Below are 57,671 nucleotides of genomic sequence, written 5' to 3'. Positions count from 1 at the left end.
GCAGATTCGAGCTAGTGGTACGAATGTGGCAACCTTGGAAGCATTAGGTGCAACACCTGTAGCAATGCCAGTTACGGAGGCATATGAGAGTATGTCCAGAGGGGTTGTTGATGGTAGTTTGCTTCCGGCTGATACACTAAGATCTTTTAAATTAGCAGAGGTAACGGACTATGTCACACACTCTAGCTTAATTTATACCACAATTCATTATGTAACAATGAATAAACAGGTATGGGATTCCTTCCCTACTGATATTCAAGAAGCGATTCGTGAAGCTAATGAACAAGCATTTGAACACGCTATTGAAGTGTATTCAAGAGAGGTAGAAGATAGCTTACAGTATGCAGTAGAAGAGCATGGAGTAGAAGAAATCTTCTTATCTGAAGAAGAGGAAGCTAGTTGGCATGAGAAGTTATTACCATTAATTGATGAGCGTGTCGAGGAATTAGACACAGAAGGACTTGATGGTCAACAAATTATGGACACACTTGTTGAATTAACGGAGAAGTATAATGAGGAATTTGAGGAATAAAAAATAACCATGACAAATGCATCGCATCCATCCACAAGTGATGATGCGATGCAAATTAAGCTAAAAAAGGGGGATTTTGAAAGTGATCAAAGGATATGTCAACATCGTTACTAAGATAAGCAAAGCTTTAGAAAATATAGCGGCTATCATATTATTTCTAACAGCAATGTTGGTCCTTGCAAATGTTCTTTCAAGAAGGCTATTCGATACACCAATACAAGGTACGCATGATTTCATTCTATTTCTCACTCCAGTCTTAATTTCCCTTTCTATCGCTTATTGTGCTGTTAAAGATGGGCATATATCAATAAGTGTTTTTATGGACCGGTTGCCTAGGAAAGTCCAAAAAGTGATTGATAGTTTAATAGGTATTATTTCAGCAATTTTTTTGTTTTTTGTAACAAGGAACATTATATTATATGCCGACGAAATGCGTCAGAATGGTGAAGTTTCCCTCACCATTGGTTTGCCCCATTTTCCATTTGTCGTAATACTGGGGATAGGATTTGGGCTACTAGGGTTGGTAGTTATTGGAAAAGTCTTGTCATTATATACAAAAGAAGGTGATCAATAGATATGTCTTCCATTACAATAGGGTTTATAGGTATTCTTCTCTTTTTTATCTTCTTGGTATTACGGATGCCAGTTGCTTATTCGATGTTATTTTCCGGTATTATCGGTATTAGTATTCTCAATTCACCCTCCGTTGCGCTAAGAGTAGCTGCTACTGAAATCTATTCCAACTTTTCCACGTATACGTTAAGTGCTATTCCAATGTTTGTTTGGATGGGGTTTTTGGCGCTGCACGCAGGCATTGGAGCGAAGTTGTTCGATTTTGCCTATAAAGCTGTCGGTCATTTGCCTGGTGGGTTGGCTATGGCTGCTCAGGGAGCGGCCGGTCTTTTTGGAGCAATATCCGGCTCTAACACTGCAACGGCTGCAACAATTGGATCGATTGCCGTACCAGAAATGAGAAAGCACAATTATAGTGATTCCTTGTCCACAGCTAGTGTTGCTGCTGGTGGTATTCTTGGTGTACTAATTCCCCCCAGTACTCTTTTCATTATTTATGGAATTGCGGCAGAACAATCGATTGGGGAACTATTTTTAGCAGGAATTATTCCTGGCATCATTTTAATGATTGCTTTTATGATCTTAATTTATATTCTAGCAAAGAGAAATCCTGAGCTAGCACCACGGGGTGAGAAATCTACTTGGAAAGAAAGGTTTGCTGCCCTTAAAGGTGGACTTTGGGAAGTAGCTGTCATTTTTGCTATATCGATGGGAGGATTGTTTACTGGATGGTTTACACCGACGGAAGCAGGTGCTGTTGGTGCTGGCGGAATTTTAATCCTTAGCCTTTTAACAAGAGAGTTAAGTTGGGAAGGCTTGAAAGGTTCCTTATTTGAAACACTGAGAACGACAGCTATGATTATGTTGCTGATTGGGTCTGCCGTTGTATTTGGAAGGTTAATCACATTAAGTCGAATTCCGTTTGTAATAGGTGGTTGGATTGAAGGATTAGTATTACCAACTGTTGTCACGATGGCTCTGATTCTGTTTATTTATTTAGTCTTAGGTTTTTTTATGGATGCACTAGCTTTAATTTTATTATCTATCCCGATTTTTTATCCAGTAGTAGTGACCACATTGGGATACGATCCAATTTGGTTCGGAGTAATTATGGTCCTTGTAGCAGCAATGGGCGTTATTACGCCACCAGTTGGGGTGAATGTGTATATTATTAAAGGGGTTGTAAAAGACGTAAAAGTGGAGCAGATCTTTAAAGGAATATGGCCGTTTTTAATTGTGATTATACTTGTGACGCTTCTTATGTTGCTAGTGCCAGGCATTGCAACGTATCTACCAAATTTGATTCAGAATTAATAGATTATGAGTTGGATGGTTCTAGATGGAAGGTGAACGTATGTCAAACGGTGAGAAATTGTGGACAAAAGGCTTTGTCATTCTAACGATTAGTTGTTTTCTTTTGTTTCTCAATATGCAGATGCTTTTGGTAACGACACCGGCTTATTTAAGGGAACACTTTCATAGTAATGATCCAACTATCGGTCTGGTGACTAGCCTTTTTGCATTCTCTGCAATTTTGGCCAGAATATATACTGGTAGACCATCGCAAATGCACAAAATAGGTCAGCTATTGCTAATTGGTTTAGGTATTACCTTGATTGCAACAGTTGGTATTTATTGGAGTTATGTAGTGCTTGTCATCCTATTTATGCGAATGTTACATGGTATTGGCTTTGGGATGGCAAGTACTACCTTGCCTACAATGGCTTCTAACCTGATTCCTACAAAGAAAATGGGGGAAGGGATGGGCTACTTTGGGTTTTCGAATACACTTGCTTTAATGTTGGGACCTGTGATTGGTTTATTTCTATTCACTACGTATAGTATGGCGGTTTTAGTACTCGTTGCTTCTATTATACTAGCGGTTGTTTTTCCCCTCCTGTATATCATGATGCCATCAGCCACTCGTGCGACAGAAAAGTCAGAGGCAAAGGATAGAAACACGGATTCAAACAAGAAACGGTTTTTACTACGAAAATTACTCGTGCCAAGCATCTTGAATGTGTTGATGTATGCTACGTATAGTGGTCTAATCAGCTTCATTGTGCTTTTTGGCCAGGAACAAAACCTTCAAGGAGCTGGTAGTTTCTTTTTATTTTCCTCATTGGTTGTTTTATTGATGCGTCCAATTGCGGGAAAAGTTTTCGATCAAAAGGGACCGATTGTTGTCCTTATACCTGGTGCAGTCTTCATGATGATTGGTTTAATCCTGCTTTCTTTTGCGACTCATTTTGTTTTTGTTGTTTTATCAGCACTTGTGTATGGGAGTGGCTACGGAATTTTGCAGCCATCGATTCAAGCGTGGATGATTAATAAGGTTTCAAAGGAAGAGCGTGGACTTGCGAATGGTATGTTTTTTAATTCGCTAGACTTAGGGGTCGTAACTGGGGCGATGATTTTAGGAGCAATTGCCTCTAGGTTGGGTTATGTACACATGTATCAAATCTCTGCTTTGTTTATGGTGTTGTTTCTTGTTGTTTTGGGAGTGTCGGTATTTATAGAGCGGCGTTCTCATGATGTGGGTGCTAACCATCATTCTGCTTCCTTATGACGAACGCTGGTTTTAATAATGATTCAGATGAATGAAGTTGCGTTATTCGATATAGGACAAATTGATAACTGTAAGGTGGACTTTTCCAACTTGTGTAGAATGATGGAATCTCAGTCTATTTTAAAAATCGTTTTTTATCTCATCGTGGATAAAAGAACACCCTCACTGATTGTAGTTATATTCTATATATTTATACCTAAATTACACTACATATGATTGTTTTTGGTGTGTTCTATTGAAATGTACAATCTGTTATTGTATAGTTAATATTGCGAAAATAAAAAAAATTCCCAATATTAACTGCCTTGTTTTGAAAACGCAATCATTTGTCCCGCATGTTAATAAGACCCACACTTCAATCTACAAGTTAAAATAAACGAGATAAGTGGGAGGGGGACGGCGTGTCTCTCTTTGCGGTACTAGCAATCAGTGTGACTCACAGATGCAAGTTTTCACTTTATACCATCATAATTGAATGCGCTTTAATTAGGAAACGTTACCTCTCTGAATTTACTTACACAAAACGTTTATTATGTAACATCACCTAAAACGAAAGGATGTTAACCAATTAAGTATATAGGAGTGGTATGAGGATGTTAAGCCAACATGTGATCAATAATATCGATGTAAAAGATAACGGATCTCTGTTTATTGATGACGATCGCTCTATTTTAATTTCCATTTCTGCATTTGGGACCCTTCGGAGAGATCTAATAAGAAATATTGGCAATGATAGAATAAAAGGATTTTTAAACCGCTATGGATGGAAATTAGGGGAAGAAGACGCAAAGAAGGTTTTAAATCACAAGGCCAAATCGATCAAAGAAGCTATATACTACGGACCGATACTGCACAAAATGAAAGGCCATGTCACCGTGGAGACAACAAAGTTAGAAGTGAAACCGAACAATGAACAGTTATCCGTATATATGGAAGGAACGTGGGAGGATTCTTACGAAGCGGTTGAACACCTTTCCCAGTTTGGAACATCAACAAGTCCGATATGCTATACACTTACAGGTTATGCAAGTGGATACCTTACAACGCTTTGCAATCAGACAGTCATTTTTAAAGAATTATCCTGCCAGGCAGAAGGGAACGGGAAATGCAAATGGGTAGGGAAATCACTTGATTACTGGGGAGAGGACATACATGATGAACTTCAATTTTATGAAGGAACATCGATTGTTGAAGAACTAGAAATAACTTATGAAGAACTTCTAAGAGAAAGGAATAACTTAGAAAAAAACTCAATTATTCATAAAAAATTAACGGAGGAAGTCTTGGAGGGTAATAACTTACACTCAATTGTCAATACCGTTTATGACACACTAAATATTCCAGGTGTCATTACAGATGCAAATCATCATCCATTGGCTGCTCAAGGTCTCTCTGAATCATCGATAGATGAAATGAATATAGAATTTAAATCCTACCTACGCGACAAACAATCATCGTTACATAAGGATAACGGACAAGATTATCCCCCAATCTATAAAACGACAAAGTTTAAATTGCCAACTCATATCCGCTTAATTACACCTATCATCTTAGAAAAGAAGATAATTGGTTACTGTTCATTTATTTATCCCAACGATCAAATAATGGATCTCAAAACGGATATCATGACATTAGAACGCATTGCAATCGTTAGCTCGTTATATTTATTACTTGAAAGAACTAAGTTTGATAACGATCGGCGAATAGAGGGTCACTTCCTGAATGAAATTTTAAGAGGAGAATTTGAAAATAAGGAAGAAATTCTAAGACGGGGGAAATTATTGCAACTTGATCTTTCTCAACCGTATCGATTCATAACCGTAAAATATCAATTAGAGCAAAAAGCTACTGAAAAAGAATTATCATTTCATGAAGAACTACTTGATCAAACTGCAACATACTTTAAACAAGAAAAAATGTTAATTGGAAGTCGAGGTAATACGATTATTTTTTTAGTTCCAGACGATCAAATGAATCAAGAACAATTAAAGAATCATTTCCAAGCATACTTGGATTTTCTTTGTCAACATCATCCTACTACTCTCTTTTACGCAGGTATCAGTAAGACAAGCGAAAACATTACCAATGCAAACGAAAGCCATAATGAGTCACTGATCGCACTTCGAATGGCAACTCCTAACAACAAGATTTTTTTCTTCGAATCGATTGGAATTATCGGTCCATTATTAAATAAGAACAATGAAAACGAAGTAAAAAAAATCGCAAGTAATGTGTTGGGCAAGCTTTTGGAACATTTAGATGATAAAAAAGTAGAGTTGCTAAAAACATTATATGCTTTCCTGTTAAACGGAGGTAACTATGAACAAACATCAAACGATATCGCCTTGTCACTAAGTGGATTACGATATCGCCTTGCGAAAATTGAGGACTTACTCGATCATCAGTTAAAAGACCCTTTTTATAACCATCAGTTATTGATGGCCCTTCAGTCACTCATTTTAATTGGTGAGTTAGAATTACATGATTAATGACACGAAAATCCCCTGAATAAGGGGTTTTTTTTGTTGCAATTATCCGGCAGCATTTTTTGGCAACTACCTCCTACCTTATGGGCTAAACGTGCACCGGATCAGCTCTAACCGATGAAACCAGTTAACGATTACTGCGCAGTATATAGCTACGACGCAATAATACTTTCTTGCGGAGATGTTGGATTAATTCCGCGGCTTTTCACCGCATTTTCGGACTATGACAAATGAGTAGGAACAGTTATTTTATCGTTAACCGTGCAACTATGGTATTCGCCTGTCTGATAAGCCTTATTTAGAAATACTAACATAACCATACAGAAAAAACTATTTTTTTAGAATATTCATGCTATTGTTACAATTCGTTCGTTTACGTATCATTGTAAGTAAGCAACACAGAGTAAATCCAAGCAAATAATGAAGATGGAGGGGAATGCATGTTAAACGGTAAAGATTATCTGGAAAGCTTGAGAGACGGTCGTGTGGTTTATTTGAATGGCGAAAAAATAGACGATGTAACAGAGCACCCGGCATACCGAAACGCAGCTCGTTCCTATGCAAGAATGTATGATGCACTTCATGATAAGGAAACAAGTAAAATTTTAACGACGGAAACAAAATATGGGGATCGAACCCATAAATTCTTTAAAACGCCTAAAACCTCCAAAGACTTAATCGAGTCAAGAGATGCCATCGCGGAATGGTCAAAGCTAAATTATGGATTTATGGGGCGGACTCCTGACTATAAAGCATCATTTACAGCACATTTAGATGCGTATGCTGATTATTATGAAGGCTTTGAAGATAATGCCAGAGCATGGTATAAAAAAGCAACCAAGGAAGTACCTTTCATCAATCATACCATTATTAATCCGCAAGTGGATCGTTCCAAACCACTTCATGAAAATAAGGATGTATTTGTTCGTGCACTAGATGAAAAAGATGACGGCATAATTGTAAGCGGTGCCAAAATGGTTGGAACCGCAGCAGCGCTTACTAACTATAATTTTGTTGCGAACTACGGTCCTAATGATTTAGGCGGCGGCGACCAAAGCCATGCTCTCATTTTTTTCGTACCGATGAATGCGCCAGGTGTGAAAATGATCAGTCGTCAATCTTATGAAAATGTGGCAGCCAAAAACGGAACGCCATTTGATTATCCATTGTCCAGTCGTTTCGATGAAAATGATGCCGTTATTGTGTTAGATAATGTGTTTATTCCATGGGAAAATGTGCTTGCATATCAAAATGTAAATGTGTCAAATCGTTTCTTTACCGATACTGGGTTTGTTAATCGCTTTACTTTCCATGGTTGCACACGTCTAGCAGTGAAACTTGACTTCATGTCCGGACTGCTTTTAAAGGCTACAGAGGGTGCGGGTACCAAGCAATTTAGAGGCGTGCAGGCGAATATTGGGGAAGTACTTGCACTACGAAATACGTTTTGGGGATTGTCGACCGCAATGGCAACAGAGCCGGAAACAGGGAGAAATGGTGTAGCAGTTCCAAATGGATTTTATTGCAATGCTTACCGAGTGCTGGCGCCGTCGACGTGGGTAAGAGTGAAAAATATTTTTGAGCAAATTGTTGCAGGCGGTTTAATTCAATTACCTTCAAGTGCTGAGGACTTTTTAAATCCAGAAATCAGACCTTATTTGGAGCAATACTATCGTGGAACCGGTATTGATGCAGAAGAGCGTGTGAAATTACTGAAAATGGTATGGGATGCGATCGGATCTGAATTCGGTGGTCGTCATGAATTGTATGAAATCAATTATGCCGGTAACCACGAAAATATCCGTTTAGAAGCATTAAAGCATGCGGAAGGTTCAGGAGCTGCAGACAGGTACAAATCGTTTGTTGGCTCGGCAATGGATGATTATGATTTGAACGGATGGACTAATCAAACATGGACAACTGGAACGGAACAATCAACAATTAAACAATAAAGGAGGATCTATAATGAATGATCGTACATTTAGAAATGCCATGGGTAATTTTACTACGGGGGTAACGGTGATTACAACAGAAACAAATGGTGAAATTCATGGCATGACAGCAAATGCATTCATGTCAGTCTCTATGGATCCTAAATTAGTTGTGATTTCCGTCGGTGATAATGCAAGTATGTTAGATAAGATAAAGCAAAGTGGAAACTATGCAGTAAATATTTTATCCAATGAACAGCAGGACTTATCAATGCATTTTGCCGGACAAAGAGAAACAGATAAGGAAATCCCATTTCAAACCGTAAGAGGAGTACCTGTAATTGAAGGTGCTATAGCCCAAATAACGTGTGAAGTAGTTAGTGAGCATGTGGAAGGGGACCATACACTTTTTATAGGTAGAGTAACCGATGTTCAACTTGAAGAACATGAACCGCTTGTTTTCTTTAAGGGCAAATATCGAACACTATCCCCAATAGAGGAAACAGTAAAACAATAACCATTTCTATAAATGGAGGTGGCTCACTTGGATATAATCCATTTAAATCATAGAAATCGAGACACCTATAAATGTAGAAGAGAGCAATGTGTTGTTGCTATCGGATTCTTTGATGGCATGCATATCGGGCATCAAAAAGTAATCCAACAGGCAAAAAAAATTGCGGAAAAAAAGCAACTGCCATTGGCATGTATCAGCTTTTTTCCGCACCCAAAAGAGATTTTAACAAATAATAAACAGTTTAAATATATCATGCCAATCACGGAAAAGCAAATAATCCTTGAGAACATGGGGGTGGAAAAATTCTATCTTATCGAGTTTGACCATCCATTTGCATCCGTTTCGCCAAAGCAATTTGTACAGAACTATTTACTTGATCTAGGGGTTGCGCATGTTGTAGCGGGATTTGATTTTTCCTATGGGTACCGCGGTATGGGAAATATGGATCGATTGAAAGAGGATTCAAGCAATCAACTAGAAGTGACAAAAGTTGAAAAAGTGGCGTATGACGGAGAGAAAATCAGTTCAAGCCTCCTTCGAAACATGATTGATTCAGGAAAAATGGACCAAATTCACCATTATTTAGGTAACGATTATCAAATCGAAGGGGAAATCTTGTTAGGTAACGATCATGTCGAGATTCTTGTGAACCAGCATTATGTCATCCCTCGGACAGGGGTTTATGAAGTGGTGATCGATAATGGAAGAGAAAACTTTAAGCAAAACGTTACAGTAGATCAAGCTCGAATAACACTTCCATTATCTTTTGCGAGGAAACATTCGATTAAAAACCAAGCAACAGTAAGTATTTGTTGGCTAAAACAATTAGCTGCAACGGTTGAATCGGTACAAAGTGTATAAAAACTTTAAAAATCTGGAGGGGTAATCATGTCAAATTTTGATGTGGCGCAATTAGCGCATGTGGAGTTGTATTCACCAAAACCGGAGGAAACATTAAAATTCTTTACCCAGTATTTGGGTCTGCAAGTAACGGAAACAGAAGGCCAATCCGTATATTTAAGAGCGTATGAAGATTTCTATCATCACTCGTTAAAAATTACCGAAGCAAAAGAGGCTGGTATGGCACATGCTGCTTGGAGAGCTAGTTCTAAGGACGCCCTTTATAGAAAAGTTGACTCGATCGAGCGAAGTGGCTATGGCAAGGGATGGATTGAAGGAGATATCGGTCATGGTCAGGCATACCAATTCGTCACACCAGACGGTCATAACATGGAAATATTATGGGATGTTGATTATTATGCGGCACCCGAAGAATTAAAGACAAAGTTAAAAAGTCGACCACAAAAAAAGCCGAATGTAGGTGTGCCAGCAAGACGTTTAGATCATATCAATTTGATGTGCAATAACGTTACTCAAAATAAACATTTCATGGCGGATGAATTAGATTTCAAACTTCGTGAAAATATTGTCATGAATGATAATACCGAAATAGGTGCTTGGATGAGTGTGAGTCCACTCGTTCATGAAATAGCGCTGATGAAGGACCAAAGTGGGGCAAAGGGACGTTTTCATCATATTGCATTCTGGTATGGCTATCCACAGCACTTAATGGATGTTGCCGATTTACTGGCTGAAAATGATATTTACATTGAATCTGGACCTGCCAAACATGGGGTAAGTCAGGCGTACTTCCTATATGCATATGAACCAGGCGGAAATCGCGTGGAACTATTTGGGGACGCAGGGTACCTAATATTTGATCCGGATTGGAAACCAATTACATGGACAGAAGATGAGCTTAAAGACGGGATTGTTTGGTATGGCGGCGACCTTCCTCAAGAGTACTTTCTATATGGCACGCCACATAAACCAACAAGAGAAAGAGTTTAAATCAAGCTTGTTACAGGCAAAGGTGGATTCGATCGTTCATGCTTATGCATGTTGGATCCACCTTTCCCATGCATTCAACTCAAGAGGGGGGAAATAGGTGAACATTCAAGCGGAAGCAAACCGATTACGAGAAGCGGAAAAAAATAAACAATCGATTGAACCATTGACGGATACTTTTCCAACTATCACGGTCGATGATGCCTATTCGATCCAACTTCAACAAATAGAGGAGAAGATCGCAAACGGGGCAACAGTTGTAGGGAAAAAGATTGGGTTAACAAGTAAAGTGATGCAAGATATGTTTCAAGTGAAGGAGCCTGATTATGGACACCTTCTCGATCACATGCTCCATATTGATGGGGAGGACATTTCACTAGATTCGTTTATAGAGCCAAAGCTCGAGTTTGAAATTGCTTTTATCTTAAAGGATGACTTACAAGGGCCGGGGGTAAGCCTGATAGATGTCATGGAAGCTACTGATTATGTTGTACCAGCGTTTGAGGTGATTGATAGTAGAATAAAAGATTGGAACATCCGGTTTGAGGATACGGTTGCAGATAATGGTTCCTCAGCGCGGGCAATAATTGGTGGCCATCCAACACCAATAGAAACGATTGATCTGTCCCATCTTGGAATGGTGGTCTATCGGAATGGTAAATTGTTAGATACTGCGACAGGAGCCGCTGTGATGGGAAATCCATGTCGGGCTGTTGCATGGCTAGCAAATGCTTTAGGGAAATATGGAATTTCCCTCCATAAAGGGGAAATTGTGTTGTCAGGAGCTTTAACAGCGGCTATTCCAGTTCATGAAGGGGATACATTTACTGCTGATTTTGCTCATGTTGGATCGGTATCCGCTTCATTTACGAGGGAGGGAGATGCGAAATGAACAAATGTAAAGTAGGAATTATCGGATCTGGAAATATAGGGACAGATTTGATGTATAAATTAGAACGCAGCGATGCTCTAGAATTAACCGTTATGATCGGTATTGACCCTGATTCTGAAGGGTTGAAGCTTGCTAAAGATCGAGGTTACCAAGTGATTAACAACGGAATTGACGGGTTATTGGATAAAATGGAGCTTGCCGATATCTTTTTTGATGCAACAACAGCGAAAGCACATGCACACCATCATGACATTCTTTCCTCTTACGGGAAGAAGGTGATTGATTTAACACCTGCTGCGATTGGTCCTTTCGTTGTTCCACCAGCCAATCTAGAGGAGCATCTAGATGCAACAAACGTAAATATGGTGACATGTGGCGGGCAAGCAACAATCCCAATCGTACATGCAATTAATCAAGCATGTCCTGTTGACTATGCAGAAATTGTTGCAACCGTTTCAAGTAAAAGTGCAGGTCCAGGAACGAGGGCGAATATTGATGAATTTACCCGCACCACTTCTCGCGCTATCGAGAAAATAGGTGGAGCGAACAAAGGAAAGGCAATTATCATATTAAACCCTGCTGAGCCACCAATTAATATGCGAGATACGATCCATGTATTGGTTGCTGAAGAAGGGAAACAAGAAGAAATTAAAGCATCTATAAAACGAATGGTGAAATATGTTCAGGAGTACGTACCAGGATACCGCATGAGCGGGGAGCCATTATTTGATGGTAAACAGGTATCAGTGTTTGTTGAGGTGGAAGGGGCAGGCGACTTCTTCCCATCATATTCAGGAAACTTGGATATCATGACGGCCGCCGCAGCCAAGATAGGCAATGAAATGGCGAAAAAAGGTCTAGCAGTTACGAAGAACTAAGAAGGAAGGTGTCAGTGGATGAAGCGCGACTTGCACATTGTTGATGTAACACTGAGGGATGGTAGTCATTCGATGAGGCATGCATTTACCGAAGAACAAGTAAAACAAGTTGCAAAAGGATTGGATCAGTCAGGTGTTGAATATTTTGAAGTCTCCCATGGGGATGGACTTGGTGGTTCAACATTACAATACGGTTTTTCAAAGGTGAATGAATTAAAACTAATTGAAGCGGCAGCAGCACAATGTAGTCAAGCAAAAATTTCTGTTCTTCTTTTACCAGGAATTGGTATTAAAGAAGATTTAGAGGACGCTGTAAAGGCTGGGGCAAAGATGGTACGGGTAGCTACGCATGTCACAGAGGCAGATGTAGCCAAACAGCATTTGCAACTGGGGAGAAAATTAGGACTAACAACAGTCGGATTCTTGATGATGGCCCATATGGCTCCAGTTGAAAAATTAGTGGAACAGGCGAAACTATTTGAAAGTTATGGAGCAGAGATCGTCTATGTAACTGATTCCGCTGGGGCACTATTACCACACCAAGTAACAGAAAGAATTAAGGCATTAAAAGACAATATTTCTTGTGAAATCGGCTTTCATGGTCATAATAATTTATCATTAGCCATGGCCAATACATTAGCAGCGGTAGAGGCAGGCGCTACTTATGTCGATGGAAGTTTACGCTGTCTTGGTGCAGGTAGTGGAAATACACAAACAGAAGTAATGGCGGCTGTGTTTGAGCGCTATCACTATCAAACCGGTGTGGAGCTCTATCCGATTATGGATGTTGCCAATGATGTGGTTGCAAAATTCATGCCTAGACCACAAGAAATTAATGGATCAAGTTTAATCATGGGGTATTCTGGGGTTTACTCTAGTTTCTTATTATTTGCACAGGAAGCAGCTGAGAAATTCGGTGTCGATGAGCGTGATATTTTAACCGAATTAGGTAGAATGCAAGCCGTCGGAGGTCAGGAAGATCTTATTTTTGAAGTTGCAAGGGAAATTGCTGAGCAACAAAAGCATACGGTGTAAAAGACTAGGAGGTGATGATCGGTGATTGAGACCGATGTGATTGGTCATATAGCAGATGAATTATATAATGCGGAAACAAATGCTTATGAAGTAGATAAGTTTGTCGATCAATTTCCAGAGCTTGATGTGGAATTAGCTTATCACATTCAAGATAGATTAATAGAAATGAAGTGTAACAAAGAAAATGCGAAAATTTCCGGACGAAAACTTGGCTTAACGAGTAAATCGAAGCAGGAAATGATGGGGGTGCATGAACCATCTTACGGAGTACTTCTGGATAACATGCAACTGTTTGAAGGAGACCCTATCTCAACAAAGCCGTTTATTCATGCAAAGGTGGAACCTGAAATTGCTTTTGTTTTTGATAAAGAGGTATCTGGAGATCATATCACGGTTGCAGATATTTTAGATGCTACCGCATACATTACGCCAGCAATGGAAATCATTGATAGCCGCTATCGTAACTTTGACTTTACACTTCCAGATGTTGTGGCTGATAATTCTTCCTCCTCGCGTTATTTAATTAGTGAGAGGTTTTATCAAGTAAATGATGTTGACTTACGCTTGATGGGAATGGTGTTTAAAAAGAATGGTGAGATCGTTGCGACCAGTGCAGGTGCAGCGGTAATGGGACATCCGGCAAGAGCAATTGCATGGATGGCCAACAAGTTGAAGGAGAGAAATCAGCGTATTCAACCAGGAGAGGTTGTCTTAAGTGGCGCACTCGCGAAGGCGTTTGCGATCGAACCTGGTGATCATTTTTCGGTTAGTTTTGATGGAATAGGAGCGTTAGAAGCGGCTTTTATTGAATAGAAAGGAGTGGTCGTATGCCTTTGATTCAAATCAATATTTTAGAAGGGCGTCCCCCTGAGAAAAAAGAAAGATTAATAAGAGAAGTAACAGATTTGGTAGCAGATGTATTGGAAGCACCACCCCAAAATGTTCGTGTTATGATTCAGGAAATGCCACCGGACAATTGGGGGATTGCTGGGGAGTCGGTGAAAAAGCGAAAACAATCAGCAAAGAAAGGGTGATTTTGGATGAAAAATGTGGAAACAGATCTAAGAGAAGTGCAGTTATATATAGATGGAAAGTATGTCAAATCTAGTAGTCATTCCACCTTTGATGTAAAAAATCCAGCAACCCAGGAAGTGATTGCACATGTCCACGAGGCTTCCTATGAAGATGTTGATCAAGCTTGTAGGGCCGCTAGACGTGCGTTTGAGGATGGACCGTGGCGAACGATGACAGTAAAAGAGCGTTGCAATAAAATACGTCGGATGGCAGAAATTATTTTGGAAAGAAAAGAAGAGTTAGCACACTTAGAAGCTTTAGACGTGGGGAAACCTTATCCAGTAGCATTAGAAGCAGAAATACCGCGTGCGGCCAATAATCTAAAGTTCTTCGCTGATTTTATGGAAAAACAAGGCGGAGAAGTGTATCCAATGGAAGAGGACTATTTAAATTATACGCGTTATGAACCGGTTGGGGTAGCCGCCCTTATTACACCATGGAATTTACCATTTATGCTGACAACTTGGAAGCTAGGACCTTGTCTAGCAGCTGGAAATACCGTGGTCATTAAACCAGCAGAAATCACACCATTATCCGTGTCTCTACTTGGGGAAATGGCAAAAGAGGCTGGAATTCCTGATGGGGTAGTGAATGTAGTCCAAGGGTTTGGTCCTGATTCTGCTGGTGAGTTTATGACGACTCATCCTGAGGTTGACCTTGTTTCCTTTACCGGGGAGACGACAACAGGAAAAGCGATTATGAAAAACGGGGCAGACACCTTGAAAAAAGTTTCCTTTGAATTAGGAGGAAAAGCAGCAAATATCATTTTTGATGATGCGGATCTTGATAAAGCCATTCCTGAATCCATCCGAGCTGCCTTTTTAAATTCAGGTCAAGTCTGCTTAGCTGGCTCGAGAATTCTTGTGCAACGTTCGATCTTAGATGAATTCATCGAACGTTTTAAACAAGCGGCATCAGAACTTAATGTAGGCGATCCGCAAAATGCGAATACAAATATGGGGCCTGTCGTTAGTGAAGCACATTATCGTAAAGTAACGAGCTATTTGGACATTGCCAAACAAGAAAATGCAACGTTAGTATACGGGGGCAAGCGCCCAAGTCTAGATGAACATATAAAAGATGGCTATTACTTAGAGCCGACGATTTATTTACATGAAGACCCAGATGCACGTATATGCCAGGAAGAAATATTTGGTCCGATCGTGACGATTATTCCATTCGATACAGAAGAGGAAGCACTAGCGATTGCAAATAATACCGATTACGGTTTAAACGGCGTGATTTGGACGGAAAATCTGAAACGTGCCCACCGCGTCTCGCATCACGTCCGTGCTGGGACAATTTGGGTGAACTGCTGGTTTGTCCGTGACCTTCGCGCCCCGTTTGGAGGCTTTAACAAGAGTGGAGTTGGCCGTGAAGGTGGAGCGCACAGTCTAGAATTTTTTACAGAAGCGAAAACGGTGTGTATTGCATTGAAATAAATTTGTAGAAATGCCATGTCTTTGGAAATGACATGGCATTTTTCAGAATTACGGAATATCAGGATTTATGTGCAATAAGTTAGTTGGTATGGTGAACTAGCGAAATATACGTTAACAAGAGAGAGGAGCGCTCGATCATGTAAGAACGAGTCCTAATCATCTTCACAAAAAACAATTTTTTGTATGCTTTTTTAAAAACTTACTGCATAAAAGTAAATTTGTTCCGTTTAGGAGGGGGAATGATGACCAAGTCTTCTTGGGGGATATTATGGGTAGCATTTTCAGCAGGGGTGATCGCGACGCTTGTACAGTTTTCGGTACCGCCTGTTATGCCAGTGTTGCAAGCGCAGTTTGACGTTACATATATGAACAGTGCCTTGTTAATGTCATTATTTGCACTTATGACGCTTCTAGCTGCAGTTCCTGGTGGATTTATTGTTCAAAAATATGGGGAACGTGCAGTTGGATTGTTAGGAATAGCTGTCCTTTTTGCTGGTGTTTTATGTAGTTTTTTTGCAGGAAATTTTCTCATTTTGCTACTGTCACGAATCATACAAGGAATCGGATTTGGAATCGTATCTGTGGCAGCACCATCCGCAATCGGACGATTTATTCCGCCAGATCGGATGAGTATTGCGATGGGGATTTGGTCAACATGGATTCCCCTTGGCAGTCTGATTATGTTTTTATTTGCCCCATATATTGTCTCAGAATTTAACACGGGGATTTATTGGTCCATTTTAATGTTATTTCTTATTGGAAGTTTTATTATATATGCGAAAAAAATACCAAGAGAAGCTGATTCACATAACGAATCGTCTGAAGGGACTATTCCTAAGAACGCAATAAAAGAGGAGGTGAAAAATAAGCGTATATGGGTGGTAGCTGGAGCATTTGCATCGTTTACCTTTTCTTTATTTGCTTTTAATACGTGGATTTCTACCTATTTAGTGGAATCCTCATCAATGTCTTTAGCCCACGCAGCCATCATACCAGGTCTTTTATCCTTTTTCATGATAGGGAGCAATTTATATGGAGGTTTCTTGCTAAAAAGATTTGAAAATAAACTGTTTCTATTTCTAATACCTCCACTCGTTATGGCACTTATTTGGCCGATGTTTTTAATAGATCATCCCATCATCCTGTATGGAAGTGCGATTGTATTAGGTGTAATTGGAGGAATTACACCTACCATTATCTTTGCTTCTGCACCAAAGCTTGCCAAAAGAAAAGAAACGATCGGAATTGCGATGGCCATTGTTATTATTGGAGAAAACACTGGCATTTTAATAGGACCTGAAGTTTTTGGCATTCTTCGTGATTATACGGGTAACTTTCATGCAAGTTTCTGGATTTTATTCTATGTCGGTTTAATTACAATCATCGCCTCTGTAACGATGTGGAGGTCATGGAAAGTTCGTTCGACAGAATATCAAATCCATGAAAACAAACTCGTTATGGAAGAAACGCAACATTAAAAGTTGTGAAGGATTGTAGGCATGTAGAAGAAAGGTGAGAAAAAGGAGTACAATTCGCATGACGTTTCGTACTCCTTTTTCTATTAATAGTTCACTGCTTAAATGAATAGTGAAAATGGCAACTATTGGGTTCATTGCGGTTACGGACATTTGTACCTTTATTTTAAAAAGCACTATTTTCGCTTTAAAATCTTAAAATAAGGTATTAAATGTCCACGATAAAAAGCTTTGTCGCTATCGGTAATAAGAGTTGCTAATATTAAAGGAGACATGAGCACAAAAGTTACATAGGATGACAGTATGCTAGTTTTTTCATGAAGTAGTGAAGGAGAATTTAGCTGGGCAGAACTTGTTGTAAAGAAACATCAGCACTTATTATGCTTAAGGTTTGTAACAAGTAAGTCAATTAGGTATATTCAACATTACTACGAAATATTATGAATTAAAGGAATGGGGGAGTTAAATAATGGATGTAAGGTACCCAATTGGCAAATTAGAAGTACCCGACAAGGTAACATTGGATCATATTCAAGAATGGTTAAAGCAAATAGAAACGACCACTACTCGATAAAGAGAAACTGTCGCTACGCTAAGTGATGAACAATTAAGCAAAACGTATCGTGATGGTAGTTGGACAGTTCGCCAACTTGTTCACCATATTGCTGACTCTCAGTTGAACATGTTTCAACGTTTGAAAATGGCTTTAACGGATGAAAATCCAAACGTGCCAAACTTTGATCAAGACAAGTGGGCTATTCAACCGGATACAAGGCTTCCCGTTGAAAGTTCGATAAAAATGTTGGAAGGTATAAATGAACGCATCGTTTCTTTAGGGCAAAGGTTAACGGAAGATCAATTAGAGCGGGCTTTTACGCACGAGATAAACGGAAAAATAACAGTTGCCACTAAACTTGCAAAACTAGCTTGGCATGAAGAGCACCATTTAGCCCATATAAACATTGCATTAGCAAATAATAACGAATAATGACAGAAGCTGTACTCCCTAAAGAACACAATAGTTAACAACTCAACATATACAGGTTTTTGTACTTAGAATGGAGCCAGTAATATAATAGCTACGACGTTACACTTAAACGGCCTAAGCCCTTTGGAACAAGAGCTTAGGCCGTTATAAAATCTTCTATCTATGATTCATCGTCTGCGTTTAATCGTTCAATACCGTTTTTGCGACATGTTTATCGAGATCTTCGAAGTCATAATAAGAGATCGTATCATACAATTCTTTTCTTGGTTGCATGTCTTGTTCAGCTGCTTGTTGTGAGCCATCTTGTTTAATTAAATCAAACACGCGCTCATACGCTTTCGCAGCAACCCGCATCGAAGTGACCGGATAGATTACCATGCCGACGCCCATTTCCTGGAATGCTTGTGCGGAAATATAAGGGGTTTTGCCAAATTCGGTCATGTTTGCAAGAATCGGAACAGAAAGATTGTTAGCAAAAAAACGGAATTCTTCATCAGTTCTTAAAGCTTCCGGAAAAATCGCATCCGCACCTGCTTCGATATAGGCATTCGCCCGTTCTAATGCTGATTCGATCCCTTCTGTTGCCAACGCATCTGTCCGAGCAACGACGATCATACTCGGTGCCACTTCTTTTATTACTTGGATTTTTTGGCTCATTTCTTCTGTCGTCACTAATTGTTTGCCATTTAAATGGCCGCATTTCTTCGGCAGTTGTTGGTCCTCGATTTGGACGGCTGCAACATTGGCCTCGAACATTTCCCTTGCTGTTCGTGCAACATTTAATACACCACCAAACCCTGTATCAATGTCGACGAGAAGTGGTAAATCGGTCGCACGCACAATATCTTTTGCCCGGTCCGCCACCTCATTGGATGTCACAATTCCTAAATCAGGCAATCCGCGACTTGCTGTATAAGCCCCTCCTGATAAGTACAATGCTTGAAATCCAGTATTTTTTGCGATAAGTCCAGCCATCGCATCGTGCGCACCTGGAATTTGCAAAATATCTGGGTGCTTAATCATGTTTTTAAATTGATCTGCTAATTCTTGTTGAGAAGATGGTTGATCCACAATCCATGCCATAAAAAGATCTCCTTTCTCTCTTCTATACTAATAGATCATTGTTTATTATAAATAATACGTTGGTAAGAACAGATTCACAAACTTTTCGACTGGCATTTGTGTGAATTGATCATTTTCAAAGCTCGATGCTTCAATCTGTTTGCGTTGTTTTTCGGTAAACTGTGTTGAAAGATTGTAAGATAGTTTCTCCCTAATTTTTGGAAAAGCTTCTTCTCGGCGGAAACGATGTCCGAGCGGGTACTGATATTCTACATTGGTTGATGATGATCCGTCTTTGTAATGTACTTGCACGGCATTCGCAATCGATCGCTTTTCTGGATCAAGGTAGTCTTTGGTATATTGTTTGTTTTCGATGACCTCCATTTTGTCCCGTAGTTGATCAATTCTAGGATTTGCAGCCGCTTCCTCTTCGTAATCTTCTGCGGTTACATTTCCTTTCAATAAGCCAATTGCTGTAATGTACTGCAGGCAGTGATCCCTGTCAGCTGGGTTGTATAAAGGCCCCGTCTTATCAATAATACGGATGGCAGATTCATGGGTGGTAATCGTAATTTTATCGATTTCATCTAAGCGATCAATGACTTCTGGATGCAAATCAACCGCGGCTTCGGCTACTGTTTGCGCATGGAATTCGGCAGGATAGGCAACTTTAAACAGCACATTTTCCATCACATAACTGTCAAGTGGGCGCTGTAAGGTTAATTCTTGTTTTGCAAATTGTACATCTTGAAAGCCCCAACCTTCTGCAGTAAGCGGCGTCTCATACCCCATTTCCCCCTGCATCGCCATTAAGCTTAAGCGCACGCCGCGACTTGTGGCGTCTCCGGCAGCCCAAGATTTCCTTGAACCAGTATTTGGTGCATGACGGTACGTACGTAAACTACCGTTATCAATCCAAGCGTGGGACAATGCGTTGTTGATTTCTTCTCTTCCGCCGCCAAGCATTTTGGTGACAACGGCAGTGGTTGCGATTTTTACATATAAGACATGGTCAAGCCCAACACGGTTTAAACTATTATCAAGTGCTAACACACCTTGTATTTCATGGGCCTTGATCATTGCTTCTAGTACATCTTTGACAGGAACCGGCTCTTCCCCTTTTTTCAAACGCCGTTGGCTAATATAATCGGCAGCAGCTAAAATACCGCCTAAGTTGTCGGAAGGATGGCCCCATTCCGCTGCAAGCCATGTGTCATTATAATCAAGCCAGCGAATCATTGTTCCAATATTAAATGCTGCCTGTACCGGATCCAACTCATAGGAAGTACCTGGCACACGGCTACCTCCTGGAACGACGGTACCTGGCACAATCGGTCCGAGTAATTTTGTGCATTCTGGGTAATTGAGGGCAAGAATGCCGCATCCCAATGTATCCATTAATACATACTCAGCGGTTTTAAACGCTTCCTCACTCGTAATCTCTTTATTTAATACATAATCTGTTATTTCCTCAATTAAAGTGTCGGTCTGTTTTTGATTGATTAGTTGTACCATCTATCTTTTCTCCTTTACAAATTGGATTTATTGATCATCGGACAGTATAATCCTTCATGGACTAAAGCTTACTCTATGACAATGGTTTTCCAACATAATGCACACGCGGACGGAAGAGGCGGTTGTTTTCATGCTGTTCGATGACGTGTGCCGCAATCCCTGCAGATCTGGAACTGAAAAAAATTGGTGTGTAAAGTGGTATTGGAATGCCAAGCATCCAGTAAACCGGTGCAGCATAATAGTCAAGATTCGGATATAGCCCTTTTTCTTTTTCCATCAGTCGCTCGCCTGCTTCGCACATGTCAAGTAGTGTGGAATCCCCTTTCAGATCGCACAGTTCAGCAAGCGATTCTTTCATAATCAGTGCTCGTGGATCGATGCGGTTCATATAGACACGGTGCCCAAATCCCATAACTTTTTCTTTGTTGGCAAGTTTTTGTTTTAAAATCTTTTCAAACTGGCTGACCGAATCGGCTTGATTCAACAGATACATAACCGCTTCATTCGCCCCGCCATGCAAGTTCCCTTTTAACGATGTAACCGCACCCGTAAGCGCTCCGTAAATATCGGAGTTCGTCGAAGCAATCACTCTTGCTGTAAAAGTAGAGTTCGGCATTTCATGTTCACTGTACAGTAACAAGGATCGATCAAAAATATTTCCCTCAAGTTCTGTTGGTTTTTTCCCTGTAATCATATATAAAAAGTTCGCACTGTAGGAAAGGTTTGGATCTGGATAGACAGGGTCTTTTCCATTAAGAATCCGGTAACTGTTCACTGTGATAGTCGGCAATTGTCCAAGCAGTTGATACGCTTTTTGTTTGTTTGCTTCTGGGCTGCGGTCGTCAATGCGACTGTCATAACCGGCAAGTGCAGACAAAGCGGTTCGCTGGCCGTCCATTGGGTGTGTTTCTTTTGGTAATAATTTCAATAGGTCGAAAATTTCCTCTGGAACATTGTAATTGTTTTTTAACTTTTGAAACATCGCTTCTTTTTCGGAATCGCTTGGAAGTTCGTTCTCTAATAATAAGTGAATGATGTCTGTATAACTGTTGGTTCGTGACAATTCGATTAAATCATGGCCGCGTATAATAATCTTTTCTTTCTCGGTATCCAATAGAGAGATAGCGGTTTCAGAAGCAATCACACCTGCCAAACCTGGTACATAGGACTCATTCGTAATCATCAAACTCCTCCTCCATTAGTTTTTATAATTTTCTAAGTATTGTTAATTTATTGTATAATTAAATGCAGTATAATTGAACTATTGTTTTTTAATTCCTAACCATAAATTTTTTCTATATCATAAAGACTAGGAGGGTACAGATGGACGTACAAGATTGGAAAATGCTCACCATTCTTGACCAAACCGAGAATATTACCCAGGCAGCAGACCAGTTGTTTGTCTCCCAACCGACATTAACAGCACGTATTAAACGGCTGGAGGAGCATTATCAAGTACCAATCATCATCCGCAAAAGGCGGGGAATCATGTTTACGCCTGAAGGAAGAGAATTAGCGCTTCATGCGAAGAAAATGCTTCAACAAGAACAAGTCATTACCGAAAAAATTAATAATATGAAAAGCGAGGTAGCAGGTACGCTACGTGTTGGGGTCTCCAATTTTTTTGCGCTGAATAAAATGCCAAAACTGCTACGTCTGTTTAAAGAAAAATATCCGAATGTGGAGTTCCGTGTTTTCACCGGTTGGAGTAGTGAGATGCACCGTGAACTTTTGAACCATAATGTTCATATTAGCTTTATAAAAGGGGACTATCCATGGAAGGGGGAAAAAGAGCTTCTGTATGATGAAGAGATTTGTGTGGCGGCACCATGGGAGTTTGAATGGAAAGAGCTGCCGAAGCTTCCGCGGATTGATTATTTTACAGATGGTTTAATGAGAAATATTGTAGATCGGTGGTGGTACAATCATTATAGTGAAATGCCATCGGTTCATATTCAAGTAAACGAGGTGGAGACATGTAAAGAAATGGTGATTAACGGACTTGGTTATGCGATCCTCGCTAACCTCGTTGTTCGGCAGCATCCTGAACTTTTTATCAAACCAATCCGAGACACAAATGGGGAAACAGTTACAAGAAAAACATGGATGTATTATCACAACGAATCAACAGAACTGAATATTGTACAAGCATTTATTACGTTTATTCGAAGCTTAGATGTGAAAACATTGTAAAAAATTTGGGAAGCACGGGTACGATTCTTGTACTTTCTTTAAAGCAGGGGAATCATTGCAAGTCTTAGAAGGTGGTGTGAAAATGAACATACATGGAATGAACGTTCGTGGATCGGTGAAAGATAAACAAACTCGTTGCAAGCATTATGATAAGTTGGTCGATATCATTGCGATTAAATTTAAATGTTGCAAGACTTATTACCCGTGTTACAAGTGCCACGAAGAAGAAGCGGATCATCCAGCAGAGATTTGGGGAAGAGAAGAATTTGGTCAAAAAGCCATCTTATGTGGTGAATGTGGAAGTGAATTAACAATTAACGAATATTTAACCTGTCATTCTTCTTGTCCTTATTGCCATCGTTCCTTTAATCCAGGTTGTAAAAACCATGCCCATTTGTATTTTGGAGTTCATTAGTTTTTTGCAGGCTAGATAGCAGTAAGGCACCACCAAGATATAAGGATAAACAGAAAAAAATAAGTGGGGGAGCAACCGGTGGTTAAGGTCCGGTCCGAGTAGGCTAACCATTAGTCCCCCTGCTACTAACATAACCAATTCCTAACTAAGTAGATCGATTATTAGGCGACCGAATTATCTGTTGCTATAGTCGCATTTTTATTTATACTTTTATACAACCTAGGTGCCAATATGCCAGCAAAAGTAGATAGGATGATATCTTTCGGTAAGGGTGCTGCCATCCATGCCCATGCAACGTTATAACTAATCGCATCAGTAGAAGCCAAATACTTGTAGGCAACATACAACCAATTTGTGCCAAAAGTATAATTGATGACGAACCCAACTAAAGCGGCAATGATAAACCAGTGATTGGAAGCATTCCATTCAACAATTTTACCGACAACATAAGCTACTAGAATATAAGATATAATGAATCCGAATGTAGGGCTCACTAGGGCAGATAATCCGCCGGAAAACTGAGAAAAGACTGGTGCTCCAGCAAGACCAACGAGAGCGTAAACCGTCATGGAAATAGCCCCTAACCGACTCCCTAATAGTAGACCAGCTAGTATACTGAAAAAGGTTGTTAGAGTAATCGGCACACTACCAATGACAATGAATGAGGTGATATTTGCACCAATTGCCATCAATGCAGCAAACATACCTGAAAGCGTGATATCCCTAGTACTTAATTTCATAATTGCAACTCCTCACCTTAAATAAAAACTATTCTGATAAAAGGATAAAAGATTATGTGATTATTGTCAACTTAAATAATTTTAGGTTAACGGTGGGTGAGAGAAAGAACAATTGGCCTTTGATCGTTAGAGAAACCCCAAGTCCTTAATCATAATAACAACAAAAAAATCCCATTAAAACCCTATTGCATTTCTCATCTGAACCCTTTGTTTCATTTAATAAAAAAAAGAAAAGCCATCTATGCGTATACATAGATGGCTTAAGTGTCAACTAAACCATTATAACAAAAATCGTGTATTTTTGATGAGACTTTACACTGAAAATTACTACAATCAATTCATTAGGAAATCGTGCAGGCACTGCTCGAAAGACATTCTTCTCACTCAAAGGGTGGGGAACGTTTCTATTAACAATGGTACACTTGGATTTTGTCGAATGAAAAGTCTTGAATAAGGACAAAGTTGAATGGAAATAAAATTTTGTGTGTTAATTTTGCTTTAGGTAATTACTCTATCATTATACTAGTTCATTTACCGAGCGTTTTAAAAAAGTTTCCAAATGCTTTGTTCTCGTTATTTTCTCTAACTTTCTCTAAATGAGGTATTCTTTTAGAACAATGAATGTAGGCTTCTTCGATTTCTACTTTAACCCAGCATTTTATCTTCTTTTGTTCACCATCTTCTATATCTACTTCGTCTTTACCCAAGATTTCTACACGCCCGTTCAAATGCAGGCCAATTTGATGTTTGTAGAAATCAATAAGCAAAATAGCCACATGTGGATTTTCATACATGTTCCCAAGAGATGCTTGGACCCCGTTTCCTATATACTCAGGGTAGATGACGTTTTTTTTATCAATGATTTTTATAAAACCAGCCTCTCCACCCCGGTAAGAACTATCACAATGCCCGTTGGCGTCACTTGTGGAAATAAAGGCGTTTTCTTGCTTTTTTATAAATGCCATCATGTCATTATTCAAGTAATCCAAAACTTGTTTGTCATAAAATGCTAATGCTTTCTGTTCTGTTCCAAGTCTTTTTTGCATCACTTTCTCTCCGTGCTTCGCTTCTAATTTGTTGTCTTTTTTAAATAATGAAATAATATTAGCAACTAACTCCAAAATAACGGCTCCTTTTAAAAGTTTTAGTGTAACAAATGTATATATGAAGGAAGAATGACAAATTCTGCCGTTTAGAGTTTATCCTGTTTTTGCTTAGAACAAGTTCTTCCTTATACTACAATATAAGTATAATATGAAATCTTAATTTTTTTATAATGAATTGAATTCATTTAAGATATAAAAGTTAATCCAGTCTGGAGTAGATTTGTTTGTTGTTAATTTTTTGACCACTCCCTTCAATTGAAGCAAATGTTGGTAGAAGATATAGGGTTAGTAAGAAAAAATAAAATAAACTAACACGAAATCATTAAAAAATTCCCACTATTCAGAATGTGATGCACCTAATTAACCAGTACTTTAAACCTATATTATTTTAGGTGTAGATATATACATGGATGAAGATATAAAGGGGCAGTTTGTGATATCGGGGGTAGTGACCTCTTAAAAAGACAATTGTCCTTGATAGGTCTACCCGGGTCTGGGTGACAGTCGCGGCTGATTAATGCCAATGCTGTGATTAACAGGCTTTGTACGGACAATTATTCCCTTATTCCTGCTAAAATCACTTCTTTTTGGTTGGTGGCGGACATCTGTTCCTCTAATCGTATAGATATGAGCCAGTTCACGTTGATTTCTATCGAATAACGCATCAGATGTCCGTCCGCACTCTGAAACATGACCTAGGTGAAGGAATAGTGGATTAAATGTCCGTGCATCCAAATGGCTTTTCTGCACACCCCGCCACTTGTCTCGCACCAATCGGACAACGCTCCTCTTTCCAATTATTAGATATGTATTCATAACTAAGATTCTCTTATATTGAAACAGGTTCAAAAAAAGGGAAGGAACGTAGCTAAGATGAATAAACGACTATATTCGCTAATTGGAATTACACCATAGAATGTGGTTCTACGTTATATCGTTTTTTGAGTCACGATCCCAATCTCTTTTTGCATTTACTCATTTTCTACTACTTGAAACTTTTCATGCTTGACTGGTTCCTTTAATAAAAAGGATAGGCCAATGGCTAAAATGCTTAGGATCGCGGTGATCAGGAAAGTTTGCGTTAATGGAATAGCTGATGCAATGACTGGTCCGACTAAGGCTGCTATCCCGTATGCCTGATACATGATTCCGTAATTTACCCCTAAGTTTTTCACACCATAATAATCAGCTGTTTGTGATGGGAATAGGGCCAGAAACCCTCCAAAGGTAAAACCAATTAAAGATACCGAAACGATGAATAAAGCAAAGTTTAGCATACCGACACTCATATAAAACATCACAACTGCAGTCATAATGTACATAATAAAAAAGGTAGGTCTTCGCCCAATTTTATCTGATATAAGCCCCCAAATGATTCGCCCTCCTGCATTAAATAAGGCGATGATCATCACAGCTATCCCAGCAGTCTCAATATCAAGGTTCGCAATACTCATGCCAATGTCAACGGCAAGGCTAATAACCAATAGTCCTGAGATTGCGCCAAATAAGAACATGATCCATAAGATGTAAAATTGAGGGGTGCGTAGCATTTCTTTTGCACTGAACTGCTTTTCATGTTGAGGGCCTTTTTGATCATTCGTCTGTTCTTGTTTAGGCTCACGAAGAAGTTGAGCGCCACCGACAACAAGCACTAAGAAAATAATACCTAAATAAAGAAATGTCGTAGAAACACCGGATGTTTCAATAAAAGATGAGATAATAGGTTTGAAAATTAATCCACCACCACCAAAGCCAGCAACAGCAATACCGCTAATTAGGCCTCTTTTTTCTGGGAACCATTTAACAGCAGCTGCTAAAGGACAAACATATGCTGTTCCGATACCAGCCCCACCGATAATTCCGTAATACAAATATAATTCAATCAGTGTGTCGGCTTGACTTGCAAGCATCAGTCCAACACCTAACAGAATCCCTCCACCTGTTGCGACCCATCTAGACCCAATTTGATCTTGTAATTTTCCTGCAAAAATCGTGAATAAGGCAAAAGTGGCAATGGTGATCGAGAATGTAATCACAATATCGTCAATCGACCAGCCAAACTTATCTGCAAGTGGTTGATTGAACAGGCTCCAACCATAAACAGCACCTAAACTAACTTGTACTAAAATCGCCCCAATAACGACGAACCATCTATTAAACATTGTGTACCTCCTAAAATATATAAGTTCTGCGTTGATGATTTGTTTTGATGAGCATCTCTAATAAGATTCCATTTTTATACTTAACAAAATGAATAAAAATTATTTCAAAAACACATGTCGTCTAGTGGATATTTGGTTTGCTTTAATTCCATTTGTAATGGCATTAGGTACGATCGCACTTGTGATCGCTGAGTTCACACCAATTTTTAATTATTTATCTTAACCTTTTGTCCCATTCTTTTAAGTGGGTCAGAGGGGACTGTGTCCTATTTCCATTCTAGCTAGTTATCCATCCAAACTTTACGAGAGATTGTACATAAAGTAGTAAAGAAAGGAGGGATAACAATGAATGAAGATATGTTTAAAAAAGTTGAAAAGAAAACAGGTGTAGATATAAATAGAGCTGCCAAACTAGCCAGTGCATATAATGGAAAGAATTTGCAAGATGAAAGAACAGCAAGACAATTAGTGAAACAAGTAGGAAAATTAGCAGGTAAAAGAGTCCCAAAAGAAACAGAAGACATGATTGTAAACATGCTAATGAACAACAAAGTAAACGAATCAGCAGTAAAACGAATGTTGAAATAACTGGGACACGGGGACAGGGCATTTGTCCCAGTTCTGTTTAAGTGAGCGAGTTCATTTTCGTTAGGAATAGATTTTACTACTGCAGAAGGAGCAAAAGTGGCGTGGGTAGTAGCAACCCTGTCCCCCACTTCAACATTCCGAGAAAACTCATGAAAGATAAGTGGAGGAAAATGTTCATAAAATCGCAATTCGTGCAAGGCCCTCCAGGTCATCCTCTTGTAATATTAACCATCGGAAGGAAATGATGGACCCTCCCTGATGGAATTTTTACTTATAGTAAGGGGGAAATAACAATGACGGATCTATTTAGACAAATCGAAAAGAAAACAGGAATTGATATGAGACGCGCCTCTAAACTTGCCAATTCATTTAAAGGTGGAATTCATGATGAATACACGGCTAGGCAAGTAGTAAAACACGGAGGTAAATTGATTGGAAAACGACTACCAAGACAAACAGAAGAAAGGATTGCCAGAAAAATTTTAGAAAAACGACGTGATCATAGATGAACCGGGGCACGGGCGCACGTGTCCGGGTTCCTTTTATGGTGGTCACGACAGTATCATCTTCCTATTTGATTGCTGAAGAGAATAGTGCTGGAACAGGTGGACAAAACCTGACGCCTGACTCTAGAACTAATTGAATGATGAAAAAAGTCATTTTTATGGGAGGGGATTATTGACTGAAGATAGAAATAATTATTAATCGAAAATAAGTTTGAACTTTCACTTAGAATAGACAAATAGAGTCAATTAGTTAAGAAAAATAGAATCATTGGTCTTTTATTAATCACTATAAATATGTCAAAATTTTATTATAGTAATAAACTCTCTGAAAGTATGTGGTACTTTGTTAAGAAAACTTTTATATGTATCATTACAGACGAAAATTACAGGTCTAGTAACTGGTATCATGCTGTCATTAATTATTCTATTATTAGGAGTCTTTGCTTATTTTGATATTCAACAAGTCTATACTAGTAGAGAGAATTTAAGTTTACAAACATCCAAAACATTGGCTTTTAATCCAGAAGTTGAAGAGGCTATTTTTCAAATAGATAGTAAGCGATTGCAACTGCTTGTAAACCAGTACAGCAGTAAAAAGAACGGAATGTTTGCTGTTATTCAAAATAAAGAAGGAAGGGTTGTTTATCATCCTAACAATGAGGTGATAGGGAAAAAATTCCCCTTTGATGATGGCTATATGGCGGTAGTATTCGGTGGTTACTATACGGTAGAATCTGATGAATTTATTGGGCCGGCGATGGTTGGAAAATCTCCTGTCTATTCGAATGAGGAACAGATTATCGGTGTTGTATCGGTTGGCTATTTAAAAGAGGAGATTAATAAGGAGATAGTTGAACGGTTAAAAAGTATTTTTTACTTTGCTTTATTTATTTTTATTTTAGGTATACTGCTGAGTTTTTTATTGGCAAGGCATATACGAAAGGAGACGATGGGATTAGAACCACGAGAGATCGCCACCTTATACCGCTCACGTTCTTCGATCTTAGCTTCGATTAGTGAAGGAGTTATTGCTACAGATGAAAAAGGTCGGATCACTTTAATGAACAACTCAGCAAAGAAATTGTTAGATCTGTCGGGTGAATATAAATCGCAAAGGATAGAATCGATTTTGCCTCAATTTGATGTAGAAAAAATAAAAAAAGGTCGTAAAACGATTATCAATAAAGAAATGAATTTAAACCACCGAGATATTATTATGAATTTAGTTCCTATTATTAAGGAAGACACTTTTGTAGGAATCGTTGCAACATTACGAGACAAAACGCAGATTACTGAAATGTTATCTACATTATCTGAAGTAAAGGAGTATTCGGATAACTTACGAGCACAAACCCATGAGTTCTCCAATAAGATGCATGTGATCTCAGGGTTAATACAGTTGGGTAGATATGATGAAGTACATGAATTGGTAAAAGAAGAGTTGAACACGATAGAACGAAAAAATCGCCTTATATTTGAACAAATACAAGATCCCAAAGTACAAGCCGTGTTGTTAGGAAAAATCAGTAAGGCATCAGAAAAGAAGGTTCATTTTTTGGTGGACTCAAATAGTTCACTAGAGGAGCTACCTCAACATATTGAGGTTACACATATCATTACAATCATTGGCAATTTGATAGACAATGCATTTGATGCAGTGATGTGTCGAGAAAATCGAAATGTGACGTTCTTCGCTTTGGATTACGGAAATGATATTATTTTTGAAATCACGGATAATGGCAAAGGGTTAAAAGGGGATATTGAACGTTTATTCGAACGTGGTTTTTCAACGAAAGGTAATGTAGGTGAAAAACGGGGATTTGGGTTATTTAATGTAAAAGAGTCTATCAATTCATTAAATGGAAGTATTGAAATTGACACTAGTGAGTATGGAACCACCTTTTCTGTAATCATTCCAAAAACACAAGGGGGTATGTCTAATGATTAAAGTGATTATTGCTGAAGATGACTTCCGAGTAGCAAACATTCATGAAGGATTTCTACAAAAGATTCAGGGTGTAAAAGTGGTAGGTAAATCAACGAATGGAAAGGAAACTTTACAAATGGTTAAAGAAGTGGAAGCCGATCTACTTCTTTTAGATATTTATCTGCCGGATATTTTAGGGACAGATCTTATTAAACAATTGCGAGAGGTGACCCCAAAGTTAGATATTGTTATGATTACAGCGGCTACAGAAATAGATTTATTGGAGGATAGCTTGAAGAAGGGGGTTGTAAATTATGTGATTAAACCAGCGTCATTTGAACGTTTTAAAGATGTATTTGAACAATACCGGGAAAGAAAGCGATTGTTAGAAGGATATAATGAAATTGACCATTATTTAATAGATAAATTATTTTCATCCCAGGGATCTCAAATACAAACTGTTGAAGCACTACCAAAAGGGATCGATAAAATTACATTAGAAAAAGTGAAGCGCCAACTGGATCAATATAAAGGTCCTTGGTCATCAGATGAAATGGGACAAAATATTGGTTCATCACGAACTACTGCACGAAGATATTTGGAATATTTGGTATCCAAGAAATATGTGCGTGTAGAACAAGAGTATGGGGTGATTGGGAGGCCGGAGAGGAAATATTATGCTAACGAATTGTGTGAACAAAAAGAACAAAATTAATTTTTTGTTCTTTTTGTGATTTATTTTGAAAACGGTTACAAGATGGAATATTTGCACTATAGTGAATTTGTAACTACTAAAAGAAAGAGGGGTTATGTTTATGAAAAAAGTATTATTGGCAATGTTTATTATTGTAGCTACAACACTTGTTGCTTGTTCATCAAGCAGTTCGAACCAGACAGAGGAATTCCCAACAACGGATATTGAAATTGTAGCACCAGCATCTCCAGGTGGTGGATGGGATGGTACAGCTAGAGCAATGCAAAAATTATTTTCTGATGAAAATATCATTGAGGAGAATATGAATGTTGTTAACAAACCAGGTGGTGGTGGTGAAGTAGGATGGCAATACTTAATGGATCAAGATGCACACCACTTTTCGATTAACTCAAGTCTTTTAATTACTAACAATTTGTTAGGGCAAAGTGATTTGACATATGAAGACTTCACTCCACTAGGGATTTTAACCACAGAATGGATTTCAGTAGCGGTTGCACCGGATTCTGAGTTTGATTCAGGTATAGATATTATGGATAAATTAAAAGAGGATCCTACTTCATTAAAAATTGCTGTTGCTCCAAGCCTTGGTAATAATGACCATTTAGCATTTGTGCAAGCAGCAAAGGAACACGGTGTTGATGTAACCCAACTTGAATTTATGATTTATGATAGCGGTGGAGATGTTGTGACAGCACTTCTAGGTGATCATGTGGATGTTGCAACGATGTCTGTATCTGAGGCGAAGGAACAACATGAAGCAGATAAATTAAAAATAGTGGCTACTGGCTCTGAAGAACCTATTGAAGGGTTAGAAGAAGTTGAAACATGGAAAGAACAAGGTATTGACATGGTATTTCCTCATTGGCGTGGTGTTATGGGTCCTCCAGACATGACAGAGGAAGAAATTGCTTATTGGGATGATAGGATAAGTGAATTGGTAGAAACAGAAGCTTGGCAAGATATTCTAGAAAATAATGAATGGCAAGCATTTTATAAAGATAGTGAGGAAGCTGAAGCATTTTTAGAAGAACAAACAGCAAATTATGAAGAATTACTTAGAGATGCTGGATTAACGGACTAAATATTTAAAGGATAAATCCACACCTTAGTGGATTTATCCCATTATTATAGGGGGAATTGCAATGATACGCTTGGCTATGCCTCTTGTTTCTCTGGCTTTAAGTGTTGGATTTTTATTTTTTACATTGAATATGACAAAATCTCGCGTTGGCGATCCTAATGGTCCTCTTTATTTTCCTGCTGTTGTTGGCATCTTTCTATTAATCATGAGTATTATATATTTTATTCAAGAATGGAAGAAGCGCTCGGAAGCAATGGAGGAACTTAGAGGGTTGGTACAAGGTAGAACACCGCTTTTAATTGTATCAAGTTTAGTACTAATTTTCATTTATGCTTTTCTATTTGAACGAATTGGCTTCTTGTTTTCGACAATCATTTTTCTTGGTGGTTTATTGTTTGTTGTGAATGGTAGAGAGAAATGGCTACAAAATCTATTAATCTCAGTTATTTTCTCAATAATTACATGGTATTCTTTCGCTGAATTACTTAATGTAAGTTTACCTTAGGGAGGTGAATGTTAATGGGTGTAGATTTGCAATATTTCATAGAAGGGCTTACGACTGCATTTCATCCAATGAACATCTTATGGGTTTTAATTGGTGGTTTTCTAGGTACCGTTGTAGGGATGTTACCGGGCCTCGGTCCAGCCACCGCAGTTGCGGTATTGATTCCAATCACGTTTGGTATGGACCCAACCAGTGCTCTGATCTTAATGGCTGCCATTTACTACGGTGCCATGTACGGAGGGTCTCGAAGTTCGATATTACTCAATACTCCTGGTGATGGCTCTGCGATTGCTGCTACTTTTGATGGTTATCCAATGACCAGAAATGGTCAAGCAGGGCAAGCATTAACTATATCAGCCATTGCTTCGCTAATTGGTGGCATTTTTGCTATAATCGGTTTTATTTTGTTAGCGAAACCATTAGCATCCTTTGCTTTAAGGTTTGGTCCTGCAGAGTATTTTATGCTCTTTTTGTTTACGTTATCGGCTATTGTTTCATTGTCTAAAGGAAATATGGTTAAAGGTTTTATTGCAATGTCGATTGGTTTGATGTTAAGTACAGTTGGGATAGATTTACAAACAGGGGTTCATCGTTTTACTTTCGGGATCCCTCAGTTAAGCGAAGGCATCGATTTTTTAGTTGTAATTATTGGTGTGTATGCAGTGGGAGAGGTTTTATATAATTACTTAAACCTTGATCGATTACAAAATAAGAATAAACTTGGGAAAATAGGCATTACTCGAGAACAATGGAAACGATCAAAATGGCCAATTATCCGTAACGGTCCGATTGGATTTTTAATTGGTGTATTACCTGGTGCAGGTGGCTCTATCGCATCGATGTTAAGTTATACAACGGAAAGACAGCTTTCGAAACACCCAGAAGAATTTGGTAAAGGGGCAGTTGAAGGTGTGGCAGCACCAGAGTCTTCTAATAACGCAGCTTCTGTTGGTTCATTTATTCCGTTATTAACCATGGGGATTCCAGGTTCTGGTACAACTGCAGTTATTTTGGGAGCTGTCATCATGTTAGGCATGCGCCCTGGCCCATTATTGTTTGAAGAAAGTCCAGAAATGGTATGGACATTAGTTAATAGCATGTTTCTCGGAAATATCCTTTTAGTCGCAATTAATGTTCTGCTGATTGGATTGTTAGTAAAAATTTTAAGCACACCACCACGTATTTTATATCCATTGATTTTAGTGTTAGCGTTTATCGGTACGTATACATTAAGTTATAGTATCATTGACTTTTACGTACTTGTTATTTTTGGAATATTCGGCTTATTTATGAAGTTGTTGAAATTTCCGATAGCTCCACTAATTTTGGCTGTCATTGTTGGTTCAGATATGGAACAGAATTTCAGAAAGAGTTTAGTTGCACACGATAACTTAAGTTCGATTCTTTTTGCATCACCGGTGACGATTGTCTTATTGATTCTAACGGTGTTATCCGTTTCATATCCGTTCATCCTTTCAGCAATACAAAAAAAGCGAGCGAACAAATCTGCTTAAACAGGTGATGTGCTTATAAGGCGGTCATGATATGACAAAACAACGTGTATTATTCATTATCGCAATCCTTCTGTATGGATTTTTTTTCATACCCAATTGGGATATACAACTACAAGCATTGGGAGCACTCCTGGTCATTCAATTGTTATGGATTGGTAGAGTGTTCCCTCTAGCTTTTAGTTCATTGATTTTAATTTTGATTTTATCCTTTCATTTTTTTACGTATGATGAAACATTAAGTTACTTTGGTTCTAGTCTTGTTTGGTTATTATTTTCAACGTTCATATTGTCGTATGCGTTTATTGAAACAGGATTAGCAAGTCGAGTTTCTTTGAAAATATTAAGTCTAGCGAAAGGTTCGGGGAAGATTTTAATTTTTGTCTCCTTTTTGATGGAATTTGTTCTAACTCTTTTTGTACCATCTAATATTGGCAAGGGGCAACTTGTCGGGTCCATTTTAGATGATTTAATGAAAAATTTGAAAACGATTCATGATGTGGATCATATTGGTAAATCCTTGTTTATTGGTATTGCATATGTTAGTGCCATTTCTGCTGCTTTTGTACCGACAGGGGCGAGTTCGACGATTTATGCATTTGGTATGTTTTCTTCCGTTTCTGAAACGATTAATTATTTTACGTGGATTTTATATCTAGGTGTACCAATTCTTCTATTTGTATTATTACTATGGGGACTTTTTTTAAAAGTGTTTCCAGTAGAGCAAGTAGATTATCGTCTAATAAAAAAGCTAATTGATGAAAAAATTGAACAGAATGGTAAATGGAAGCCGCGAGAAATTCGAATGGCGATTATAATTGGAAGTACGATTTTTTTATGGTTGATTCAGCCTCTTCATCATCAACCACTCCAGTTAATTGGTCTCCTAGGTGCAACGTTTGTTTGTTTGCCTTACATTGGTGTAATGAAATGGGAAGATGCTAAAAAAGGAATAAACTGGGATATGATGATTTTCTTCGCGGCCACATTAATGCTATCCAATATGTTAATTGATACAGGAGCGTTAGATACAGCAACCCGTTTCCTGGTGCAAAATAGTGAAAATTTTAATCAAGTATATATTGTAATTGGTTTAATTGTTATAACAAGTATCGTTCGTATTGTATTTGTTAATGTGCTAGGTTTCTTAACCATTATGTTACCACTAGCGATTACGTTTGGAGAGCAATTAAATTTTTCTCCTTTAGTATTAGCGATGGGTATCTATCTAGCAGGGGTACCTGGATTTTTATTAATCACACAATCCCCTGTTCATTTGATTAGTTATTCGTTTAGATACTTTAAAATTCAAGATTTATTTCGTGTTGGATTAGTCGCGATGGTCGTTTGGCTCTGTATTATTTTCGCATCGATCTTTTTGTATTGGAATTGGATTCTATGAGGAGGGTGTGACCATGACATGGTTAGTATCGAAGCAACAAACGCAGGAAGAGTTAGCCGAACAATTTATGCAAGCAGTTAGAGACCAATCTATTTTAAAAATAATGGGTACGCATGATCCTATGGCTGGATTGATAGCTCAACAAGTTGGCTTCTCGGCATTGTATTTATCTGGTGGTGCCTTAACAGCGAGTAAAGGCATACCAGATCTTGGGTTATTACACTCTACTGAGGTGGCTGAACGAGCAAATGAAATTGTTCGTGCAACTAATTTGCCAATATTGGTTGATGTTGACAATGGATTCGGCGGCCCGCTAAATGTAGCTCGTACGGTCCACGAGATGGTTGAAGCGAAAGTGGCGGCCATACAAATGGAAGACCAAAAAATCCCAAAAAAGTGTGGGCATCTGAATGGCAAGCAACTGGTAACGAAAGAGGAGATGGTAGAGAAAATAAAGATGGTTAAAAGAGCAGCGCCAACCTTAATTTTAGTGGCACGTACTGATGCTCATAGTGTGGAAGGGTTGGATGCTGCCATCAATCGAGCAAAAGCCTACCAAGAGGCAGGTGCTGATGTTATTTTTCCAGAAGCAATCACGAATGAAACGGACTTTAAACGATTCAATCAGGCGATTGAGGTGCCTCTGCTAGCCAATATGACAGAGTTTGGGAAAACCCCTTATTATACAGCCCTAGAGTTCCAAGAAATGGGATATGACATGGTCATTTATCCGGTGACATCCATGCGTGTAGCGGCCAAAGCTTATGAATTAGCGTTCTCAGAAATTTTTCATAAAGGCACACAAAAAGATGTATTAGAGCGGATGCAGACAAGAGAAGAGTTGTATGAAACGATTCGCCTTGCTGACTATGAAGCGTTAGATCAAAGCATTGCTAAAACGGTACTGTCTGGGAGTGATGATGTTGACAGCTAACAATCGACATAATTTTGATTCAGTTATAGAAGCAATCGCAGAATATGTTTTGCGTGAAGATGTAGGGGATAATGAATCGATGGCGGTTGCAAAAGATGTGATCATGGATAGTATGGGGTGTGCGATGTTGTCGTTGAACTATCAAGCATGTACAAAGTTACTTGGCCCAGTAGTGCCGACATCCGTTGACATAGGTAGTCAAGTACCTGGTACGGATTATTATTTGGATCCAGTGCAAGCTTCATTTAATTTTGGGACGATGATTCGGTGGTTGGATTATAATGATTGTTGGTTAGCGCAGGAATGGGGGCATCCTTCTGATAATCTTGGTGGGGTGTTAATGGTCGCAGATTATATAAGCCGGAAGAATGCTAGAGATGGAAAACGCCCATTAACGATGAAGGATATTGCCAAATCGTTAATTATGACGCATGAAATACAAGGTATTCTAGCGTTAGAAAATAGCTTGAATCGTGAAGGGTTAGACCACGTGCTATTTGTTAAGATTGCTACTGCTGCAGTAGCAACAAAAATGTTAGGTGGAACAAAAGAACAGATTATGAATGCAATATCCAATGCTTGGATTGATAACTCTACTTTAAGAACATACCGTCACTCTCCGAATGCCGGTTCGCGTAAATCATGGGCAGCAGGCGATGCAACCAGTCGTGGTGTTTGGTTGGCGTTTTTGGCGTTACGCGATGAAATGGGCTATCCTACTGCATTGAGTGCAGAACAATGGGGTTTTGAGGATGTATTAATGCGTGGAAGGTCTATTACATTAGCCCAACCACTTGAAGATTATGTTATGAAAAATATTTTATTTAAGATTTCATACCCAGCTGAATTTCATGCACAGACTGCTGCTGAATGTGCCATTGAATTACATCATCAAGTTAAAAAGCGATTAGAAGATATAGAGGAAATTGTTATCTACACGCATGAATCAGCAAAGCGAATTATTGATAAAGAAGGGCCTCTTAACAACCCAGCAGATCGTGACCATTGTTTACAGTATATTGTAGCGGTTGGTTTAATCTATGGTGACATTACAGCAGATCATTATGAAGACAAGATCGCAAACAATCCATTGATTGATCAAGTTCGAGCAAAAATGACGGTGATAGAAGATAAAAATTATTCTCAAGAATATTTGGATCCTTCTAAACGTTCTATTGCCAATGCTGTCCAAGTTAGCTTCAGTGATGGGACTTCCACAGAACAGCTTGAAAAGAGATATCCGCTTGGTCATCGTTTCCGGCGTGAGGAAGGTAGACCATTATTGCATGAAAAATTTGAGTATAATGTATCGACTCAGTTAAATGAAGAGCAACAAGAGAATATTAAAGAAGCCTTTACTGATTTTGACGGATTTCTTGATATAGAAGTAAACAATTTTGTGGATTTATGGGAGAAGTAGTATTGGGGAATTCGAGCCAAGCACAATAGGAAGTGGTCGATTATAGGTCAAAAAGGGACTATTTGTAGAAAAGTTGGGTGGTCTTCAAATTCATTGAAAAAGGAAGCACGGGAATCACCGTGCTTTCTTTTGTTTGATACATTTATGTTGTTCAAAACCAAGTCGTGTATGCACCATTATAAGCTTGTATAAGCATATTTCTGATATTCTATCTCAGTGCAATTTTAAATTATATTTTTAAATCGATACCTTGTTCAGTTCCCGCGAGTGCTAAATGCCTCTATAACAGTAGTTATTATTTCTCTATAAAACTCCCTATGAAAATTTTTTTTGATTCATCTTGATCCAACTCCTTTATTTTAATTATAGTTACTTTAATTATTTACAAATTGTAGGTAGAATAAAAAGGATTCATTCGATTTTTACAGCTTCAACTGTTATGTTAAATTCAGGTTATGATAGACAGCAATCTATGAAAATACTACTATTCAAATTCCCCTCCGTGCTTCTACTAGGTATCGGTTCTAACAGACGAAGAGGTGATAAAAATGTTAAAGTATGTAATTATAAAACTAATGATTACTTTTTCTGCTTTTGCTATTAGTTTTTCAATTGTAGGTTATATGATCAGCGCAAATACTGTTCCGCCAAATCAAACGGGGACTACGATCTTTTTAGTTCTTGGCATCATTAGTGGATTAGTATTTATTACAGTGATAACTATGAAACTATTAGAAAAACCAAATGATCGTGATGATGAAAATAACGATAAGAATTAATGCGTTTTTTTTCCCTTCTTAGAAGGTACCTGGTACGTCGTATGGACAACTGTCAACGAATCGTACCAGGTATCTTTTTAACTCCGTCGTTTTTTCCATTCCAAAGGCAATATACAAGCAATCAACCATGCCAACCCAGCAAAATAGCCAGCGAGGACATCGGTAGGAAAATGGACGCCCAAGTAAATTCTGCTAATTCCAATCAAAAAAATGAAAATTCCTACCACAATGGTGAAGCTCCACTTTTGAAATGGCGATGGTCGATTCTGCCTGAACGAATAAATGATAACCCCATATAACAAAACAGCTCCCGTTGCATGGCCACTAGGAAAACTATAGCCACCTACATCAATAAATGGATGAAACATAGGTCTTTCCCTTACATAAAACTCTTTTAATAGGAATAATAGTATGCCTCCAGCCCCAACGGTCATAACAAATGAGGTGATTTCCCATGAACTACTTCCCCTGTACCAGAGCAATAACAGAATAAACAGTGATAACATGCCTATCAACCCTACTGATCAGAATTGGGTGATGAAAAGCATCCATTGGTCTAAAAAGTTTGACTGAATGGTTTGGAAAAATTCAATGGTCATAGTATCGAGTTTAACTATGAATTCCAATAGAAGGTTTTCACCAATCCAAATAAATAGAAACGAAAATAAGATAACCAACCCTATTCCAACTATAGGAGAAAGGGTGGTTTTATTCTTGAATTGTCTGTTCAATGCTTCCCCTCCTTATGTGAAAACAAAGTTCCCTCAGAACATGTTGACTTGTCTTACTAGTAATCTATTCATGATAGGTGCGATTTGAATAAGGCACGTGCATATAGAAATGAAAAAGTGGCTAATGCTGACAAGTAGTTAAAGAGAGGGAAGTACATATGTGTATTCACTATCTGTAACTATATGATTGGAAGATCTCGAGGATTCATGTTGTGATGTGCGGAAGTAGAAGGGTGGTTCTCTCCCTTCTAACGGAATTTGAAAAAGTAATAGAAATATCCTACGCATTTAGTGTGCGTATACAAAACAAATGGGACAAGTGCCCTGTCCCCGTGTCCCGGTATAGTTTAAAGCTATGGCAAGCAATAGATTTTAGGTGTTATCCTATACGGCTTTTGCGATGCTACACTAATCTTACATTAAAGACAAAAGGGAGAGGGTTTGATGGTAGTGGGAAAAAGAAGTTTGGAACAAAGGTTAAAAGAAGGCACTGTCATTGTTGGGGAAGGTTATCTGTTTGAAATGGAACGTAGAGGGTATTTACAAGCAGGATCTTTCGTACCGGAAGTAGCTTTGGAACACCCGGATGTTTTAAAACAAACCTATCGAGATTTTATGAATGCTGGGTCAGATGTTGTGTTAGCATTCACCTATAATGCCCACCGTGAAAAAATGAGAATTATCGGTAAAGAACATCTACTTGAGCCATTAAATCGAAGTGCCATCCGTTTGGCGAAGGAAGTAGCAAAAGAACACCCTATAGAGGAAGCGCTAGTCGCAGGAAACATTTCGAATACGAACATTTTTGACCCTGAAGACCCTGCAGCAAAGGAAAAAGTAAGAGGAATGTTTGCGGAGATGATAAAGTGGTGTAAAGAGGAAGGCGTAGATTTTATAAACGGTGAAACCTTTTATTACCACGAAGAGGCGGTTATTGCATTAGAAGAAATTCAAAAACAAGAATTGCCAGCAGTTATTACATTAGGACTGATGGGCGAGAATATATTGCGAGATGGCTATACGGTAGAAGAATCTTGTAAAATTCTTTCGGAAAAAGGGGCGTTAGTCGTTGGCATGAACTGTTTCCGTGGTCCGGATACGATGCAGCCATATCTAGAAAGAATTACACAAGAGGTAGAAGGTTTTGTTGGTGGATTACCAATTCCATATCGAACCACTGAAGAACACCCTACATTCTTTAACTTACCTGATGGAGGATGTAGTTGTTCTCTTCCGACTGAAACAACGTTCCCAACATCGTTAGATCCGCTTTACCATAATCGATATGAGTTAGCGGAGTGGGCCAAACAAGCACAAAATAGTGGTGTTCAATATATCGGGCTTTGTTGTGGCGCATCACCTGCCATGATTAGAGCAGTAGCCGAAGCGACAGGAAACGAAACAATTAACTCTAAATATTCACCAAATATGGAGAAGCACTTCTTATTCGGCAAGGACAAAACGTTGAAGAATCATAATCTAGACTATCGCACAAAAGCATAAACATTAAAGGCAGTGCCTGTCTCTCCCTTCTGTTCGAAGTATTGGAAGTGACAGGCATGTTTGATATGCTATACTGAAAAGAAAATAGGGTGGATGGAGTAGATATGATTCAAAAAAGGTTATCGGATAGTGTGGCAGACGACATCATGTCGATGATTGCGATTGAAAAAAGGTTTCTCCCGGGTGATAAGCTTCCAAATGAAAATGAGTTATCAGAGGAACTTGAAATTAGTAGAACAACATTACGTGAAGCAATCAGGACATTGGTTGTGCAAGGGGTATTAGAAATTAAACGCGGTAAAGGGACATTTGTGAAAGAAGATATTGATTTAAGTATTATGGAATCTTTTGATACGCTTGCCGATGCCAAGGTGAATGCCAAGGATTTGTATGAAATGCGGTTAATCTTTGAACCAGAAGCGGCATATTATGCAACAATTCGAGCAAGTGATGATGAATTAGCACGCATTCTAGATTATGGAATGCAAATCGAACAAAAAATTAACCATAATCAGGATCGGACTGAAGTAGAACAAAAATTTCACCAATCGATCGTAAAGGCTACCCATAATGAATTTATGGAAAAATTAATGCCTGTCCTTTATCAAGCAATTGATAAGGGTGTGATTTTATCGAATAAAAAAGAATTAGCGGTCAAAGATACCATCACAGATCACCAAATGATTATGGAATTTATGAAAAGTCGAAATCCAGAAGGTGCAAGAAGTGCGATGAAGATTCACATTTTGCATGCGATGGAAGAATTAGGTATAGAATAATGTAATGCGATAGGACGTCTTGGATAATCCAGGATGTCCTTTTTTTGTATGGCTGTTTTAGTAAGTTTGTTATTTTTTGTGTCGTAGTTGATGGGAAATCCGAATTAACTTTGATGAAATTGCCCAATGTCACTGAATTTGATTGAGTGTTATACCATTGCTTCGGCAGAATACTCCGCTTTCCATGGGCACGGCCTCGGGCCAACAGGATGTTGGTCACGCAGGCGTTGTCACAGGACGTGACGATCTTAGCCTACGTTCATTTACCAAGTGGATCTTCGGCTCGCGCTGTTCCCATAGGAGTCTACGTATTCTGCCTTCGCTAGGATGGTTCTCTGGATATTGATAACTATAATACAAATTCAAAATGTAAATTTAATGAAATATTCTGTTTAAAACGTATCAATTAACAACTAAAAATGGATAGTATATGTTTTTTAATTAAGCCATGTGCTATAAAACTTCAGAGCACTGGAATAAGCGAAGGAAATACACGGAGACTCCTACGGGAGGAAAGGCCTAGGTGAGACCCCGCAGCGAGGGACGAGTGAGGAGGCTCATCAGCCGCCCGTGGAAAGCGTAGTGTATTTCCGCAGCGGTAATTTAGCTCTCATTTTATTAAGAAAGGAAGAAGGCTTAATTAACTTACGTCGGAGTTTATGTTTATTGTGACAAAACAACAATTCTTCTTTTGTATAAAAAATTTCCCTACCTCCATTGTAGTTCATGAATTGGCACGTCGACATCAATATGAAAAGGCCATTGATCGGACATTTGTGTCATAGTTGTTATACAACGTAATTGACAGCAGACAACATACGATATAAAATACTTATAATAAAAAAACAAGGGTGTGTGTGCTGATGAGAAGAAGTGACATGATTAAGATTGGGGTAGACCGTGCGCCTCATCGTAGTCTTTTGTATGCAACAGGAAAAGTAAAAGCGAAGGATTTAGGAAAACCATTCATTGGGATTTGTAACTCTTATATCGATATTATTCCAGGCCATGTACATTTACGTGAATTTGCAGATGTTGTAAAGGAAGCAATTATCGAAGCTGGGGGTATTCCATTTGAATTTAATACGATTGGTGTTGATGACGGGATTGCGATGGGGCATATCGGGATGCGTTATTCGTTACCAAGTCGTGAATTAATTGCTGACAGTGCGGAAACCGTTATTAACGCACACTGGTTTGATGGCGTTTTTTACATTCCTAACTGTGACAAAATAACACCTGGTATGTTAATGGCTGCTGCTCGTACGAATGTACCTTCTGTGTTTGTTTCAGGTGGACCAATGGAAGCTGGTACAAGCTCTAGTGGAAATCAACTATCCTTATCTTCTGTTTTTGAAGGTGTTGGGGCCTATAAATCGGGTCAGATGACCGAAGAAGAATTTAACGATATTGAACAAAATGCTTGTCCAACTTGTGGTTCTTGTTCAGGAATGTTTACGGCAAATTCGATGAACTGCTTAATGGAAATGTTAGGCCTAGCGCTTCCTGGTAACGGTTCAATTGTTGCCACTAGTGAGAAACGAAAAGAATTGATTTTTGAAGCGGCAAAACAGTTAGTTCGTATGGTTGAAGAAGATGTCAAACCGCGTGATATTATTACAAAAGAAGCGATTGATGATGCATTTGCACTGGATATGGCAATGGGTGGTTCGACCAATACCGTGTTACATACATTAGCCATTGCTAATGAAGCGGGCATTGACTATAACTTAGCGGATGTGAATAACATAGCAGAACGGGTACCATATCTTGCGAAGATTATGCCTGCCTCTGATATTTCCATGGACGATGTCAATAAAGCTGGTGGTATCAGTGCCATTATTAATGAGTTAACAAAAGTTCCAAATGCGATTCATCCGGACCGTTTGACGATAACAGGAAAAACAATGGGCGAACTGGTGAAAGACCATGACATCACGAACGATAAGGTGATCCGAACCAAAGATAATCCATACAGTCCGGTTGGGGGATTATCGATTCTATACGGAAATATTGCCCCAGAAGGTGCAGTAATTAAAGTGGGAGCTGTTGATCCTTCGATTAAAGAATTTGAAGGGGAAGCGATTGTGTTTGAATCCCAAGATGAGGCACAAGAAGCAATTGATAATGGTACAGTACAAGAAGGACATGTTGTGATTATTCGCTATGAAGGACCTAAAGGTGGTCCTGGTATGCCAGAAATGTTAGCGCCGACTTCTGCCATCATAGGCCGTGGCTTAGGTAAAAGCGTCGCACTCTTAACAGACGGTCGTTTTTCAGGTGCATCTCGTGGCATTTCAATTGGACATATTTCTCCAGAAGCAGCAGAAGGTGGGCCAATTGCATTGATTGAGAATGGAGATACGATTGTGATTGACTTGCCAAAAAGAACACTAAACGCAAAGGTGTCAGATGAAGTGTTAGAAGAGCGCCGTAAAAATCTAAAAGACTTTGAACCAAAAATCAAAAATGGCTGGTTAGGTAGATATTCAAAACTAGTAACCAACGCATCAAAAGGCGGTATTATGAGTATTTAAGTTTCCTAGTTTCATAGGTTTTTTAAGACATAATGAAAACCTCCTACTCTATAGGTGAAGAAAAAATTTAACTGCCTGCATAAATTTGCAGGCAGTTTTTCTATATAAAAGGGGGAGTATTCAAATAATATGGGCTTACTTACGGTTATTCTCCTAAATCTACATCAGATTCTAGTTCTGCATCCGATTCTATTTCAGATTCTATTTCTGAATCTGATTCTTCAGAGAAAGAGTCATCAGCGTTTTGTTCTGAGTCAGGTTCAGATGCAGCGGGATCTTCCGTATCAAATTCTGAATCAGAATTTGGATCATCGGACTCTGATTCGAATGCTGGTTCCTCCTCTGTTTCAGAATCCAGTTCAGGATTCATTTCCTCTGTCTCATTCTCTGGAGTTGTTTCTGTTTCAGGTGGATTTTCTATGTTTTCTTGTTCACCCGATTCACCTCCGCAAGCAGCCAAAGTCAATGCGGTACTGATGGAAATCACACCTGTTAGAATTTGTTTCGTATTCATTCTCCATCTCCTTTCAACTTTTACTTCTCCTTTATCATAACAAGGGCTTGTATCAGAATTGTGGAAATGACATAACATCCAAATTACAAAAAAATGCCAAGCAAAATCGGGGGGCTATCTCGGTTAATCCACGTATTTAACGGCTATAAATCGTTTGATAAGGATGGATGTAGTATTACGCGAGGGGCTATTTTTGTAATATTGTAATCGAAATGTTTATTTTTTTGGAGCGAGAGAAAAATTAATCAATTTTTTAGCTAGTTAATGGAAAAAGGTATTACCATCGATGTAATCTGCAAAAACAGTGATTTACTTTTTGAAAGCATAAGGGACGGTTCGTGTACTTCCATCCTGAATGGAATATGAAGCACACGAACCGTTCCTATGTTTCTAAAGATAGTCCATGTAGCAAGAGTAGGTGCTTAAGATGTCTTTTGTTTATTCACTTTAAAACAGAGACTTGTTCGATTATTGACCTCATATTTTTTATAGAGGCTTTGTACATGTTTTTTTACTGTATTTACGCTAATAAATAATAGCTTTGCAATTTCTTTATTTGAAAGTCCCTGTTGTGCTAATTTCAGCACTTCCATTTCACGCTCTGTTAAGAAATCGATCTCTTTCTTATCTTGAATTTTTTCATCTAACCGTTGCCCTAAATACCGAGATAAAATCTCGAGACACATCGCTTCTTCTTGTGTAATGGTCGTATCTTTCTTTTCAGTGACAAAATCAACTAATCCAACAACTTTTGTTCCACTAACAAGAAAAATTCCCACATTATTATAAAATCCATATTTCTTCATAAAACAGTTATAAAAATCACTGTTTTCTAGTTCTCGTTTGGATTGAAGATCGAGAAGACTAATAATTCTTTTTTGGGGAATCATATTTTTTAACTTATGAGGCATTAACTTATCCATCTCCATATAATTGTTTAAGTAATCATTCGTAATGGACTCATCCGTGTTTAATGTGACTGGATTGTACAATTTATCCTTTTCATCACATAACCAGAAGTTCATTTGTTCATATCCAAAAAACCTTTCTAGAGCTAACAAAACATCTTTTCGAAAGTTGTTATCTGAAGTTGATAAATCATCCATGAAATAAAGTACCTTTTTATAGTTGTTATCTGTTAGGAGCTGTATACTCATATTATTCATTTTATTAGTTTTAAAGGGAAGGAACTTTCTAATGGTAAAAGTCTTACCAATAAATGTGACTTACACCACTAAGCAATCGCTAGGATTGGTATTCTAATAAAGGATAGTGCGGACGGTAGATAGAAATCATGATTTGTCATTTAAAGTACTTAAATGGTGAGGTAGAGATTGTTTATCTCCACCTCACCATTCAAAGTATGAAATGTGTTGGTCATTCCGTTTTCTGCTGGATCATGTCATAGTAACGTCTCCATAAAACATTTCTCAATCAGATTTTTTCACTAGCTGTAGCTACATCAACAGGGTCATCGATCGTTTTGCTTCTCTCTTGTGACTCAGCGATAAGGATTGATGCAACGACAAGAATCAATGCAATGATATCAACCGTTCTTAATGATGCTCCGTAAAAAGTGAGCGCTACTGCGGTTGCAGCAATTGGCATAACTGCATTTGCCATCCCTGCCGTACTGGCATTGATAGCAGGCATTGCGTAGAAGGTTGTCGAATAGGCTAACACCCATCCTAGTAAACTATACATGATAATTCCTCCCCAAGCAGAAGCGCTCTGGAAGATTGCTAAGTCTACAGAACTTAGTTCATATAGAGCCATCGGTAGCGTTTGTAATGTTCCAAAAAATGTTAGTCCAGCAGCTAATGTGAATGGAGGAAGTTCAACCGAGAATTTTTTTGCAAAAATAAAGAATAGAGAAATAGATAAAACAGCTAATAACATAAACATGATCCCTAAAGCACTTGCACCACTGTTAGCTTCTACACCTGCAATATTCATGATTAAAACCGCAATAACTGCTAAAACAATGGCTGAAACTTTTTTAAGTCCTAGTTTCTCTTTTAATAAGAAAAAGGATAAAATTAACACAATAGCAGGCGTAATACTACTAATAATACCTACCGAAATTGCACTTGCATGCGTCACCCCATAAAGTAAGAACACGGTATACAACGTGGCCGTCAACATAGCTTGAATAAACATACCATAATAATTTTTTAAACCAAGCTTGGTCCATTGTGTTTTTTCTTTTATAGTTGCAAGGGGTATTAAAATAACAGCTGCAATGGCAATGGTCATACATGTAAACAACCAAACGGGAAACGTCAACATCATCGAGTCTCCTAAAGGGATACTAGCACCGATAAACCCCATAGATAGAACGATTAACAGTACACCTTTATTCATGAAATGAATTCCTCCCGATTATTGTATTTTTAACTGACGACAAAGAATTTTATAAAGTCTTTCTTTGTTCTCCAAAGTCCGGTAAATCCATCAGTGAAGGAATAGGAATTTCCTTCTTCTAGTAACATAGTCTCTCCAGTATTTGTTTCAATTTCCGCTTCACCTTGGAGGACGTAAAATGTTTCATTTCCATCTACACCATAGGGCATTCCATTAGGATGTTCTTCACGTCGATGTTTCCAAAGCCCTGCGGCTAATACGCCGTTATCATCTTGCGTTTGACGAAGCCAGCTTACTTGGCCTATTTCCATTCCTTCAACGACGAAGGGTTCCCATTTATCGGGCGTTTTCCCTAAATTATAAACCGAAAATTGATCCTTTTTTAACATCATCTTTTCCTCCTTCAATCAATTAAACCGTTGTTTCGTTTTGAGATAATTTTCTTAAATACGCATATACTTTTCGTGTTGTCGAGAAGGCACTTTCAATTGCGCCATCAATGAAACCAGCCCAACCATTCGCATAGTCCGCTCCTGCGATAAATAGACCATCTTCAGGTCTTTGAAGTTCTGCTAAATAGTCTGATAGCTGATTATTTCGTTGCATTGGCCATGTTTCTCCAGCAAACTCATCCGCAACCCAATCATGTCCAGTACTTTCGATAACTTCAATATCCGGCAAACAGTGGCGTAAAGCTTCTTCAACTTCTACTCGATTTTCTGGGTCCAATTTAGTAGCATCAGGTCCAAATCCTACAATAATCCCATCGTCTCCGTCAGCGTATTCGTATTGAGCGTAATTAATAGGATAGTCAGCAGGCTGGAACAGTAGCATTGGTTCTGTAAGCCCTTTCACTTTTGCCCAAAATTTAACTCCCTTACTTGTTTGTCCTTCTGCACCGGCTTGTTGTTTCTTGATAGAGAGTGCTGGTTGATAGTCAATGCTATTAAGAATGTTTAATGGAAGGGTATTGATAACCGTTTTACCTTTAAAATGTTCACCATCTTTTGTTGTAACAGTATAGTTCTCGCCTGTTTTCGCAATCGAGGATACAACTTTTGAAAGAAAGATGTCTGTGTCTGCATCACTAGCTATCCGTTCAAGTAATTCCTTTGTACCTTTGGCTAATTTGAAGGAAGCGCAAATGTCCATCATTAACACCCAATTATAATTGGACAATGCTGCCCAACGGTATGTCTGTGAAATACCTCCTTCTTCAGGAGAACCATTAAAATTCAGTGCCCAGATACTATGCATAATGTCATATTCATCGGCTGTCAAATCCAATCGTTTTAACATATCTGTAACCGTTAAATGATCCATTTCTTTTAAGTTGTCTGCTTGCAAAGGTTTGTAGGGGAGGGGAAAATACTTCTGGCTGTCGGCTAATAGTTCATTCATCCCCTTATCCACAGAGCCGAATAATTCATCTATTGTTCCAGTATGAGCTTCGTTGTTCGAAATCCAATACGCCTTGTCTGGTACTGGGGAAGGGACTACATCCAATTGATAACGTGTAATTTCTGCCCAAACGTGTGGCTGAAACCAATGAACCCATGTTCCACCCATTTCTAGATTTCTTCCCATGCGATGGTCAAACCATGTTCTTCCACCTAAACGATCTCGTGCCTCTAAAATAACGGTTTTATAACCCTTTTGATTCAGTTCACGAGCCGCGGTTACACCAGTAAATCCTCCTCCAATAATGATGACATCATAGTTTCCATGCTCCATAGCAATCCTCCTTCAAAATAATTACAACTTTTATTATGGAGGAATGATCTATCATTTTATAGTATCCAAATGGACCATTTTAGAAAATTAAGAAAATTAGGTAAATTATTTTGTGGCAAAATTTGTATTAAGCTAAGGCCATCAAAAATCTTAAGCATATTTTTCTGAGTATAGACGATTGCAATAATTGTAACTATTTCAATTTGGACGTACAGAGGGAGTGGAAGATAATTGATGTACTTTATAACTTAAACTAGTTCTATTCGTGACTTCTAATTTTCTGTAGATACTTTGTAAATGTTTTTTGACTGTATTAATACTAATAAACAAGTTTTTAGCAATGTCATTATTGGTACATCCCTGTAGAACTAGTTGCAGCACTTCCGCTTCTTTATTCGTGAGTTTAAAGCTTTGTTTTAAAGGCGAGATAGTAAAGGGTTCAAGGGGTGTTAAATGATCATCGTGATCGTTACTATCCAATTTTTGCGATTCTGATAATTTTTCTGCTAAATGTCTTGAAATGATCTCTAGACACATGATTTCCTCGTTCGTGAAGTCCTTCTCGTTCTTAGATCTAACAAAGTCAATGGCACCAATTAATTCTGATCCGTTATATATATACATGGATATGTAATGGTGATAGCCATACCTTCTCATAAACTCATTGTAGAACGCGCTGTTTTCGTATTCTTTACGCGAAATTAGATCCTCTACTGTTAAAACTCGTTGATTGGAAATTTTTTGGATCACCTTATTGGGGACAAAATAATCTAATTCATAAAAGTTGTTTAAATAATCACTGGCTGCTTGGTTTTCCATATTTAATTCAACAACATTTGGAAAATAGTGGAATTGGTTACATAACCAGAAGTTAGACCTTTCAAATCCAAACACTCTCTCAAAAGAAAGAAGTACATCTTCACGAATGTTTGAACTACAATTAGTGAGCTCATCCATAAAAGTCATAATTTGCTGATACCTCTTTTCAGATAAGCTTGCCACAGAAGATTCGACCTCCTTTAATCATACTAAAATAATATATGGTACTTAAGTGTAATTGTATATGATCATAATATTTGCAATACTTAAAATTGTCAAATAAATTTTACGCCTCATGAGTTTGAAAATAAACGTAATTCCTTAACTTGAACAATTGGAGAGGAGAATTTAAATGAGCGAAACATTAAAAACAGTAAACCATCCATTAGAGCCATTAACGACCGATGAAATTTCAGTTGCAACAAATGTTGTGAAACAGGAGAAAGAGCTAACAGAAACATTTCGTTTTGTTAGTGTTAGTTTATACGAACCACCAAAAGATGTCGTTTTACATTTTAAACAAGGAGATTCGATTAAGCGGTCTGCCTTTTTAGTCATTTTAGATAACAAGGAAGAGAAAACATATGAAGTGATTGTCTCCTTAAATGATAGGAAAGTAACATCGTGGAAGCATGTACCTGGGGTTCAACCTACAATCATGGAAGACGAGTTAATGGAATGTGAAGCTGCTGTGAAGAATGATGCAGAAATGCAAGAGGCTTTTATGAAAAGAGGTATAACCGATTTTGATTTAATCATGGCAGATCCATGGTCAGCTGGTTATTTCGGTGTGGAAGAGGAAGAAGGGAAACGAATTGCACGGACGATTTGTTGGTTAAAAACGTCCAAACATGACAATGGGTATGCCCGACCATTATCAGGATTACATGCTTTTGTTGATTTAAATAAAATGGAAGTCATTAAAGTAGTGGATCATGGCGTCGTTCCGATACCTCCAAATGATGGAAAGTACGATGCTGAAGGCGTAGGGGAACTCCGAGATGATATTAAACCGTTGGATATCATTCAACCTGAAGGACCGAGTTTTACCGTAAATGGACATGAAATAAGTTGGCAGAAATGGAAGGTTCGATTTGGCTTCAACCCACGAGAAGGTTTGATATTGCACACCGTAACTTATACAGATAAAGGGGAAGAGCGTCCGATAATGTATCGAGCTTCTTTATCAGAAATGGTTGTTCCTTATGGAGATCCTAATGATCCAGTCAACCGCAATAATGCGTTTGATGTTGGGGAATATGGGGTAGGTATGCTAGCCAATTCATTAGAGCTTGGCTGTGATTGTTTAGGTGAAATCCATTATTTTGATGCAGTGCTAGCAGATAGTAAAGGAAACCCAGCAACCATTCCAAACGCAATCTGTCTCCATGAAGAAGACTATGGCATCCTATGGAAACATACAGATTTTCGAACAGGGAATGTAGAGGTAAGAAGATCACGTCGTCTCGTGTTATCTAGTATTTCAACGGTTGGAAACTATGAATATGGCTTCTTTTGGTATTTTTACCAAGATGGGAACATTGAATTTGAAGTAAAACTTACAGGCATCCTTCACACCAAAGCACTAGCCCCTGGAGAAACATCTCCATATGGTAATTTACTAGCACCACAACTAGATGGACCAAACCACCAACATTTCTTTAATATGCGATTAGATATGATGATTGATGGAGTTAACAATTCTGTTGTGGAAGTAAATACAGAAAGCGAGAAACCAGGAGAACACAATCCATATAAAAATGCATTTGTTGCAAAATCGACGACATTTAAGTCAGAAAGAGAAGCTACCCGAAATGTCAATGTAGAATCAGCAAGATACTGGAAAATTACAAATCCAAATAAGAAAAACATTGTCAATCAACCAGTAAGCTATAAATTGTTCCCAGGTGAAAATGCCGTACCTTATGCACATGAAGACTCGTATATCATGAAGCGAGCTGGATTTGTGCAAAATCATCTATGGGTCACACCATATAATGAGAATGAAAAGTACGCGGCAGGTGATTATCCAAATCAACATAAAGGTGGAGAAGGATTACCAAAGTGGGTACAACAAGATCGTGATATTCATAATAAAGACGTGGTGGTTTGGTATACAATGGGACATCATCATATTACTCGACCAGAAGACTGGCCAATCATGCCTACAGCATACATGGGATTCGCGCTAAAACCAGTAGGCTTTTTCGATCAAAACCCATCGATTGATGTACCCCCATCACAACCAAAACACGGAAAACATTGTTCCTATCATTAATGGGACACGGGGACAGGTCCCTTGTCCCACTAATGGTTGATAGATTCGAACAGGATTCTCCAAACCATTGCAAATTAGGGACAATAGGATGAATCAAGTATAAAGTGTTTCTAGGTAATGGAGACATGGAAAGAGGTAGGTTGAGAGCGATAATGGATACAATAAATCGATCTTGAAGGAGGAACTTCATGGGAATGAAAACTGGTTTTCTATATGATGAAAGTTATTTTTGGCATGACACCGGTAATGGGGCGTTATTTTTACCACCTGGTGGTTGGATTGAGGCTGATGAGCATGGAGAAAGCCCAAAAAGTAAGCGTCGCGTAAAAAATCTATTAGAAAGAACTAAATTTATCGATGAATTACACTTGATAAAGCCAAGACCAGCAACTAGAGAAGAAGTTGAACAAAATCACACCCGTTCTTATGTGGAGCGAGTAAAACAATTAAGTTACACAACTGGTGGGGATGGAGGTGAATTAGCACTTGTCGGTGTTGGATCTTATGAAATCGCACTTCTGTCAGCTGGTGGAGCAATTAGTAGTGTGGATGCAGTTATGGAAGGTGAAGTCCAAAATATGTATGCACTTACTAGACCACCAGGGCATCATGCGGAAAGAGAAATGGGAATGGGCTTTTGCTTGTTTAATAATGTAGCAATTGCAGCTCGTCATGCACGAGAAAAGTATGGGTTAAAACGGATTATGATTATTGATTGGGATGTCCATCACGGTAATGGAACGGAAGACTCCTTTTATGATGACCCTGAAGTTTTATTTGTGTCTTTACATCAGGAGTTTAACTTTCCACCAAATCGCGGGTATGCAGAACATGTAGGTGAAGGGGAAGGTAGAGGGTATAATGTAAATATACCTTTGCCTGCAGGAACTGGAAATGCGGGGTACTTACATGCATTAGAAGAAGCTGTCGTGCCGATAGCAGATCAATTTAAACCTGAACTCATACTTGTATCAGCAGGGCAAGATCCAAGTGCATTTGATCCTTTAGGACAGATGATGATGACTGCAGATGGTTTTGGAAAGATGACGTCAGTAGTTAAAAAGATGGCAGAAAAACATTGTGAAGGACGGTTAGTAGCTTGTCATGAGGGTGGATACAGTCCTGCCTATGTTCCGTTCTGTTCTTTACGAGTAATGGAGGCATTAAGTGGAGTGCAAAGTAAAGTAACGGAAGATCCGTACTATGGGCCCCTTGCAGGATTGCCTTCTGATATTTTAGCTAGTCACCAAAAGAAAGCAGTCGAACATGTTATAGAAGTTCAGTCAAATTATTGGAATTTTTGAGTGAATGATTTGGAGTCTATTTTATAAAGGTGGAATGTTTGATTGTTCATTTTTAATTTAGTTTTTATTCTAATGGTTAGTTTGGTCTGTATTGCCGGTGTTTATCGAGTGAAAGAAAATGTGAAAAAGTCAACCTTTCATACTCATATGATTGTAATGGGTGTAAGTTTGATAGCTTGTCTCACCTTTGGGACCGTATTAGGTGTGCTTATACATGATAATTTTGCTACCTCTACAATGATTGCAATATTAGTCGGAATTGCCATTGGATTTTTTGTCGGGAAACCATTTGGTCACGTCGTTGTACTTGGCGGTATGATTGAAGGAATAATGGGAGGCATGATGGGGACGATGACAGGTGCCATGGTCCATATGTCACCAAACCATACCTTATTTATCCTGTTTATGAATGGCTTATTCCTCAGTGTATGTATTTATATATTATGGTGCTTAAACCAAGCGGGACAAGGGGACAGGGCACTTTTCCCGGTGAAAAATGGGACAGAGGGACAGATGAAAATACAGTGAAGGGGGAGAGTGAAAACTCTTCCCCTTTTACATGGGGTAAACATTCCAAATCATAATCACCCAATTGGGCAATAGATAATATCAGAATTTTTTGAAATAATGAGAGCAACATTTATAAGGAGGAGTTATGTTATGAGTTATGATATTAAAAAACAAGTAGAGACACAATCTTTTGTACCAATCGAGGAATGGCCAACACTTGAGGAAATGGCTGATGGCTTTAGTGAGCATAGAATTCCACATAGTTCAGCACTATCAGGTAAAGCTTTTACACTCCATTTTGAAAATGATACTGTTATCAAACATGATTTTAAAGATGAAAAAACATTGGTTTGGACCATTTTAAAGGGAGAAGATAAAGGATTAACTGGAACTGATACCTATGAAGCCTTCGAAGTTCGCGACGGGATTTTCTTTGTTGATTTCTATAAGCCAGATTATGAGGAACAAGTATCACTTATTTGGAAATCGCTACATGGAAATGTCTTTGTGGCGGTATCAAGTTTTGTTGAAATTGACGGTAAAAAGAGAACGAAAACAGATTTCACTTCTGCTGTAATTGCTGGGGCACCAGGAAATAATCCAATTAATCCATCCTCTGACTTTGTTGGTAAACGTGTTCTTTATGAATATAGTTCGGATGATTGGTATGAACATGTATACCTAAACAAAGAAACGTTAGCATGGCATTGTGTAAATGGTGCTGAGAGAGGTTTGGCAGATGTTGAGAAATGTTTATTCTATCATCTTGATGAAGATTTAACGATTCTTTTCTGGACAGAAACTGTTATGCCTGTTGAGTCAATCGTGGTGGTTGATTTAAAAGAGATGCGATCTACAGGTCGTTTTTTTTGTTGGGATCCAGAACCAGAAAGAGTTGTGAGTCTAACTTTTGGATCACTTGCAACAGTTTTAAACGAGACACAGTATCCAAAAAATAAATGATCGTTGGGACAGAGGGACAGGGTACTTGTCCCACTAAAGGTCCAGTGAGGGCGGGACAGTAAACCTGTCCCCTTGTCCCACCTGTACATATTACCCAATTGGGTAATAGAAAGTTAGTTGAAAATAGTTGATAATGAACAATAGCATAGTGTTTTGTAACTTTTTAAATATCTCTTTGAAAGGGGAATGGCAAATGCAAAAAGTGGGAGATTTCACAGATCAACTAAACAAGAGTTACATAGGAGGTAAATGGGTAGATGGTCAAAGTGGAAGAACATATGACATCCAAGACCCATACGATGACTCGATTGTAACAACGGTTAGCTTAGCAAATAAACAACAAATTGAAAGCGCTTTTAAAGAGGCGGAAGATGCACAAAAAAAGTGGGCGAAAACCTCTGCAGAACAAAGGCGTAAAGTGTTAATCAAAGCGATTAATTATTTAGAAGACAATAAAGAAGAAATTACGCAATTAATTATCCGTGAAACAGGTGGAACAGGGTTAAAAGCGGAAGTCGAATTCGGCTTTGGTCTTAGTGACATGAAAGATTCTCTTAAAATGGTGGATGAAATCTATCAACCGAAAGATTACTCATCCCAGACCCCAAATAAACAAAATCGCGTCTATCGATTACCATTAGGGGTTATCACATCGATCACGCCATTTAACTTCCCTTTTAACATGGCAACAAGAACGATCTTTCCAGCGATTGCTCTAGGTAATGGTGTCGTGCATAAACCTGATGCGCAAGTAGGCCTTGTAGGAGGACAAATATTTGCAAAAGCGTTTGAAGAAGCAGGGCTGCCAGCAGGTGTCTTTAATTCCATCTTAACCGATGTACAAGAATGTGGGGATGAATTTTTCACGAACCCGCATACAGACTTTATTAGTTTTACTGGATCAACAGATGTAGGTAAACACATTAGTAAAGTAACTGGTGGCACAATGAAGCAATTAGCATTGGAACTTGGTGGGAACAATCCACTCCTTATCTTAGATGATGCAGATGTTGATCAAGCAGTAAACATCGCGACATTCGGTAAGTTTATGCATAATGGCCAAATTTGTGCGATTACCAATCGTATCATCGTTCACCGTAACGTCTATGATGAATTTGTGAAAAAATATGTAGAACGAGTGAAACAGCTACCAGTTGGGGATCCGAAAGACCCAAATACCGTTGTTGGACCTCTTATTAATAAACAACAAGCAGACAAAGTTATGGGAATGATTGAAAAAGCGAAAGAGCAAGGCTTAACAGTAGCAGTAGAAGGAGAGCGAAACGGTAATGTCATCTCGCCATATGTGTTTGTGGACGTTTCGAATAACTCTTCTCTTGCAAAAAATGAAATCTTTGGCCCAGTTGCACAAGTGATCCCTGTTGAAACGAATGAAGAGGCAATTCGTGTTGCAAATGATACGGACCGCGGACTATCTGCAGCGATCGTGACAAGTGATTTAGAAAAAGGTGAAAGACTTTCCCTTGAAATTGAATCAGGTACGACACATGTAAATGACATGCCAGCGGTACTAGAAAGTAATGTTCCGTTTGGCGGTGTGAAAAATAGTGGTGTAGGCCGATTTGGTTATGATTGGGTAGTAGAGGAGTTCACTACAACCAAATGGGTTTCGGTACAAAAAGAACAATTGCCCTATCCATTTTAATAAGAAGAAACTCCCTCTTCAACCGTTCAATGTGGTGTAGGGGGAGGCTTTTTTATAATAAAAAGTAGGACAAGTCCTCGGATTAAGAGGCTTGTCCTAAAATTTTTTAGAAGTTATGCAACATAGTCTTTTTTATCAATATCATTCGCTTCTTTTTTAATATAATATTTTCCTTTTGTAACAAGTGCCAGTACGACCGTTAGTATGGCAGCAAGGATAGCGGCGAAGAATGCTGCAGTGCTTGCCAGGAATGAGCCCATGAAACCTAAAGCTGCAACCGTTCCAAGTCCACTTGCAATAATCAGTGCTCCAACGCCAACTGGATTCCATTTAAATAAATGGTCCTGGCGAGCTTCGTAATAACCAGGTCCAATTTTTAACAGTTTCTTCACCACAACAGCATCTGTCACTAAGATGGTTGCCCATGTTAATAGAAACACACCTTGAAATGTCATAACGGCTTCTAGGTGATTCACAATGTTTAGAAGCATTAAGACGATAGCAGATACACCAGTAATGACTACCCAGAAACGTCTACCAGGCTTGAATTTAAATATATTTTCAAAAAATGTTGATAAGGACAGCGAACCACTATAAATATTTGTCACGTTAATTCTAATTTGAGTTAACATGGTGAATAAAGCTCCCCAAATCCCAAGTAGCAACACGATATACACACCAGGGTTTGGTTCTCCAAGACGAACACCAAACCAAATACCGAGACCACCCATTACACCAAAACAAAAAATCTGAGGGATAAATCCGATCGCAAAAATCCCAATTTTTGTATCTTTTGGTTTTAAAAAGCGAGCATAGTCTGAGGCCAAAAGAGGGGTTAATCCCATAATGCCATGTTGCATGCCAATACAGAGTAATAGTGCCGAGCCTCCAACTTGTACTCCTTCTGGCATGTAAGACCAAAAACTTCCATCATAACTAGAAGGATTCATCGTAGCCACTACAATTGCAGCGATTAGAAAAACGAAGAATAAAGGCAATGACCATTTCTGTAGCTTGTCTAGTTGCTTAATACCGAACCAATTTAATTTCCAAATGCGTGGTCTAACTCCACCGTCTTTAGACGGTATCAGCTTTTAGCCCTATCTTTTGATGTCCATACTTAAGTTATGAGGTGAATAAAAGTATGGACGGATATAAGAAGAACAGT

The 57,671-nt window shown here is 38.6% G+C and carries 51 protein-coding genes and 2 pseudogenes (1 of these 53 running past the window's edge); 38 read left to right on the top strand and 15 right to left on the bottom strand.

What is annotated here, in order from left to right; all coding sequences use genetic code 11:
- The 17 genes and pseudogenes from FCI53_RS13505 to FCI53_RS13425 all read left to right on the top strand — a co-directional run.
- Window positions 1-532 carry the end of a TRAP transporter substrate-binding protein gene (locus FCI53_RS13505; protein ID WP_138419599.1) on the top strand. 602 nt of this gene lie to the left of the window's left edge, so 532 of the gene's 1,134 nt are visible here — the last part of the coding sequence; the start codon falls outside the window, past its left edge; it ends in the stop codon at window positions 530-532.
- Window positions 533-614: 82 nt separating this feature from the next.
- Window positions 615-1,106: a TRAP transporter small permease gene (locus FCI53_RS13500; RefSeq protein WP_138419598.1), complete on the top strand. Its 492-nt coding sequence runs from the start codon at window positions 615-617 to the stop codon at window positions 1,104-1,106.
- Between the two features lie 2 nt (window positions 1,107-1,108).
- Window positions 1,109-2,419: a TRAP transporter large permease gene (locus FCI53_RS13495; RefSeq protein ID WP_138419597.1), complete on the top strand. Its 1,311-nt coding sequence runs from the start codon at window positions 1,109-1,111 to the stop codon at window positions 2,417-2,419.
- A 25-nt stretch (window positions 2,420-2,444) separates the two neighbouring features.
- Window positions 2,445-3,674: an MFS transporter gene (locus FCI53_RS13490; RefSeq protein WP_138419596.1), complete on the top strand. Its 1,230-nt coding sequence runs from the start codon at window positions 2,445-2,447 to the stop codon at window positions 3,672-3,674.
- 593 nt (window positions 3,675-4,267) lie between these two features.
- Window positions 4,268-6,163, top strand: coding sequence for a XylR N-terminal domain-containing protein (locus FCI53_RS13485; RefSeq protein WP_171038178.1), 1,896 nt, complete (start codon window positions 4,268-4,270; stop codon window positions 6,161-6,163).
- A gap of 437 nt (window positions 6,164-6,600) precedes the next feature.
- Complete coding sequence (locus FCI53_RS13480) at window positions 6,601-8,112, top strand: 4-hydroxyphenylacetate 3-hydroxylase family protein (RefSeq protein WP_138419594.1); 1,512 nt, start codon at window positions 6,601-6,603, stop codon at window positions 8,110-8,112.
- A 13-nt stretch (window positions 8,113-8,125) separates the two neighbouring features.
- Window positions 8,126-8,608, top strand: coding sequence for a flavin reductase family protein (locus FCI53_RS13475; RefSeq protein ID WP_138419593.1), 483 nt, complete (start codon window positions 8,126-8,128; stop codon window positions 8,606-8,608).
- A gap of 27 nt (window positions 8,609-8,635) precedes the next feature.
- Window positions 8,636-9,469, top strand: a complete 834-nt coding sequence (locus tag FCI53_RS13470) for an FAD synthetase family protein (protein WP_171038177.1) — start codon at window positions 8,636-8,638, stop codon at window positions 9,467-9,469.
- A gap of 27 nt (window positions 9,470-9,496) precedes the next feature.
- Window positions 9,497-10,459, top strand: coding sequence for a catechol 2,3-dioxygenase (locus FCI53_RS13465; protein WP_138419591.1), 963 nt, complete (start codon window positions 9,497-9,499; stop codon window positions 10,457-10,459).
- 97 nt (window positions 10,460-10,556) lie between these two features.
- Window positions 10,557-11,348: a 2-keto-4-pentenoate hydratase gene (locus FCI53_RS13460; RefSeq protein ID WP_138419590.1), complete on the top strand. Its 792-nt coding sequence runs from the start codon at window positions 10,557-10,559 to the stop codon at window positions 11,346-11,348.
- The gene (locus tag FCI53_RS13455; protein WP_138419589.1) at window positions 11,345-12,226 is read left to right on the top strand and encodes an acetaldehyde dehydrogenase (acetylating); all 882 of its coding nucleotides are present in this window, start codon (window positions 11,345-11,347) and stop codon (window positions 12,224-12,226) included. Before FCI53_RS13460 ends, FCI53_RS13455 begins: the two co-directional genes overlap by 4 nt.
- Before the next feature lie 18 nt (window positions 12,227-12,244).
- Window positions 12,245-13,261 carry a 4-hydroxy-2-oxovalerate aldolase gene (dmpG, locus tag FCI53_RS13450; protein WP_138419588.1) on the top strand — a complete coding sequence of 339 codons (1,017 nt, stop codon included), beginning with the start codon at window positions 12,245-12,247 and terminating at the stop codon, window positions 13,259-13,261.
- A 21-nt stretch (window positions 13,262-13,282) separates the two neighbouring features.
- Window positions 13,283-14,074: a 2-keto-4-pentenoate hydratase gene (locus FCI53_RS13445; protein WP_138419587.1), complete on the top strand. Its 792-nt coding sequence runs from the start codon at window positions 13,283-13,285 to the stop codon at window positions 14,072-14,074.
- Between the two features lie 14 nt (window positions 14,075-14,088).
- Window positions 14,089-14,295, top strand: coding sequence for a tautomerase family protein (locus FCI53_RS13440; RefSeq protein ID WP_138419586.1), 207 nt, complete (start codon window positions 14,089-14,091; stop codon window positions 14,293-14,295).
- A 6-nt stretch (window positions 14,296-14,301) separates the two neighbouring features.
- Entirely contained in the window at window positions 14,302-15,777 is a 1,476-nt protein-coding gene (locus FCI53_RS13435) for an aldehyde dehydrogenase (protein WP_138419585.1), read from the top strand.
- Window positions 15,778-16,019: 242 nt separating this feature from the next.
- Window positions 16,020-17,255 carry an MFS transporter gene (locus tag FCI53_RS13430; RefSeq protein WP_171038176.1) on the top strand — a complete coding sequence of 412 codons (1,236 nt, stop codon included), beginning with the start codon at window positions 16,020-16,022 and terminating at the stop codon, window positions 17,253-17,255.
- Window positions 17,256-17,721: 466 nt separating this feature from the next.
- Window positions 17,722-18,240, top strand: a pseudogene (locus FCI53_RS13425) (YfiT family bacillithiol transferase).
- Window positions 18,241-18,420: 180 nt separating this feature from the next.
- On the opposite strand, the gene prpB (FCI53_RS13420) reads toward FCI53_RS13425, so the two are convergent.
- The 3 genes from prpB (FCI53_RS13420) to mmgD all read right to left on the bottom strand — a co-directional run bounded on the left by prpB (FCI53_RS13420) (window position 18,421) and on the right by mmgD (window position 22,000).
- On the bottom strand, window positions 18,421-19,323 hold the full coding sequence (gene prpB / locus FCI53_RS13420; RefSeq protein WP_138419583.1) for a methylisocitrate lyase: 903 nt from the start codon (window positions 19,321-19,323) through the stop codon (window positions 18,421-18,423).
- 45 nt (window positions 19,324-19,368) lie between these two features.
- Window positions 19,369-20,817: a bifunctional 2-methylcitrate dehydratase/aconitate hydratase gene (locus FCI53_RS13415; protein WP_138419582.1), complete on the bottom strand. Its 1,449-nt coding sequence runs from the start codon at window positions 20,815-20,817 to the stop codon at window positions 19,369-19,371.
- A gap of 73 nt (window positions 20,818-20,890) precedes the next feature.
- Window positions 20,891-22,000, bottom strand: a complete 1,110-nt coding sequence (gene mmgD, locus FCI53_RS13410) for a citrate synthase (RefSeq protein ID WP_138419581.1) — start codon at window positions 21,998-22,000, stop codon at window positions 20,891-20,893.
- 140 nt (window positions 22,001-22,140) lie between these two features.
- Here mmgD and FCI53_RS13405 point away from each other — a divergent pair, with 140 nt between their 5' ends.
- Window positions 22,141-23,010, top strand: coding sequence for a LysR family transcriptional regulator (locus FCI53_RS13405; protein WP_138419580.1), 870 nt, complete (start codon window positions 22,141-22,143; stop codon window positions 23,008-23,010).
- 82 nt (window positions 23,011-23,092) lie between these two features.
- Window positions 23,093-23,425: a CHY zinc finger protein gene (locus FCI53_RS13400; RefSeq protein ID WP_138419579.1), complete on the top strand. Its 333-nt coding sequence runs from the start codon at window positions 23,093-23,095 to the stop codon at window positions 23,423-23,425.
- Between the two features lie 161 nt (window positions 23,426-23,586).
- On the opposite strand, the gene FCI53_RS13395 is transcribed toward FCI53_RS13400, so the two are convergent.
- The 3 genes from FCI53_RS13395 to FCI53_RS13385 all read right to left on the bottom strand — a co-directional run bounded on the left by FCI53_RS13395 (window position 23,587) and on the right by FCI53_RS13385 (window position 27,433).
- A complete protein-coding gene (locus tag FCI53_RS13395; RefSeq protein WP_138419578.1) occupies window positions 23,587-24,165 on the bottom strand; it encodes a biotin transporter BioY in 579 nt (192 codons plus the stop codon).
- A gap of 527 nt (window positions 24,166-24,692) precedes the next feature.
- Window positions 24,693-25,286 carry a pyridoxamine 5'-phosphate oxidase family protein gene (locus FCI53_RS13390; protein ID WP_246050109.1) on the bottom strand — a complete coding sequence of 198 codons (594 nt, stop codon included), beginning with the start codon at window positions 25,284-25,286 and terminating at the stop codon, window positions 24,693-24,695.
- A 956-nt stretch (window positions 25,287-26,242) separates the two neighbouring features.
- A complete protein-coding gene (locus FCI53_RS13385) occupies window positions 26,243-27,433 on the bottom strand; it encodes an L-lactate MFS transporter (RefSeq protein WP_138419577.1) in 1,191 nt (396 codons plus the stop codon).
- A gap of 345 nt (window positions 27,434-27,778) precedes the next feature.
- Between FCI53_RS13385 and FCI53_RS13380 the strand changes: the two genes are divergently transcribed.
- The 11 genes from FCI53_RS13380 to FCI53_RS13330 all read left to right on the top strand — a co-directional run bounded on the left by FCI53_RS13380 (window position 27,779) and on the right by FCI53_RS13330 (window position 38,801).
- On the top strand, window positions 27,779-28,021 hold the full coding sequence (locus FCI53_RS13380) for a stage VI sporulation protein F (protein WP_138419576.1): 243 nt from the start codon (window positions 27,779-27,781) through the stop codon (window positions 28,019-28,021).
- A 293-nt stretch (window positions 28,022-28,314) separates the two neighbouring features.
- Window positions 28,315-28,530: a stage VI sporulation protein F gene (locus tag FCI53_RS13375; RefSeq protein ID WP_138419575.1), complete on the top strand. Its 216-nt coding sequence runs from the start codon at window positions 28,315-28,317 to the stop codon at window positions 28,528-28,530.
- Between the two features lie 340 nt (window positions 28,531-28,870).
- On the top strand, window positions 28,871-30,475 hold the full coding sequence (locus FCI53_RS13370) for an ATP-binding protein (protein WP_138419574.1): 1,605 nt from the start codon (window positions 28,871-28,873) through the stop codon (window positions 30,473-30,475).
- Window positions 30,468-31,169 (top strand): response regulator, encoded by a 702-nt coding sequence (locus FCI53_RS13365; RefSeq protein WP_138419573.1) that lies wholly within the window; start codon window positions 30,468-30,470, stop codon window positions 31,167-31,169. The genes FCI53_RS13370 and FCI53_RS13365 overlap by 8 nt, the downstream gene beginning before the upstream one ends.
- Before the next feature lie 100 nt (window positions 31,170-31,269).
- Window positions 31,270-32,250 (top strand): tripartite tricarboxylate transporter substrate-binding protein, encoded by a 981-nt coding sequence (locus tag FCI53_RS13360; RefSeq protein WP_138419572.1) that lies wholly within the window; start codon window positions 31,270-31,272, stop codon window positions 32,248-32,250.
- 61 nt (window positions 32,251-32,311) lie between these two features.
- A complete protein-coding gene (locus tag FCI53_RS13355) occupies window positions 32,312-32,755 on the top strand; it encodes a tripartite tricarboxylate transporter TctB family protein (protein WP_138419571.1) in 444 nt (147 codons plus the stop codon).
- Between the two features lie 14 nt (window positions 32,756-32,769).
- On the top strand, window positions 32,770-34,269 hold the full coding sequence (locus tag FCI53_RS13350; protein ID WP_138419570.1) for a tripartite tricarboxylate transporter permease: 1,500 nt from the start codon (window positions 32,770-32,772) through the stop codon (window positions 34,267-34,269).
- Window positions 34,270-34,300: 31 nt separating this feature from the next.
- Window positions 34,301-35,668 (top strand): SLC13 family permease, encoded by a 1,368-nt coding sequence (locus FCI53_RS13345; RefSeq protein WP_138419569.1) that lies wholly within the window; start codon window positions 34,301-34,303, stop codon window positions 35,666-35,668.
- A 13-nt stretch (window positions 35,669-35,681) separates the two neighbouring features.
- The gene (gene prpB / locus FCI53_RS13340) at window positions 35,682-36,602 is read left to right on the top strand and encodes a methylisocitrate lyase (protein WP_138419568.1); all 921 of its coding nucleotides are present in this window, start codon (window positions 35,682-35,684) and stop codon (window positions 36,600-36,602) included.
- Window positions 36,589-38,022 carry a bifunctional 2-methylcitrate dehydratase/aconitate hydratase gene (locus tag FCI53_RS13335; RefSeq protein WP_138419567.1) on the top strand — a complete coding sequence of 478 codons (1,434 nt, stop codon included), beginning with the start codon at window positions 36,589-36,591 and terminating at the stop codon, window positions 38,020-38,022. The genes prpB (FCI53_RS13340) and FCI53_RS13335 overlap by 14 nt, the downstream gene beginning before the upstream one ends.
- A 548-nt stretch (window positions 38,023-38,570) precedes the next feature.
- Window positions 38,571-38,801 (top strand): hypothetical protein, encoded by a 231-nt coding sequence (locus FCI53_RS13330; RefSeq protein WP_138419566.1) that lies wholly within the window; start codon window positions 38,571-38,573, stop codon window positions 38,799-38,801.
- A 77-nt stretch (window positions 38,802-38,878) separates the two neighbouring features.
- Here the strand turns inward: FCI53_RS13330 and FCI53_RS13325 are convergent, their stop codons facing one another.
- Together FCI53_RS13325 and FCI53_RS13320 are read right to left on the bottom strand one after the other, a co-directional pair.
- The gene (locus FCI53_RS13325; protein ID WP_138419565.1) at window positions 38,879-39,307 is read right to left on the bottom strand and encodes a phosphatase PAP2 family protein; all 429 of its coding nucleotides are present in this window, start codon (window positions 39,305-39,307) and stop codon (window positions 38,879-38,881) included.
- An 18-nt stretch (window positions 39,308-39,325) separates the two neighbouring features.
- The gene (locus FCI53_RS13320) at window positions 39,326-39,532 is read right to left on the bottom strand and encodes a hypothetical protein (protein ID WP_138419564.1); all 207 of its coding nucleotides are present in this window, start codon (window positions 39,530-39,532) and stop codon (window positions 39,326-39,328) included.
- Window positions 39,533-39,976: 444 nt separating this feature from the next.
- Here FCI53_RS13320 and FCI53_RS13315 point away from each other — a divergent pair, with 444 nt between their 5' ends.
- From FCI53_RS13315 to ilvD, 3 genes are all read left to right on the top strand, one after another.
- Window positions 39,977-41,035, top strand: a complete 1,059-nt coding sequence (locus FCI53_RS13315) for a homocysteine S-methyltransferase family protein (RefSeq protein ID WP_171038175.1) — start codon at window positions 39,977-39,979, stop codon at window positions 41,033-41,035.
- A 104-nt stretch (window positions 41,036-41,139) separates the two neighbouring features.
- On the top strand, window positions 41,140-41,814 hold the full coding sequence (locus FCI53_RS13310) for a FadR/GntR family transcriptional regulator (protein ID WP_138419563.1): 675 nt from the start codon (window positions 41,140-41,142) through the stop codon (window positions 41,812-41,814).
- A gap of 863 nt (window positions 41,815-42,677) precedes the next feature.
- Window positions 42,678-44,351, top strand: a complete 1,674-nt coding sequence (gene ilvD, locus FCI53_RS13305) for a dihydroxy-acid dehydratase (RefSeq protein WP_138419562.1) — start codon at window positions 42,678-42,680, stop codon at window positions 44,349-44,351.
- A gap of 145 nt (window positions 44,352-44,496) precedes the next feature.
- Here ilvD and FCI53_RS13300 read toward each other — a convergent pair whose 3' ends face one another.
- The 6 genes from FCI53_RS13300 to FCI53_RS13275 form a co-directional block, all read right to left on the bottom strand.
- Window positions 44,497-44,865: a hypothetical protein gene (locus FCI53_RS13300; RefSeq protein ID WP_138419561.1), complete on the bottom strand. Its 369-nt coding sequence runs from the start codon at window positions 44,863-44,865 to the stop codon at window positions 44,497-44,499.
- A 422-nt stretch (window positions 44,866-45,287) separates the two neighbouring features.
- Window positions 45,288-46,022, bottom strand: coding sequence for a response regulator transcription factor (locus FCI53_RS13295; RefSeq protein WP_171038174.1), 735 nt, complete (start codon window positions 46,020-46,022; stop codon window positions 45,288-45,290).
- A 277-nt stretch (window positions 46,023-46,299) separates the two neighbouring features.
- Complete coding sequence (locus tag FCI53_RS13290; RefSeq protein WP_138419559.1) at window positions 46,300-47,229, bottom strand: DMT family transporter; 930 nt, start codon at window positions 47,227-47,229, stop codon at window positions 46,300-46,302.
- A gap of 29 nt (window positions 47,230-47,258) precedes the next feature.
- Window positions 47,259-47,621, bottom strand: coding sequence for a cupin domain-containing protein (locus tag FCI53_RS13285; RefSeq protein ID WP_138419558.1), 363 nt, complete (start codon window positions 47,619-47,621; stop codon window positions 47,259-47,261).
- A 19-nt stretch (window positions 47,622-47,640) separates the two neighbouring features.
- Window positions 47,641-48,963: a flavin monoamine oxidase family protein gene (locus FCI53_RS13280; protein WP_138419557.1), complete on the bottom strand. Its 1,323-nt coding sequence runs from the start codon at window positions 48,961-48,963 to the stop codon at window positions 47,641-47,643.
- Between the two features lie 198 nt (window positions 48,964-49,161).
- A complete protein-coding gene (locus FCI53_RS13275) occupies window positions 49,162-49,965 on the bottom strand; it encodes a LuxR C-terminal-related transcriptional regulator (protein ID WP_138419556.1) in 804 nt (267 codons plus the stop codon).
- Between the two features lie 169 nt (window positions 49,966-50,134).
- Here FCI53_RS13275 and FCI53_RS13270 point away from each other — a divergent pair, with 169 nt between their 5' ends.
- The 5 genes from FCI53_RS13270 (at window position 50,135) to FCI53_RS13250 (ending at window position 56,503) form a co-directional block, all read left to right on the top strand.
- Complete coding sequence (locus tag FCI53_RS13270; protein WP_138419555.1) at window positions 50,135-52,060, top strand: primary-amine oxidase; 1,926 nt, start codon at window positions 50,135-50,137, stop codon at window positions 52,058-52,060.
- A 188-nt stretch (window positions 52,061-52,248) separates the two neighbouring features.
- On the top strand, window positions 52,249-53,364 hold the full coding sequence (locus FCI53_RS13265; protein ID WP_138419554.1) for a class II histone deacetylase: 1,116 nt from the start codon (window positions 52,249-52,251) through the stop codon (window positions 53,362-53,364).
- 42 nt (window positions 53,365-53,406) lie between these two features.
- Window positions 53,407-53,892, top strand: a complete 486-nt coding sequence (locus FCI53_RS13260) for a hypothetical protein (RefSeq protein WP_138419553.1) — start codon at window positions 53,407-53,409, stop codon at window positions 53,890-53,892.
- Window positions 53,893-54,024: 132 nt separating this feature from the next.
- Complete coding sequence (locus FCI53_RS13255; RefSeq protein WP_171038173.1) at window positions 54,025-54,837, top strand: molybdenum cofactor biosynthesis F family protein; 813 nt, start codon at window positions 54,025-54,027, stop codon at window positions 54,835-54,837.
- A 193-nt stretch (window positions 54,838-55,030) separates the two neighbouring features.
- A complete protein-coding gene (locus tag FCI53_RS13250) occupies window positions 55,031-56,503 on the top strand; it encodes an aldehyde dehydrogenase family protein (protein WP_138419551.1) in 1,473 nt (490 codons plus the stop codon).
- A gap of 113 nt (window positions 56,504-56,616) precedes the next feature.
- Here the strand turns inward: FCI53_RS13250 and FCI53_RS13245 are convergent.
- A pseudogene (locus FCI53_RS13245) lies at window positions 56,617-57,549 on the bottom strand (purine-cytosine permease family protein); the annotation flags it as partial.
- Window positions 57,550-57,671: the final 122 nt, after the last annotated feature.

The organism is Aquibacillus sediminis, assembly GCF_005870085.1.
GTDB lineage: Bacteria > Bacillota > Bacilli > Bacillales > Amphibacillaceae > Aquibacillus_E > Aquibacillus_E sediminis.
This window is presented reverse-complemented; position numbering and strand designations above follow the sequence as displayed.

Coding starts and splice junctions, on each gene's coding strand:
- FCI53_RS13495 (WP_138419597.1), top strand. CDS start 1,109: ATGTCTTCCATTACAATAGGGTTTATAGGTATTCTTCTCTTTTTTATC.
- FCI53_RS13490 (WP_138419596.1), top strand. CDS start 2,445: ATGGAAGGTGAACGTATGTCAAACGGTGAGAAATTGTGGACAAAAGGC.
- FCI53_RS13485 (WP_171038178.1), top strand. CDS start 4,268: ATGTTAAGCCAACATGTGATCAATAATATCGATGTAAAAGATAACGGA.
- FCI53_RS13480 (WP_138419594.1), top strand. CDS start 6,601: ATGTTAAACGGTAAAGATTATCTGGAAAGCTTGAGAGACGGTCGTGTG.
- FCI53_RS13475 (WP_138419593.1), top strand. CDS start 8,126: ATGAATGATCGTACATTTAGAAATGCCATGGGTAATTTTACTACGGGG.
- FCI53_RS13465 (WP_138419591.1), top strand. CDS start 9,497: ATGTCAAATTTTGATGTGGCGCAATTAGCGCATGTGGAGTTGTATTCA.
- FCI53_RS13455 (WP_138419589.1), top strand. CDS start 11,345: ATGAACAAATGTAAAGTAGGAATTATCGGATCTGGAAATATAGGGACA.
- dmpG (WP_138419588.1), top strand. CDS start 12,245: ATGAAGCGCGACTTGCACATTGTTGATGTAACACTGAGGGATGGTAGT.
- FCI53_RS13440 (WP_138419586.1), top strand. CDS start 14,089: ATGCCTTTGATTCAAATCAATATTTTAGAAGGGCGTCCCCCTGAGAAA.
- FCI53_RS13435 (WP_138419585.1), top strand. CDS start 14,302: ATGAAAAATGTGGAAACAGATCTAAGAGAAGTGCAGTTATATATAGAT.
- FCI53_RS13430 (WP_171038176.1), top strand. CDS start 16,020: ATGACCAAGTCTTCTTGGGGGATATTATGGGTAGCATTTTCAGCAGGG.
- prpB (WP_138419583.1), bottom strand. CDS start 19,323: ATGGCATGGATTGTGGATCAACCATCTTCTCAACAAGAATTAGCAGAT.
- FCI53_RS13415 (WP_138419582.1), bottom strand. CDS start 20,817: ATGGTACAACTAATCAATCAAAAACAGACCGACACTTTAATTGAGGAA.
- mmgD (WP_138419581.1), bottom strand. CDS start 22,000: ATGATTACGAATGAGTCCTATGTACCAGGTTTGGCAGGTGTGATTGCT.
- FCI53_RS13405 (WP_138419580.1), top strand. CDS start 22,141: ATGGACGTACAAGATTGGAAAATGCTCACCATTCTTGACCAAACCGAG.
- FCI53_RS13400 (WP_138419579.1), top strand. CDS start 23,093: ATGAACATACATGGAATGAACGTTCGTGGATCGGTGAAAGATAAACAA.
- FCI53_RS13395 (WP_138419578.1), bottom strand. CDS start 24,165: ATGAAATTAAGTACTAGGGATATCACGCTTTCAGGTATGTTTGCTGCA.
- FCI53_RS13385 (WP_138419577.1), bottom strand. CDS start 27,433: ATGTTTAATAGATGGTTCGTCGTTATTGGGGCGATTTTAGTACAAGTT.
- FCI53_RS13380 (WP_138419576.1), top strand. CDS start 27,779: ATGAATGAAGATATGTTTAAAAAAGTTGAAAAGAAAACAGGTGTAGAT.
- FCI53_RS13375 (WP_138419575.1), top strand. CDS start 28,315: ATGACGGATCTATTTAGACAAATCGAAAAGAAAACAGGAATTGATATG.
- FCI53_RS13365 (WP_138419573.1), top strand. CDS start 30,468: ATGATTAAAGTGATTATTGCTGAAGATGACTTCCGAGTAGCAAACATT.
- FCI53_RS13360 (WP_138419572.1), top strand. CDS start 31,270: ATGAAAAAAGTATTATTGGCAATGTTTATTATTGTAGCTACAACACTT.
- FCI53_RS13355 (WP_138419571.1), top strand. CDS start 32,312: ATGATACGCTTGGCTATGCCTCTTGTTTCTCTGGCTTTAAGTGTTGGA.
- FCI53_RS13350 (WP_138419570.1), top strand. CDS start 32,770: ATGGGTGTAGATTTGCAATATTTCATAGAAGGGCTTACGACTGCATTT.
- FCI53_RS13345 (WP_138419569.1), top strand. CDS start 34,301: ATGACAAAACAACGTGTATTATTCATTATCGCAATCCTTCTGTATGGA.
- prpB (WP_138419568.1), top strand. CDS start 35,682: ATGACATGGTTAGTATCGAAGCAACAAACGCAGGAAGAGTTAGCCGAA.
- FCI53_RS13335 (WP_138419567.1), top strand. CDS start 36,589: ATGTTGACAGCTAACAATCGACATAATTTTGATTCAGTTATAGAAGCA.
- FCI53_RS13330 (WP_138419566.1), top strand. CDS start 38,571: ATGTTAAAGTATGTAATTATAAAACTAATGATTACTTTTTCTGCTTTT.
- FCI53_RS13325 (WP_138419565.1), bottom strand. CDS start 39,307: ATGTTATCACTGTTTATTCTGTTATTGCTCTGGTACAGGGGAAGTAGT.
- FCI53_RS13315 (WP_171038175.1), top strand. CDS start 39,977: ATGGTAGTGGGAAAAAGAAGTTTGGAACAAAGGTTAAAAGAAGGCACT.
- FCI53_RS13310 (WP_138419563.1), top strand. CDS start 41,140: ATGATTCAAAAAAGGTTATCGGATAGTGTGGCAGACGACATCATGTCG.
- ilvD (WP_138419562.1), top strand. CDS start 42,678: ATGAGAAGAAGTGACATGATTAAGATTGGGGTAGACCGTGCGCCTCAT.
- FCI53_RS13300 (WP_138419561.1), bottom strand. CDS start 44,865: ATGAATACGAAACAAATTCTAACAGGTGTGATTTCCATCAGTACCGCA.
- FCI53_RS13295 (WP_171038174.1), bottom strand. CDS start 46,022: ATGAGTATACAGCTCCTAACAGATAACAACTATAAAAAGGTACTTTAT.
- FCI53_RS13290 (WP_138419559.1), bottom strand. CDS start 47,229: ATGAATAAAGGTGTACTGTTAATCGTTCTATCTATGGGGTTTATCGGT.
- FCI53_RS13285 (WP_138419558.1), bottom strand. CDS start 47,621: ATGATGTTAAAAAAGGATCAATTTTCGGTTTATAATTTAGGGAAAACG.
- FCI53_RS13280 (WP_138419557.1), bottom strand. CDS start 48,963: ATGGAGCATGGAAACTATGATGTCATCATTATTGGAGGAGGATTTACT.
- FCI53_RS13270 (WP_138419555.1), top strand. CDS start 50,135: ATGAGCGAAACATTAAAAACAGTAAACCATCCATTAGAGCCATTAACG.
- FCI53_RS13265 (WP_138419554.1), top strand. CDS start 52,249: ATGGGAATGAAAACTGGTTTTCTATATGATGAAAGTTATTTTTGGCAT.
- FCI53_RS13255 (WP_171038173.1), top strand. CDS start 54,025: ATGAGTTATGATATTAAAAAACAAGTAGAGACACAATCTTTTGTACCA.
- FCI53_RS13250 (WP_138419551.1), top strand. CDS start 55,031: ATGCAAAAAGTGGGAGATTTCACAGATCAACTAAACAAGAGTTACATA.